The sequence below is a fragment of the Parvibaculum lavamentivorans DS-1 genome, assembly GCF_000017565.1.
Classification (GTDB): Bacteria; Pseudomonadota; Alphaproteobacteria; order Parvibaculales; family Parvibaculaceae; genus Parvibaculum; species Parvibaculum lavamentivorans.
Genome location: NC_009719.1, coordinates 2,925,957 through 2,981,356, shown reverse-complemented (window position 1 = coordinate 2,981,356; position 55,400 = coordinate 2,925,957). Strand labels below are relative to the sequence as shown.

At 62.2% G+C, this 55,400-nt stretch carries 61 protein-coding genes and 4 tRNA genes (2 of these 65 cut by a window edge); 4 read left to right on the top strand and 61 right to left on the bottom strand.

Annotated elements, in window-relative coordinates; genetic code table 11:
* The 7 genes from PLAV_RS14110 to PLAV_RS14080 form a co-directional block, all read right to left on the bottom strand.
* Positions 1-851, bottom strand: partial view of an isovaleryl-CoA dehydrogenase gene (locus tag PLAV_RS14110; protein WP_012111703.1) — the 5' portion only. 322 nt of this gene lie to the left of the window's left edge; the window shows 851 of its 1,173 coding nt (coding positions 1-851); its start codon is at positions 849-851; the stop codon falls past the left edge of the window.
* 84 nt (positions 852-935) lie between these two features.
* Entirely contained in the window at positions 936-1,940 is a 1,005-nt protein-coding gene (locus tag PLAV_RS14105) for a Kelch repeat-containing protein (protein ID WP_012111702.1), read from the bottom strand.
* Positions 1,941-1,967: 27 nt separating this feature from the next.
* Positions 1,968-3,353, bottom strand: a complete 1,386-nt coding sequence (gene mgtE, locus PLAV_RS14100; RefSeq protein ID WP_012111700.1) for a magnesium transporter — start codon at positions 3,351-3,353, stop codon at positions 1,968-1,970.
* Between the two features lie 162 nt (positions 3,354-3,515).
* Positions 3,516-3,602 (bottom strand) — tRNA-Leu (locus PLAV_RS14095).
* A 72-nt stretch (positions 3,603-3,674) separates the two neighbouring features.
* On the bottom strand, positions 3,675-4,499 hold the full coding sequence (locus tag PLAV_RS14090) for a phosphoadenylyl-sulfate reductase (RefSeq protein ID WP_245545152.1): 825 nt from the start codon (positions 4,497-4,499) through the stop codon (positions 3,675-3,677).
* Complete coding sequence (locus PLAV_RS14085; protein ID WP_012111698.1) at positions 4,496-5,056, bottom strand: precorrin-2 dehydrogenase/sirohydrochlorin ferrochelatase family protein; 561 nt, start codon at positions 5,054-5,056, stop codon at positions 4,496-4,498. The genes PLAV_RS14090 and PLAV_RS14085 overlap by 4 nt, the downstream gene beginning before the upstream one ends.
* A 179-nt stretch (positions 5,057-5,235) precedes the next feature.
* Positions 5,236-5,472 carry a FliM/FliN family flagellar motor switch protein gene (locus PLAV_RS14080; protein WP_012111697.1) on the bottom strand — a complete coding sequence of 79 codons (237 nt, stop codon included), beginning with the start codon at positions 5,470-5,472 and terminating at the stop codon, positions 5,236-5,238.
* Between the two features lie 64 nt (positions 5,473-5,536).
* Between PLAV_RS14080 and lipB the strand changes: the two genes are divergently transcribed.
* A complete protein-coding gene (gene lipB, locus PLAV_RS14075) occupies positions 5,537-6,214 on the top strand; it encodes a lipoyl(octanoyl) transferase LipB (protein WP_012111696.1) in 678 nt (225 codons plus the stop codon).
* Between the two features lie 363 nt (positions 6,215-6,577).
* Here the strand turns inward: lipB and PLAV_RS14070 are convergent, their stop codons facing one another.
* The 9 genes from PLAV_RS14070 to PLAV_RS14030 form a co-directional block, all read right to left on the bottom strand.
* Positions 6,578-7,615, bottom strand: a complete 1,038-nt coding sequence (locus tag PLAV_RS14070; protein WP_012111695.1) for a bactofilin family protein — start codon at positions 7,613-7,615, stop codon at positions 6,578-6,580.
* A gap of 279 nt (positions 7,616-7,894) precedes the next feature.
* Entirely contained in the window at positions 7,895-9,910 is a 2,016-nt protein-coding gene (locus PLAV_RS14065; protein WP_012111694.1) for an acetyl-CoA carboxylase biotin carboxylase subunit, read from the bottom strand.
* A gap of 11 nt (positions 9,911-9,921) precedes the next feature.
* A complete protein-coding gene (locus tag PLAV_RS14060) occupies positions 9,922-11,454 on the bottom strand; it encodes an acyl-CoA carboxylase subunit beta (protein WP_012111693.1) in 1,533 nt (510 codons plus the stop codon).
* Between the two features lie 223 nt (positions 11,455-11,677).
* Positions 11,678-12,493 carry an ATP12 family chaperone protein gene (locus PLAV_RS14055; protein WP_012111692.1) on the bottom strand — a complete coding sequence of 272 codons (816 nt, stop codon included), beginning with the start codon at positions 12,491-12,493 and terminating at the stop codon, positions 11,678-11,680.
* Between the two features lie 23 nt (positions 12,494-12,516).
* Positions 12,517-14,280, bottom strand: a complete 1,764-nt coding sequence (locus tag PLAV_RS14050) for an AsmA family protein (protein ID WP_012111691.1) — start codon at positions 14,278-14,280, stop codon at positions 12,517-12,519.
* A 3-nt stretch (positions 14,281-14,283) separates the two neighbouring features.
* Positions 14,284-14,997: an HAD family hydrolase gene (locus PLAV_RS14045; RefSeq protein ID WP_012111690.1), complete on the bottom strand. Its 714-nt coding sequence runs from the start codon at positions 14,995-14,997 to the stop codon at positions 14,284-14,286.
* Positions 14,997-15,989 (bottom strand): RluA family pseudouridine synthase, encoded by a 993-nt coding sequence (locus PLAV_RS14040; protein ID WP_012111689.1) that lies wholly within the window; start codon positions 15,987-15,989, stop codon positions 14,997-14,999. The genes PLAV_RS14045 and PLAV_RS14040 overlap by 1 nt, the downstream gene beginning before the upstream one ends.
* Positions 15,986-16,369, bottom strand: a complete 384-nt coding sequence (gene crcB / locus PLAV_RS14035) for a fluoride efflux transporter CrcB (RefSeq protein WP_012111688.1) — start codon at positions 16,367-16,369, stop codon at positions 15,986-15,988. Before crcB ends, PLAV_RS14040 begins: the two co-directional genes overlap by 4 nt.
* Positions 16,366-17,670, bottom strand: a complete 1,305-nt coding sequence (locus PLAV_RS14030) for a replication-associated recombination protein A (RefSeq protein ID WP_012111687.1) — start codon at positions 17,668-17,670, stop codon at positions 16,366-16,368. The genes crcB and PLAV_RS14030 overlap by 4 nt, the downstream gene beginning before the upstream one ends.
* Positions 17,671-17,849: 179 nt before the next feature.
* Between PLAV_RS14030 and PLAV_RS19695 the strand changes: the two genes are divergently transcribed.
* Positions 17,850-18,056, top strand: a complete 207-nt coding sequence (locus PLAV_RS19695; protein ID WP_012111686.1) for a (2Fe-2S)-binding protein — start codon at positions 17,850-17,852, stop codon at positions 18,054-18,056.
* 125 nt (positions 18,057-18,181) lie between these two features.
* Positions 18,182-18,664, top strand: coding sequence for a bacterioferritin (gene bfr / locus PLAV_RS14020; protein WP_012111685.1), 483 nt, complete (start codon positions 18,182-18,184; stop codon positions 18,662-18,664).
* Between the two features lie 196 nt (positions 18,665-18,860).
* Here bfr and PLAV_RS14015 read toward each other — a convergent pair whose 3' ends face one another.
* The 44 genes from PLAV_RS14015 to PLAV_RS13800 form a co-directional block, all read right to left on the bottom strand.
* The gene (locus PLAV_RS14015; RefSeq protein WP_012111684.1) at positions 18,861-20,318 is read right to left on the bottom strand and encodes a DegQ family serine endoprotease; all 1,458 of its coding nucleotides are present in this window, start codon (positions 20,316-20,318) and stop codon (positions 18,861-18,863) included.
* A gap of 198 nt (positions 20,319-20,516) precedes the next feature.
* Entirely contained in the window at positions 20,517-20,936 is a 420-nt protein-coding gene (gene rplQ, locus PLAV_RS14010) for a 50S ribosomal protein L17 (RefSeq protein WP_012111683.1), read from the bottom strand.
* A 109-nt stretch (positions 20,937-21,045) separates the two neighbouring features.
* Positions 21,046-22,119, bottom strand: a complete 1,074-nt coding sequence (locus PLAV_RS14005) for a DNA-directed RNA polymerase subunit alpha (protein WP_012111682.1) — start codon at positions 22,117-22,119, stop codon at positions 21,046-21,048.
* 96 nt (positions 22,120-22,215) lie between these two features.
* The gene (gene rpsK / locus PLAV_RS14000) at positions 22,216-22,605 is read right to left on the bottom strand and encodes a 30S ribosomal protein S11 (RefSeq protein ID WP_012111681.1); all 390 of its coding nucleotides are present in this window, start codon (positions 22,603-22,605) and stop codon (positions 22,216-22,218) included.
* A 66-nt stretch (positions 22,606-22,671) separates the two neighbouring features.
* The gene (gene rpsM / locus PLAV_RS13995) at positions 22,672-23,040 is read right to left on the bottom strand and encodes a 30S ribosomal protein S13 (protein ID WP_012111680.1); all 369 of its coding nucleotides are present in this window, start codon (positions 23,038-23,040) and stop codon (positions 22,672-22,674) included.
* Between the two features lie 149 nt (positions 23,041-23,189).
* A complete protein-coding gene (locus PLAV_RS13990) occupies positions 23,190-23,807 on the bottom strand; it encodes an adenylate kinase (protein WP_012111679.1) in 618 nt (205 codons plus the stop codon).
* On the bottom strand, positions 23,804-25,135 hold the full coding sequence (secY, locus tag PLAV_RS13985; RefSeq protein WP_012111678.1) for a preprotein translocase subunit SecY: 1,332 nt from the start codon (positions 25,133-25,135) through the stop codon (positions 23,804-23,806). Before secY ends, PLAV_RS13990 begins: the two co-directional genes overlap by 4 nt.
* 57 nt (positions 25,136-25,192) lie before the next feature.
* Positions 25,193-25,675 carry a 50S ribosomal protein L15 gene (gene rplO, locus PLAV_RS13980; protein ID WP_012111677.1) on the bottom strand — a complete coding sequence of 161 codons (483 nt, stop codon included), beginning with the start codon at positions 25,673-25,675 and terminating at the stop codon, positions 25,193-25,195.
* Between the two features lie 35 nt (positions 25,676-25,710).
* Positions 25,711-25,917: a 50S ribosomal protein L30 gene (gene rpmD, locus PLAV_RS13975; RefSeq protein WP_012111676.1), complete on the bottom strand. Its 207-nt coding sequence runs from the start codon at positions 25,915-25,917 to the stop codon at positions 25,711-25,713.
* A 24-nt stretch (positions 25,918-25,941) separates the two neighbouring features.
* Complete coding sequence (gene rpsE / locus PLAV_RS13970) at positions 25,942-26,502, bottom strand: 30S ribosomal protein S5 (RefSeq protein ID WP_012111675.1); 561 nt, start codon at positions 26,500-26,502, stop codon at positions 25,942-25,944.
* Between the two features lie 12 nt (positions 26,503-26,514).
* Complete coding sequence (rplR, locus tag PLAV_RS13965; protein ID WP_012111674.1) at positions 26,515-26,871, bottom strand: 50S ribosomal protein L18; 357 nt, start codon at positions 26,869-26,871, stop codon at positions 26,515-26,517.
* Between the two features lie 10 nt (positions 26,872-26,881).
* Positions 26,882-27,415, bottom strand: coding sequence for a 50S ribosomal protein L6 (gene rplF / locus PLAV_RS13960; protein ID WP_012111673.1), 534 nt, complete (start codon positions 27,413-27,415; stop codon positions 26,882-26,884).
* 45 nt (positions 27,416-27,460) lie between these two features.
* Positions 27,461-27,859 (bottom strand): 30S ribosomal protein S8, encoded by a 399-nt coding sequence (gene rpsH / locus PLAV_RS13955; protein ID WP_012111672.1) that lies wholly within the window; start codon positions 27,857-27,859, stop codon positions 27,461-27,463.
* Between the two features lie 11 nt (positions 27,860-27,870).
* Positions 27,871-28,176, bottom strand: a complete 306-nt coding sequence (gene rpsN / locus PLAV_RS13950) for a 30S ribosomal protein S14 (RefSeq protein WP_012111671.1) — start codon at positions 28,174-28,176, stop codon at positions 27,871-27,873.
* A gap of 42 nt (positions 28,177-28,218) precedes the next feature.
* On the bottom strand, positions 28,219-28,776 hold the full coding sequence (gene rplE, locus PLAV_RS13945) for a 50S ribosomal protein L5 (RefSeq protein ID WP_012111670.1): 558 nt from the start codon (positions 28,774-28,776) through the stop codon (positions 28,219-28,221).
* Positions 28,769-29,086, bottom strand: coding sequence for a 50S ribosomal protein L24 (rplX, locus tag PLAV_RS13940; RefSeq protein ID WP_012111669.1), 318 nt, complete (start codon positions 29,084-29,086; stop codon positions 28,769-28,771). Before rplX ends, rplE begins: the two co-directional genes overlap by 8 nt.
* On the bottom strand, positions 29,086-29,454 hold the full coding sequence (rplN, locus tag PLAV_RS13935; RefSeq protein WP_012111668.1) for a 50S ribosomal protein L14: 369 nt from the start codon (positions 29,452-29,454) through the stop codon (positions 29,086-29,088). The genes rplX and rplN overlap by 1 nt, the downstream gene beginning before the upstream one ends.
* Before the next feature lie 46 nt (positions 29,455-29,500).
* Complete coding sequence (gene rpsQ, locus PLAV_RS13930; RefSeq protein ID WP_012111667.1) at positions 29,501-29,737, bottom strand: 30S ribosomal protein S17; 237 nt, start codon at positions 29,735-29,737, stop codon at positions 29,501-29,503.
* A 10-nt stretch (positions 29,738-29,747) separates the two neighbouring features.
* The gene (gene rpmC / locus PLAV_RS13925) at positions 29,748-29,954 is read right to left on the bottom strand and encodes a 50S ribosomal protein L29 (protein WP_012111666.1); all 207 of its coding nucleotides are present in this window, start codon (positions 29,952-29,954) and stop codon (positions 29,748-29,750) included.
* 46 nt (positions 29,955-30,000) lie between these two features.
* Positions 30,001-30,420: a 50S ribosomal protein L16 gene (rplP, locus tag PLAV_RS13920; RefSeq protein ID WP_012111665.1), complete on the bottom strand. Its 420-nt coding sequence runs from the start codon at positions 30,418-30,420 to the stop codon at positions 30,001-30,003.
* Between the two features lie 33 nt (positions 30,421-30,453).
* Entirely contained in the window at positions 30,454-31,164 is a 711-nt protein-coding gene (rpsC, locus tag PLAV_RS13915; RefSeq protein ID WP_012111664.1) for a 30S ribosomal protein S3, read from the bottom strand.
* Positions 31,164-31,544, bottom strand: coding sequence for a 50S ribosomal protein L22 (gene rplV, locus PLAV_RS13910; RefSeq protein WP_012111663.1), 381 nt, complete (start codon positions 31,542-31,544; stop codon positions 31,164-31,166). Before rplV ends, rpsC begins: the two co-directional genes overlap by 1 nt.
* A 3-nt stretch (positions 31,545-31,547) precedes the next feature.
* Positions 31,548-31,826 (bottom strand): 30S ribosomal protein S19, encoded by a 279-nt coding sequence (gene rpsS / locus PLAV_RS13905; protein ID WP_012111662.1) that lies wholly within the window; start codon positions 31,824-31,826, stop codon positions 31,548-31,550.
* 10 nt (positions 31,827-31,836) lie between these two features.
* Positions 31,837-32,673 (bottom strand): 50S ribosomal protein L2, encoded by an 837-nt coding sequence (rplB, locus tag PLAV_RS13900; RefSeq protein ID WP_012111661.1) that lies wholly within the window; start codon positions 32,671-32,673, stop codon positions 31,837-31,839.
* Positions 32,674-32,677: 4 nt separating this feature from the next.
* Positions 32,678-32,968, bottom strand: a complete 291-nt coding sequence (locus tag PLAV_RS13895) for a 50S ribosomal protein L23 (protein WP_012111660.1) — start codon at positions 32,966-32,968, stop codon at positions 32,678-32,680.
* Entirely contained in the window at positions 32,965-33,585 is a 621-nt protein-coding gene (gene rplD / locus PLAV_RS13890; protein WP_012111659.1) for a 50S ribosomal protein L4, read from the bottom strand. Before rplD ends, PLAV_RS13895 begins: the two co-directional genes overlap by 4 nt.
* Entirely contained in the window at positions 33,585-34,340 is a 756-nt protein-coding gene (gene rplC, locus PLAV_RS13885) for a 50S ribosomal protein L3 (protein WP_012111658.1), read from the bottom strand. Before rplC ends, rplD begins: the two co-directional genes overlap by 1 nt.
* 39 nt (positions 34,341-34,379) lie before the next feature.
* Positions 34,380-34,688 (bottom strand): 30S ribosomal protein S10, encoded by a 309-nt coding sequence (rpsJ, locus tag PLAV_RS13880; RefSeq protein WP_012111657.1) that lies wholly within the window; start codon positions 34,686-34,688, stop codon positions 34,380-34,382.
* An 83-nt stretch (positions 34,689-34,771) separates the two neighbouring features.
* Positions 34,772-35,962, bottom strand: coding sequence for an elongation factor Tu (gene tuf / locus PLAV_RS13875; RefSeq protein WP_012111645.1), 1,191 nt, complete (start codon positions 35,960-35,962; stop codon positions 34,772-34,774).
* Between the two features lie 41 nt (positions 35,963-36,003).
* Complete coding sequence (fusA, locus tag PLAV_RS13870; RefSeq protein WP_012111656.1) at positions 36,004-38,079, bottom strand: elongation factor G; 2,076 nt, start codon at positions 38,077-38,079, stop codon at positions 36,004-36,006.
* A gap of 30 nt (positions 38,080-38,109) precedes the next feature.
* Complete coding sequence (gene rpsG, locus PLAV_RS13865; protein ID WP_012111655.1) at positions 38,110-38,580, bottom strand: 30S ribosomal protein S7; 471 nt, start codon at positions 38,578-38,580, stop codon at positions 38,110-38,112.
* Positions 38,581-38,591: 11 nt separating this feature from the next.
* Positions 38,592-38,963: a 30S ribosomal protein S12 gene (gene rpsL / locus PLAV_RS13860; RefSeq protein ID WP_012111654.1), complete on the bottom strand. Its 372-nt coding sequence runs from the start codon at positions 38,961-38,963 to the stop codon at positions 38,592-38,594.
* A 741-nt stretch (positions 38,964-39,704) separates the two neighbouring features.
* Positions 39,705-43,898, bottom strand: a complete 4,194-nt coding sequence (gene rpoC / locus PLAV_RS13855; protein WP_012111653.1) for a DNA-directed RNA polymerase subunit beta' — start codon at positions 43,896-43,898, stop codon at positions 39,705-39,707.
* 169 nt (positions 43,899-44,067) lie between these two features.
* Entirely contained in the window at positions 44,068-48,156 is a 4,089-nt protein-coding gene (rpoB, locus tag PLAV_RS13850; protein WP_012111652.1) for a DNA-directed RNA polymerase subunit beta, read from the bottom strand.
* Positions 48,157-48,335: 179 nt separating this feature from the next.
* Positions 48,336-48,707: a 50S ribosomal protein L7/L12 gene (gene rplL / locus PLAV_RS13845; protein ID WP_012111651.1), complete on the bottom strand. Its 372-nt coding sequence runs from the start codon at positions 48,705-48,707 to the stop codon at positions 48,336-48,338.
* 48 nt (positions 48,708-48,755) lie between these two features.
* Positions 48,756-49,274: a 50S ribosomal protein L10 gene (rplJ, locus tag PLAV_RS13840; protein ID WP_012111650.1), complete on the bottom strand. Its 519-nt coding sequence runs from the start codon at positions 49,272-49,274 to the stop codon at positions 48,756-48,758.
* Between the two features lie 377 nt (positions 49,275-49,651).
* Entirely contained in the window at positions 49,652-50,353 is a 702-nt protein-coding gene (rplA, locus tag PLAV_RS13835) for a 50S ribosomal protein L1 (protein ID WP_012111649.1), read from the bottom strand.
* 5 nt (positions 50,354-50,358) lie between these two features.
* Positions 50,359-50,787: a 50S ribosomal protein L11 gene (rplK, locus tag PLAV_RS13830; RefSeq protein WP_012111648.1), complete on the bottom strand. Its 429-nt coding sequence runs from the start codon at positions 50,785-50,787 to the stop codon at positions 50,359-50,361.
* 103 nt (positions 50,788-50,890) lie between these two features.
* On the bottom strand, positions 50,891-51,421 hold the full coding sequence (nusG, locus tag PLAV_RS13825; protein ID WP_012111647.1) for a transcription termination/antitermination protein NusG: 531 nt from the start codon (positions 51,419-51,421) through the stop codon (positions 50,891-50,893).
* A 34-nt stretch (positions 51,422-51,455) separates the two neighbouring features.
* Complete coding sequence (gene secE, locus PLAV_RS13820; protein ID WP_012111646.1) at positions 51,456-51,656, bottom strand: preprotein translocase subunit SecE; 201 nt, start codon at positions 51,654-51,656, stop codon at positions 51,456-51,458.
* Between the two features lie 109 nt (positions 51,657-51,765).
* A tRNA-Trp gene (locus tag PLAV_RS13815) sits at positions 51,766-51,841 on the bottom strand.
* Between the two features lie 26 nt (positions 51,842-51,867).
* A complete protein-coding gene (tuf, locus tag PLAV_RS13810; RefSeq protein ID WP_012111645.1) occupies positions 51,868-53,058 on the bottom strand; it encodes an elongation factor Tu in 1,191 nt (396 codons plus the stop codon).
* Between the two features lie 147 nt (positions 53,059-53,205).
* Positions 53,206-53,279: transfer RNA gene (locus PLAV_RS13805), tRNA-Gly, on the bottom strand.
* Positions 53,280-53,334: 55 nt separating this feature from the next.
* Positions 53,335-53,419 (bottom strand) — tRNA-Tyr (locus tag PLAV_RS13800).
* Positions 53,420-53,647: 228 nt separating this feature from the next.
* Between PLAV_RS13800 and rlmB the strand changes: the two genes are divergently transcribed.
* The gene (gene rlmB, locus PLAV_RS13795) at positions 53,648-54,478 is read left to right on the top strand and encodes a 23S rRNA (guanosine(2251)-2'-O)-methyltransferase RlmB (protein ID WP_041536747.1); all 831 of its coding nucleotides are present in this window, start codon (positions 53,648-53,650) and stop codon (positions 54,476-54,478) included.
* Here rlmB and PLAV_RS19065 read toward each other — a convergent pair.
* A protein-coding gene (locus PLAV_RS19065; RefSeq protein WP_143710228.1) for a hypothetical protein crosses the window boundary here: on the bottom strand, positions 54,475-55,400 show its 3' portion. Its footprint extends 154 nt past the window's final position; 926 of the gene's 1,080 nt are visible here — the last part of the coding sequence; its start codon lies beyond the right edge, outside the window — the gene reads right to left on this strand; the stop codon is at positions 54,475-54,477. The genes rlmB and PLAV_RS19065 overlap by 4 nt on opposite strands.

The window sequence follows — 55,400 nt, the reverse complement described above, 5'->3', positions numbered from 1 at the left end:
CCAATCGGCTCGCCGAACTGCTTGCGCTCGTGGACGTAGGGGATCACGGCATCCATGCAGGCCTGCATGATGCCGAGCGGCCCAGCGGCGAGCACAGCACGCTCGTAATCGAGACCGGACATCAGCACACGCACGCCCTCATTCAGCTTGCCCAGAACATTCTCCTCCGGCACCTCGCAATCCTCGAACACGAGTTCGGCGGTGTTCGAACCGCGCATGCCGAGCTTGTCGAGCTTTTGCGCCGGGCGGAAACCCTTCATTCCCTTCTCGATAAGGAACGGCGTAATGCCTTTCGGCCCCGCACTCGCATCTGTTTTCGCATAGACGATCAGCGTCTCGGCGTCGGGGGCGTTGGTGATCCACATCTTGCTGCCGTTGAGCACAAAACGGTCGCCTTTCTTCTCTGCCTTCAGCCGCATCGACACGACGTCCGATCCCGCGCCCGGCTCCGACATGGCAAGCGCGCCCACATGCTCGCCCGACATGAGCTTCGTCAGGTATTTGCGCTTCTGCGCGTCGGTGCCCCAGCGGCGGAGCTGGTTGACGCAAAGATTGGAATGCGCGCCATAGGAAAGCCCGACACTCGCCGAACCCCGGCTGATTTCCTCCATCGCCACGACATGCTCGAGATAGCCGAGCCCCGTCCCGCCATATTCTTCTTCGACGGTAATCCCCAAGAGCCCAAGCTCACCAAGTTGCGGCCAGAGATCGCGAGGAAATTCGTTCGTCCGGTCTATCTCGGCAGCGCGCGGGGATATCTTGTCGGCGGTGAAGGCGCGCACGGTGTCGCGGATCATGTCCGCCGTCTCTCCGAGGTCGAAATCGAGCGATGGATAGTCGTTCGCAAGCATGCTGGCATTCCCTGATCTTTTGCCGGGCGACTTTGCCGCGCCCTTTTCGTGCCGTCACTACCCCGTATTGGGCATGGAGCGTGCCTAATCGGCGGAGTAGATGTCCACCACGTCGGATTCCGTGAAGACGGTATAAACACCGGCACCCGGACTGCCGCCGACCACGACGAACTTCCCGTCAACAGCCGCCGCGACCGCACCGTGCCGCGGATTGGGCATCGGCACGGCACGGCTCCATGATCCGGCTTCGGCATCGAGAATGAAATGATCGCCAAAGGTACGTGGCGGACGGCGCTGCTCGCCACCCGTTACATGCAGCTTCCCACCCACCAGCGCGGCAACATGGCCGGAGCGGGCTTCAGGCAGTTGCGGGCCGCTCTGCCAACGGCCGCTCGCTGTGTCGAAAATGTCCACGCGTGCTGTCGCAACGCCGTTGCTCAATCCGCCGATGACGTAGATGCGGTCGCCGACAGCGACTGTCGCCGCCGCCACGCGCGGCGCCGGCATGGCCTCCCCCGTCGCGCTCCAGCGGTTGCTGCCCGGGTCATAGACCAGCACACGCTGCGCATCGGAGCCGCGGCCACCGAGCGTATAGATTTTGCCATCCACCACCGCAGCGCCATGCCCTGCCCGCGCAGCGGGCAATTGGGGACCGTTTACCCATGTACCGATCTGCGGATCGTATATCCATGTCTGCGCGGTATCGCCGCCTTCTGTGGTGGGCGGAAGAATTTCGCCAAACGCTCCGAATTCAGGGCGCCCGGCCTGCGGCGCCTCATAGCCGCCGGAGACGTAAAGCTTCCCGTTTAGCTCCGCGATACCGAATTGCTGCAGGCCGACCGGAAGACCCGGCGATGCACGCCAGATATCACCGCGCATGTCGTAAATTTCCGCGACGTTACGCGGACCGGAGGTGCTGTCGCCGCCGATGACATAGAGCTCATTGCCGACCAGCGCTCCACCCGCAAAGGCACGGCCTGTGGTCATTGGAGAACCGTCGCGCCAACTTTCTGCCGCCGCCGCGCCCGGCGCCAACAGGCAGAGAAACACCAGCGCCAAAACGCGGTTCGAATGACACCCGCTGGACATTTCAATTCCTCCTGCCGCCACTCAGCCTCAATAGAACAAAATCAGCGCCGCAAGTCCCAGAAACGAGAAGAACCCCACGACATCCGTCATCGTCGTCACGAAAACAGCAGACGAGACCGCCGGATCGGCACCGAGCTTATCAAGCCCCAGGGGAATGAGAATGCCGGTCAGGCTCGCGACCACGAGATTGATCATTATCGCGCCGGCAAAGACCGCCCCGAGCCATTCGTTTCCAAACAAAAGGGCGGAGAGCCCGCCAAGAATCAACGCGAAGATCATTCCGTTGAGAACGCCCACAAAAAACTCGCGCGCAATTGTCCTGCGCGCATTGAAATGGACAAGATCGCGCGTCGCGAGCGCCCGCACCGTGACCGTCATGGTCTGTGTGCCTGCATTGCCGCCCATCGAGGCGACGATCGGCATCAGAACGGCAAGAGCGACCATCTTTTCGATGGTGGCGTCGAAAAGCGCGATCACCGCAGCTGCAAGCGTCGCTGTAACGAGATTGACCATCAGCCAGGGAACGCGGCTGCGGCTCGTCTGCAGCACCGAGTCCGATATCGATTCCTCGCCAAGACCGGCAAGCAGACGGATATCCTCGGCTGCTTCCTCGCTGATAACTTCCACGATGTCATCGACGGTCACGACGCCGACGAGCCGCCCGCCTTCATCAACCACGGCGGCGGAGATCAGGTCGTACTTGGTGAACTGCAGCGCCACTTCTTCCTGGTCCATCTCCACCGGAATAAGTGTCTGTTCCGTCTCCATGATTTCGGAGATCAGGACCGGCCGCTTGGAGCGTGTGACGCGCGACAACGGGACGGTGCCCACGGGCTTGTAGGCCGGATCCACGACGAAGATTTCGTAGAATTCATGCGGCAGCTCTTCCGCTTCCCGCAGATAGTCGAGCGTCTGGCCGACGTCCCAATGAGGCGGCACGGCGACGAGCTCGCGCTGCATGAGGCGGCCTGCGCTGTACTCGGGATAGTCGAGCGACTGTTCAAGGGCGGCGCGTTCGCTGGCGGGAAGCTGATCGAGGATCAGGCGTTGCTCCGCCTCGTCCATATCCTCGAGAAGATAGACGGCGTCGTCCGAATCCATTTCGGTCAGCGCCGCGGCGAGGTCTTTCGGATCGAGCAGTTCGATCACATGGTCGCGGACGCTTTCGTCCAGTTCGCTGAGGACCTCGGGATTGAAGTCCGTGCCGAGCATTTCCACCAGATCCTGGCGCTCGTCCGGCCGCAACAATTCGAGAAGTTCCGCAAGGTCGGCCGTCCGGAGCGGCAACACAAGCTGACGGACCAGCGTCTTGTCGGCCCGGTCCACCGCGTCCACGACCGAACGAACGAAGGCCGGCGAAAGGGCCTCCTCCGCAGCGTCGTCCAATGTGTTGGTGGGTGTCGGTTCGGCCAAACGGCGCTGCTCCCCGATTGAATCGCACTCGTAAACTGCGGCGAGTGTGCGTTATTTGCCCTGAGCCCGCCAGCCGCGACAGGTGGAAAAAAGCGGACCAAACCGCGAAAAATGCAATAGGACCGGGAAGTAAAAAGCCCGGCCAGAAGGCCGGGCTTGTTATGGTGCGGTCGAGAAGACTCGAACTTCCACGGGAGTTACCCCACAGCGACCTCAACGCTGCGCGTCTACCAATTCCGCCACGACCGCATGTCTCGTGAGCCGGGCGGATGTAACAAATCCCTGACGCTTGCTCAAGCGGCAAATAGCACCGGCCAAGACCTAAATGCCGTCGCCGTCCAGATTGTTCGGCAGGTGGATGCCGCACTCGTCCTTGTCGCGCCCGACCCAGCGGCCATCGCGATAGGAACCGCCCTCCGGAACACGCTCCGTGCAGGGCATGCAGCCGATGGAGAGGTAGTTGTCCTTCACCAGCGGATGGCGGGGCAGCTTGTACTCGTCCATGTAGCGTTCGAGATCGTCCTGCCCCCAATAGGAAAGGGGATTGATCTTGAAGCGGGTGCCGGCATCCGAACCGGGCACGCCGGTGCCGCGAATCTTCTCCTCTTCGATCGGGTCCATGCCGGCCCGCGCGTTGGTCTGGAAGCGCTTGCGGCCGGTGATCGACGCATCGAAACCCGCAAGGGCCCGCTCAAGGGGGAGAACCTTGCGGACATAGCAGCAGGCATCGGGATCGGCATTCCACAAGCCGCCATTCGGGTCCTTCGCGGCCAGGTCGGCCGGGTGCGGGCCGACGGCGCGAATATCGGTCAGGCCGAGCTTTTCCTGCAGGCGGTCGCGGAAGCGAAGCGTTTCGCCGAAGAGCTTGCCGGTATTGAGAAAAATGACCGGCGTCGTCGGATCGACCTGCGCGACCATGTGCAGAAGGACGGCCGATTCCGCGCCGAACGACGAGACGACCGCGATCTTGCCGGGAAACTCGGTCTTGATCATCGCCTCGAGAAGTTCAACGCCGCCAAGGCCTTTATGGCTTTCGCGAAGCCGCGCAAGCGCGGGCGAGGTCACGGTCGCCGCGTCCATGATGGCCGCGCGCCCTTCATCCATCGCCGCGGTGCCGGGGCGCCGCCTCAAATCAATCGCTGTCATGACAGCCAGCCTTTCTCTTCGATATAGGCATCGACCCTGCGGCCGATTTCCGCGATTTCGATGCCTTCGGCGCGCCATGCCTTGCGCTGCCGGCCGAGTTCATCGAGCCGCCCGGCCCATTCAGGTCCGAAGAGACCCTCCAGGTGCCGCCTCAGCCGCCGTGCGAGACCGGGGGACTTGCCGCCGGTCGACACGGAGATCGTGAGATCGCCGCGCCTGAGGATCGAGGGAACATGAAAGTCGCAGAGCGGCTTCACATCTTCCGTATTCACGAGGCGCCCTGCGGCCCTCGCCTTGCCCGCCAGCGCGGCACTCTCCCTGTCGTCAAGACCCGCCAGGAAGACGATATGAGCCTCCTGAAGGGCTTCCGAAGCGGGGCGCGCGCCCTTGAGCCGCTTTCCCGCCTGCTTCGCCAGCGTCGCCGTGGGCGCCTGCGAATAGACCTCGAGATGGGCCGCCCCCGCTGCATCGAGCGCGGCGAGACGCTTTTCAGCCACTTCGCCTTCGGCGACAAGGACCACTTTCAGGGAGGCAAGATCGATCAGGATCGGAAACATGCGCACCTCCCAAGGTGGCTTTCGGGCGCGAACCCGCGCTTAATTCCCGTTAGACATAACAACTATGCCGTATAATTCAACTCACGTCCGTATAATATTACATTTCACATAGATAAAAAGATAAATACAAAAAAGGACCCCTGAAGGGTCCTTGTCCGATAGCGAAAAGGGGGAAATGACTAGCTCTCGCCGCCCGCCAGAACGGTGGTGATCGAAACCGCAACCCGTTCTCCCTGCACTATAATTTCACCGCGCGCGATCGGCACATTGTTGGCGAGGACCCAGATTTCCTCATCCTGCCGGGTACCGAGCTCGATCACCGCGCCGCGCCCCATCTTCAACAGCTGATGGATCGGCATGGTCGACTTGCCAAGCACGACGGAGAGTTCGACGAAGACATTATTGACGGAATTCACGCTGAGCCCCACTTGCCCGGTACGCCATTACACAGTGCCTAAACTCGCATGCTAGAGTTACTTCATGGTTAAGCCCCTCGCCCTCGACGAAACGACGCTGGAAGCCCCGGAATGGCGGATTTCCGACCTTCCCGTGCCGTACGAGGAGGCGGTGAAAACCATGGAGGCACGCGCGGCGGCGATTGCGGAAGGGACGGCGCCGGAGCTGGTCTGGCTGCTCGAACACCCTGCCCTCTACACCGCCGGCACCAGCGCCGATGAGACCGATCTCCTTGATCCCAAACGCTTTCCCGTCTTCAGCACAGGGCGCGGCGGACAGTACACCTATCACGGGCCAGGCCAGCGCGTGGCCTATGTCATGCTGGACCTGAAACGGCGGAAGCCCGACGTGCGCGCCTATGTGCAGGACCTCGAACGCTGGCTGATCGCGACTTTGGCGGAATTCAACGTGACCGGCGAGACGCGGCCGGACCGCGTGGGCGTATGGGTCAAACGGCCGGAAAAGGGCCTGACGGCGGAAGACAAGATTGCCGCCATCGGCGTGCGCATCCGGAAATGGGTGACGTTTCATGGGGTTAGCCTGAACGTCGAGCCGGACCTCGATCACTTTTCGGGGATCGTGCCTTGCGGGATAAGCCAGTTCGGCGTGACAAGCCTCGCCGATCTCGGACACACCGCGACAATGGCCGATGTCGACCTGGCCCTCAAAAAGACCTTCCGGGACGTGTTCGGAAGAGGCTGATTTCGTCAGTGGGCGGATGAAAACGGGGACAAGTCCGATTTCCGTTTCCGCAACGCGACTTGCGGGCCTATCCCCTCATGATGGATCAGGAACTGTCACGCGACTGTCACCGAACCGTCGCAAATCACACTTTCATATAATCCGTATACGGATTTATGACCAGTTATCCCCGACCCTTTCGCCGGGATTCGTCTTGCGGCACCGGGGACAAGTGCGCGGGGATAAGATTATCCGATCTTCCCACCCTCCCCACTCTCCCCTCCTCCCCACTCATAACTCGATAGGCGGCGTTCATCGCGACGGACTGGCGCCGGCTCGCGGCGAGAATATCGGGATGGGCGGCGATTTCGTCCGCTGCGAGGCTCACAATGGCGTGCGCTCGATCGTGCGAAAGCCGATATAGAGGAGGCCGATGCCGAGCGCGACGGCGGCGAGCCAGATGAGCGCGCCGAGGAAGGGGATCGAGATGCCGATCCAGACCAGCGCCGTGGCGATGATGATGCCGACGATGCGGCCGAGCGTGCCCTTGCCGACCTCGCGCAGGCGGCTGGCGATGAGCTCGCCGACAGCGACGAGCATCGCGACAAGACCGAAGATCATGCCGAGCGGCCAGAGCAGCAGCAGCAGGAAGGCGAGCGGCAAGCCGACAATGCTGATGGCGACGAGGACGATGAGTACGGGCACGCCGACCAGCCAGAGAAGCCCCAGCCCGCCCGCAAGCGCCGGCTCGCCGACAAGCCCGTCTCGCATCCGCCGCGCGGTGACGGGCGCGGCGAGCGCGAAGAGGATGGCGAGCACGCCGAAAATGACCGCGCCGCCCGCCGTCATGTGATAGCCGGGCGCGGCGAGGCCGCGGCTTTCTTCCTGCGCGCGCATATGATCCTCGCGCCAGCGATCGCGCATTTCGGCGCGCCTTTCATAGCCCCTGCCCGTCTCGAACGCATTGCCGTTGACGGCGCCCGCAACGCGCGCGCCTTCGTCGATCCGCGCGGTGGAGGGGGCGTAGTAATCGACATCGCCGTCGATCCGCGCATCGGGGCCGAGCGCGAGTTCGAGGCCGTAGAAAGTGACGTTGCCCTTCACATGGCCGTTGACCAGCGCCTCCTGGGCGCGGATCGAGAGATCGCCGTCAAGCTCGCCCTCGACGGCGGCGCGGCGCGCCGCGATCCAGGCATCGCCCGCCACTTCGGCATCGCGGGTGAGAATGACGATCTGGCCGGCGGCCGTCAGCGAGCCGGCGACCTTCCGGTCGATGGTGAGTTCTTCGGCGGCCGTGAAGACATCGTCGCCGCTCTGCCACTGGATGGCGCGGCTGGCAGGCGCCTCGGGCGCGGCAAGGGCCGGGCCGCCCGCGAACAGGAAAGCCAGAATGAAAGCTGCCGACCGGATGCCGCCGCGCATGATGTCTCCTTCCGTTTCCGTGCCCCGGAGGGACTATAGCGCGGGAGGGGGGCGGGAGACAGGGTTGGGGTGATGAGGTTGTGGCGCCCCCTCACCCTTCCCACCTTCGGCGGGCGTTCAGGGGTCGAAAAGGTCCACCTGACCTTTTCGCTTGCGTGCCGCAAGACACCCTTCACCCCTCTCCCCGAGGGGAGAGGGAGGTGACGGGCGCCGCTTTCTTCCCTCTCCCCTTTGGGGAGAGGGAGGGAGCCGTCGTCAGACGGCGGAAGGGTGAGGGGCCTACGCGAATTCCATGATGACGGCGTCGACGGCGAGGCTGTCGCCGGGGGCGGCGTTGATCTTCTCGACCGTGCAGTCGCTTTCGGCGCGGAGGATGTTTTCCATCTTCATCGCCTCGACGACGGCCAGCGCCTCGCCCGCCTTTACCTCCTGGCCGACCTCGACGTGAATGGCTTTCACAAGGCCGGGCATCGGGCAGAGGAGCAGCTTCGAGGTATCGGCCGCGACCTTCTCCGGCATCAGCGCATTGAGGCGGTGGCCCACGGCCGTGCGGACGACGGCATGGGAGGAGCCGCCGCGATAGCGCAGGTGATAGCCCTGCTTGGCGCGCACGATCTCGACCACCATGGTGACGCCATCGACCTCGCCGCGGAAGACGGCCTGACCCGGCACCCATTCCGAGCGCACGAGATGCGTTTCCTTGCGGCCGCCTTCATCGTCGAGGAAGACGACGCGGCAGGCGCCGCCGGTCTCCTCGACCGAGACGCGCTGCGTCCAGTCATCGACCGAGACGACCCAATCCTTCGGCAGCTTGCGCGGCCGGTTGGCGAGCTGGCCGGTGATCTGCACCGCGCGGGCGGCATGAACCTCGTTCATGAAGACGGCGATGGCGGCGAGCTTCACCGCGCGGTCGTCCGACATGGGCACGCCGTGGAAGCCGTCCGGATATTCCTCGGCGATGAAGCCCGTCGTGATGCGGCCCTCGCGGAAACGCGGATGCTCCATGATCGCGTTCACGAAGGGAATGTTGTGCTGGATGCCCTGAATGTGGAACTGGTCGAGCGCGACCGCCATGTGGTCGATGGCGGCGAGACGATCCGGCCCATGCGTGCAGAGCTTGGCGATCATCGGATCGTAGAACATCGATATCTCGCCGCCTTCATAGACGCCGGTATCGTTGCGGATGGTGAGGCCGTTATGCGTGCCTTCGGCGGGCGGCTGGTAGCGCACAAGGCGGCCGGTCGAGGGCAGGAAATTGCGATAGGGATCTTCCGCATAGACGCGGCTTTCGATCGCCCAGCCCTTGATCTTCACATCCGATTGCTTGATCGAGAGCTTCTCGCCATAGGCGACGCGGATCATCTGTTCCACGAGGTCGATGCCGGTGATGAGCTCCGTTACCGGATGCTCGACCTGGAGCCGCGTGTTCATTTCGAGGAAGTAGAAATTGCGGTCCTTGTCGACGATGAATTCGACGGTGCCCGCGCTTTCGTAGTTCACGGCTTTCGCCAGCGCGACGGACTGCTCGCCCATCGCCTTGCGCGTCGCTTCGTCGAGGAAGGGCGACGGCGCCTCTTCGATGACCTTCTGGTTGCGGCGCTGGATGGAGCATTCGCGCTCCATCACATAGATCACGTTGCCATGCTTGTCGCCGAGCACCTGGATTTCGATGTGGCGCGGCTGCGTCACGAATTTCTCGATGAAGACGCGATCGTCGCCGAAGGAGGATTTCGCTTCAGACATGGACGACGTGAAACCGTCCGCGACTTCCTTTTCCGACCAGGCGATGCGCATGCCCTTGCCGCCGCCGCCAGCGGACGCCTTGATCATGACCGGATAGCCGATCTCATTGGCGATCTTCGTGGCTTCGGCAACATCCTTGATGACGCCGAGATAGCCCGGCACCGTGTTGACTTTGGCGGCGTTGGCGAATTTCTTCGACTCGATCTTGTCGCCCATCACCTCCACGGCCTTGATGTTCGGGCCGATAAAGGCGATGCCGTTATCCTTCAGCGCCTGCGCGAATTTCGCGTTCTCCGACAGGAAGCCGTAGCCGGGATGAACCGCCTCGGCGCCGGTCTCCTTGCAGGCGGCGATGATCTTGTCGATGACGAGATAGGATTCGGATGCGGCGGGCGGACCGATATGCACCGCCTCGTCCGCCATCTCGACATGGAGCGCGTCCTTGTCGGCGTCGGAATAGACGGCCACCGTCGCGATGCCCATCTTCTTCGCGGTCTTCATCACGCGGCAGGCGATTTCGCCCCGGTTGGCGATCAGGATTTTCTTGAACATGGGATCGCCTCTCAGAGCGGAATGTTGTCGTGCTTTTTCCACGGGTTCTCGAGCTCCTTGTGGCGGAGGAGCGCGAGGGCGCGCGCGATGCGCGGCCTTGTGGAATGCGGCATGATGACTTCGTCGATATAGCCGCGCTCGGCCGCGACGAAGGGATTGAGGAAGCGGTCTTCATAGGCCTTGGTATGAGCCGCGATCTTTTCCGGGTCCTTGATGTCCTGGCGATGGATGATTTCCACCGCGCCCTTGGCGCCCATGACCGCGATTTCGGCGGTGGGCCAGGCATAGTTGAGGTCGCCGCGGATATGCTTCGAGGCCATGACGTCATAGGCGCCGCCATAGGCCTTGCGCGTGATGACGGTGACTTTCGGCACGGTCGCTTCCGTATAGGCGAAGAGAAGCTTCGCGCCATGCTTGATGAGGCCGCCATATTCCTGCGCGGTGCCCGGAAGGAAGCCCGGCACGTCGACGAAGGTGACGATCGGGATGGAGAAGCAGTCGCAGAAGCGCACGAAGCGCGCGGCCTTGCGGCTGGCGTCGGAATCGAGCACGCCGGCGAGAACCATCGGCTGGTTGGCGACGATGCCGACGGTGCGGCCCTCGATGCGCGCAAAGCCGGTGACGATGTTCTTCGCGAAGCTCTCCTGAATTTCGAAGAAGTCGCTTTCATCCACGACCTTCAGGATCAGCTCCTTCATATCGTAGGGCATGTTCGGATTGGCCGGGATGATCGTATCGAGCGAGTATTCGATGCGGTTCGGCTCGTCGAAGAAGGGACGTTCCGGCACCTCGTCCTTGTTGGAGAGCGGCAGGAAATCCACGAGACGGCGGATCTGCGTCATCGCGATCACGTCATTGTCCCAGGCGCCATCGGCGACGGAGGATTTGGTGGTGTGGATGGAGGCGCCGCCGAGCTGCTCCGAGGTGACGGTTTCATTCGTCACCGTCTTCACGACGTCGGGGCCTGTCACGAACATGTAGGAGGTGTCGCGAACCATGAAGATGAAGTCGGTCATGGCGGGCGAATAGACGTCGCCGCCGGCGCAGGGGCCCATGATGACGGAAATCTGCGGGATGACGCCGGACGCCATGACGTTGCGCGTGAAGACGTCGCCATAGCCGCCAAGCGCGTCCACGCCTTCCTGGATGCGCGCGCCGCCGGCATCGAAGAGGCCGATGATGGGGGCGCCGGTCTTCAGCGCCATGTCCTGCACCTTGGTCATCTTCTTGGCATGGGCCCGCGAGAGCGAGCCGCCAAAGACCGTGAAGTCCTTCACAAAGAGATAGACCGGGCGGCCATTCACCGTGCCCCAGCCCGTCACCACGCCGTCGCCGGGAATCTTCTGCTTCTCCATGCCGAAATCGGCGCAGTCATGTTCGACGAACATGTCGAACTCCTCGAAGGAGCCCTCGTCGAGCAGCAGCTCGATGCGCTCGCGCGCGGTGAGCTTTCCCTTGGCGTGCTGTGCGTCGATCCGCTTTTGACCGCCGCCTGCCCGCGCCTCCTGACGCCGCTCTTCAAGCCGACGAAGAATGTCCTTCATGCCGCCCCCTCATAACCGCAGAAGCCGCTTTCTTGGGCGGCCTGATACCTTTTACTGAACGCCGGGAAGCGGGCTTGTGGAGAGCGGCCCGCTGGCGAAATCGCGTCGCGCGAGGCGACCTGAATAGCACCGAAATCTCCTTTTTGCCAATGGCTTGGCCGCCATTCCTATGGGCGGGGCAAAGCTTGCCCGCGGAGCGGCTGAAGAGCGGGGAAACGCTGCGTCAGGCATCCATGAGGGCGAGGAAACGGGCGGTTTCCAGAAGTTCGGCGCGGCGGGCGGCGAGACGGGCGAGTTCTTCATCGTCCTCGCCGCAGATTTCCATCTGCCATGTTTCATCGATATGAGCGGTTTCGAAAGCGGCCTCGGGGCCGATATGACCAAGCGCGACGGCGAGGCCGATGATTGCGGAGCCGGTGAGCGTGACGGCGTTATGAAGCCCGGCAATGCGGAACGGATCGAGCGCGGCTACGGAAGCGCCATAGGCATCGAGCGCCGCCTCATCCTGCGGGACATGCATGAGGCCTGTGGTGACGCGGAGGCGGATGCCCTGCCCGGCCGCCCAGGCAAGAAGCGGCTCCCACGCCGCCGCCTGCCGCGCCGCCAGAGCGGCGGGCGCATCGGCGCGGTAGCAGAGGAGATCGGTGGCGGCGAAGTTCACGAGTTCGGCGATCACCGCCTCGCGGCGCGGCGCGACGAGATCGATGGCGGTGTTGGCGAGCTTTGTGAGCTTCATGGCGCGCGGGTCTATCTCTTCCGCCTGCGCCTCCCACTCATCGGCGATGGCGCGGGCGAGCGCCAGAACCGGCACCGCGAGCGGCTCCTTCGCGGGCGTCTTCACGGCGCGTCCGTCGAGCAGGATCGCGTGGCCCTTTTCATGCGGACCCGCTTCGGCCTTTTTGTAGAAACGCTTCAGCACGCGGCGCTTCTCGCGGCCAGGATGCGCGACCTGTTCATCCAGCGAGCGGTTGCGCGCGAGATCGAAGATGGCGGCGGCGGCGTCTTCGGCCTTGTCGTTATCGTTGGCGTTGTCGGTCATTCGTACCTTTGTCTTCCCTCTCCTCAGTTCCCGAAGATGCCGCCGAGGCCCTTGCCGATGCCTTCGAGGACATCGCCCGCGCCCTTGGCGGCGCCTTCGGCCGCGCCGCCGATCGTGCCGGTGATGCCGCCGGAGGATTCCTTTGCGGCGGCGGCGGCGGCAGCGCAATCGCCGCCCGAGACAACGGACGAGCCTGTGCTCATCAACGGCAGGAGCGCGCCGATGCCGCCGGTGAGCGCCGTACCGGCGACGGCGGTGGCAACGCCTGTGACGACGCCCGTGCGATCGAGGCCGGCGGTGGGCGATGTGAGCGGGCCAGAGAGGCGGACAGGGAAAGCGAGACTGACGAGGCTCGCCTTTTTGGGCTTCGGCTTGAAGAGGAGATCCACCCGTTCCTTGCCGAGATCGACCGTGCCGGAGCCCGTCGTCAGCAGCGTGTTGGTTTCGAGCGCCAGTGCCGTCGCCTTGCCGACGCCGCCCTGGAAATCGAACCGGCTGATGGCGCAGGTGAGCTGCGCCGTTTCGCCGCTTTCGCCATTCGGGATCAGCACATTCACGAGATCGTCCGAAACGATGGCGAGCGCGCGCGAATTGATCGTGCCCTTGCCGATGACAAGGTTGGTCTGGCCGGAAAGAGAGGATGCGATGGCATGCATCGACTTGCCGCCGCCCGCGAGCTTGGCGCCGAAATCTGCACGGGCATTCAGCATGGTGCTGACATCGAGATCGGCGAGCAATTTGCCGATGTCGAAATTCGCCGCGTTCACATCGACATTGACGCGATTTGCGCCGCCATCCGCATTGATGGCGAGCTTGACCGGCGAACCGCGATATTCCGCGGTGAGCGGCGCCGCGAGCTTGCCACCCGTGAGCTTCAGCGGCAGCTTGAGACTTGTGAGGCTGACCTTGCCATAGCGCAGCTCGCCCAGCGTGAGATCGATGTCGGCATCGGCGACCGTGAGCGCATCGAGCGGCAGCGGATCGCGGCTGAAGACGGGACCGCCCTTGCCTTCGCCACCGCCCGAAAGGAAGGGCGTGACGTCGAAGGCGGTGCCGGAGAGCGCGCCGGTCAGCTTCGGACGGTTGCGCATGTCGAGCGCGAGGTCGCCGCCGATGCTGGTACCGGCGACGGTGAGGGAGGCGTCGCTCAAGGTCGCCTGCTGCATGTCGCCCTCGACATCGGCGCTGAAGGAAACCTTCGAGCCCGTGACTATGCCCTCGACCACCACATGGAAGCCGCCCGCGCGGTCCAGCAGCGAAACTTCCTCGAAAGAGCCGTCGCTGACCTTGCCTGTCTGACCATCGCGATAGGCGATTGCGAGGTTGCGGATTTCGATCTGCGGTACACCGGCCAGCGACATGCCGCCGCCCGCGCTTTCATCTGCCGCCGGCTGCGCGCCCGCCTCGCCGAACTCCCAGTTGCCCCGGCCGCGCCTGTCGGTTTCGAGATAGACATCCGCCCCTTCGAGCGTGACCTCGCGGACATCGACATTGCCAGTGAGGAGCGGCAGCAGCGCGAGCTGGAGGCGGAGTTTTTCCGCCGTGACCATCTGCGGCCTGGTGCCCCAATCCGCGTTCTGGAAGCTGATCTTCTCCGTGACGACCGTCGGCACCAGCGAGAAGCCGATATTGAGCGGCCCTTCGATCTTCAGTGTACGGCCCGTTGCATCCTGCGCCGCCGCCTCGATCTGCGGCTTGAAGCGGCCGAGATCGACAAAGGTGAGCGCATAGAGCCCGCCGGCGACGAGCAAGGCGAGAACGACGACAAATCGAAGAAATTTTCTCATGGTCTATGCTCCTCCGGCGGGTTCCGTCTCTTTGACATTGCTGTCAGTCCAGATCGCATCGAGCGCCGGGGCGAGGCCGGAAAAATCCGACAGCACGATATCGGCGCCGGCGACGCGCAGCATCTCCGGCGCATGATAGCCCCAATCGACGCCGAACGCATGCGCGCCCGCCGCCCGCGCCATCGCCATGTCGTAGCTCGTATCGCCGACCAGCACGGTGTCTCGCGCATCCGCGCCCGCCGCCCGCATGGCGCGGCGGAGCATTTCAGGATGGGGCTTGGAAGGCGCGTCATCCGCCGTCTGCAACGTGACGAAATAATGACCGAGTTCATGCGTTTCGAGCGCGTGGCGGAGGCCCCGCTGCGACTTGCCGGTGGCGATGCCGAGCAGCACGTTCTCGCGCGCGGCGAGCGCCTCCAGCGTCTCGCGCACGCCGGGGAAAAGCGGCTCGGCGAGCTCCTTGCGGTTGCGCAATTCGTGGAAAGCGCCCTTGTAGGCCTCGGTAAGGCGGCGGCGAAGCGGCTCCTCGACATCGGGCACCAGCGCATGGATCGCCTCGTCGAGCGAGAGGCCGACAATGGAGAGCACCTTCTCGCGCGGCAGGTTTTCGAGCCCATACGTCTCGAAGGCATGGGCCATGGCGGCGACGATCATATGCTGGCTGTCGATCAGCGTTCCGTCGCAATCGAAGACGACGAGGCGGAGGGGAAAAGCCATTACGCCTCCAACCCCGCAAAGGCATCTTTCGCGTCGCGCTCATCGAAGCCGAGCAGTTTCCAGCTTGTCTTCATGTGCGGCGGCAGGTCGGCTTCAACGTGCAGGCGCCCGCCATCGGGATGGGCGATGTCGATGGAGCGCGCGTGAAGGTGAAGCTTGCGCGGGATCTCGCCGCCCGGATGCGCGTTGACGCCGCCATATTTGCCGTCGCCGACGATGGGCGTTTCGATGGCGGCGGCGTGGGCGCGGATCTGGTGCGTGCGGCCGGTGAGCGGCATGAAGGCGACCCAGGCGAGCGTATGCGCGGCGGTGGAGACGGTAGAAAAATGGGTGACGGCATCGCGCGCGCCCTCGTCACCGCGCTTTGCCGCAAAGACGCGCTCGGCGCGCGGACCGCCCTGCTTCGACAGCGCGAGGTCGATGGTGCCTTGACGCGGCACCGGCACGCCGACAACAAGCGCCCAGTAGATCTTCTGCGCGTCCTTCTGCTTGAACGCCTGCGCGAGCGCCGCTGCCGCCTTGGCGGTACGGGCGAGCACGAGGACGCCGGATGTGTCGCGGTCGAGACGGTGAACGAGGCGCGGCCGCTCCTTTGCGTCGAAGATGAGCGCATCGAGCATTCCATCTAGATGCCGCTCCGTCTTGGTGCCGCCCTGCACGGCGAGGCCGACAGGTTTGTTCAGTACAAGGACGGATTTATCCTTGTAGATGACGTTCGCACGCAGCATCTCCGCATCGTCGACGCTCGGGGCATGGACCGCCTTCGGCGCCTGCTTGTCCGCATCCTCGCCGAGCGGCGGTACGCGCACGACCTGGCCCGTGGCGAGGCGCGCATTGGCCTTTGCCCGCGCGCCGTCGACCCGCACCTGCCCTGTCCGCAGCAGCTTTTCGAGGCGGCCATGCGTGAGCATGGGGAAACGCCGCTTGAACCAGCGGTCGAGACGAACGCCGTCTTCTTCTTCCGTAACGTCTAGTTGAGATACCTGATTCATGCCGGAAAAAGCGCCCTTGCGATCCAGAGGCCAATGAAAAGTGCGCCGACCGCGCCGGCGACGGAGCCCGCCATGTAAAGCGCGGAAAGGCCGAAATCGCCGCGCTCCATCATGTTGGCTGCATCGAGCGAGAAGGCGGAGAAGGTGGTGAAGCCGCCGAGAATGCCTGTTGTGATGAAGCTGCGCACCTCGGGCGAGAGGTCGGAGCGGAGTGCAAAGGCGCCGACAACGAGCCCCATCACGAGTGAGCCGATAACATTCACGCCGAACGTGCCCCAGGGAAAATTGGGGCCGAGGAGACGCAGCATCTGAAGATTGAAAAGATGACGAGCGCCCGCGCCGATAGCGCCGCCGGCGGCAACCGCGAGAACGGTGTTCATGCTTCCCTCTCCTCTCTCAACTTGCGCCAATAGGCGAGCCGTTTGCCGATCTCGCGCTCGAAGCCGCGCTCGACGGGTTGATAGAATTCCTGCCGCCCGACTTCCTCCGGGAAATAGTCCTGACCGGAAAAAGCCTGCGGCGCGTCGTGGTCGTATTCGTAGCCGGCGCCATAGCCAAGCTCTTTCATGAGCTTTGTCGGCGCATTGAGAATATGCGCGGGCGGCGCGACGGAGCCTGTGTCGCGAGCGGACCGCTTCGCCGCGCCGAAGGCGGCATAGGCGGCGTTCGACTTCGGCGCGGTGGCGAGATAGATCGTCGCCTGCGCCAGCGCCAGCTCGCCTTCCGGCGCACCGAGAAAATCGAATACATCCTTCGCGGCGAGCGCCTGATGCACGGCTTCTGGGTCCGCGAGACCGATATCCTCGATGGCGGCGCGGACGAGGCGGCGGGCAATATAGAGCGGCTCTTCGCCGCCGACCAGCATGCGCGCCAGCCAGTAGAGCGCAGCATCGCAATCGGAGCCCCGGATCGACTTGTGGAGCGCGCTGACGAGATTGTAGTGCCCTTCCCGCCCCTTGTCGTAAAGGGGTGCGCGGCGCTGCACGGCGGTGATGAGGGCCGCCGTATCCATCGGCTCGACGGCCCGGAGCGCGTGAACCTCCTCCGCGAGATTGAGCGCATAACGGCCGTCGCCATCCGCCATCGCGCGGAGCGAGGCGCGGGCATCCTCCGTGAGCGGAAGGCTCTCGCCATAGAACGCTTCCGCGCGCGACAGAAGTTCTTCGAGCGCCGCGTCGTCCAGCCGGTTGAGGACGAGTACCTGCGCGCGTGAGAGCAGAGCGGCGTTGAGCTCGAAGGATGGGTTCTCGGTGGTGGCGCCGACCAGCGTTACCGTGCCGTCCTCCATGACGGGCAGGAAACTGTCCTGCTGGGCGCGGTTGAAGCGGTGGATCTCGTCGACGAAGAGAAGCGTGCCCTTGCCGGTGGAGCGGCGGCCGCGCGCCGCCTCGAAGATTTTCTTGAGATCGGCGACGCCTGAGAAGATCGCCGACATGGGCTCGAAATGAAGCCCCACGCGATCCGCCAGCAGGCGCGCGATGGTGGTCTTACCGGTGCCGGGCGGGCCCCAGAAAATCACCGAGGAGAGATGGCCCTGCGCGAGCATGCGCCCGAGCGGGCCCTTGGGGCCGATCAGGTGCTCCTGCCCCACAACTTCCTCAAGCACCTTCGGCCGCAGCCTGTCGGCCAGCGGGCGCGGCGCCCCCTCGTCCATTCCGGCGGCTTCAAAAAGATTGCTCATGGGCCGCTATCTAGCACGTTTCCGGCGGACCCTCACGGGCCCCGCGCCCCTGCGACATTTATGCAATGGATTCGCATTCACAACGCTATTGCAAACCATTCGCACATTTGGCAGGGTACGCCCTCCCAAGGGGAAAACCCTTGGATTTGGCCAAAAGCCGGGGCAGGAAACGAGTTCAGATGATCGTTTGCGTGTGCAATGCCAAGAACTGCCGGACCGTCCGCGAGACGCTGGCCGAGGCCCCGCATCTGGAAACCCCCGCCGCCGTTCACCGCGCCATGGGCTGCAAGCCCCAATGCGGCCGCTGCCTGCCGGCGCTGGCCTCCTATATCGAGGAAGCCCGCAGCAACGCCACGGTGGCGAACCTCCTCGCCGCCGCCGACTGACTTCCGCGAGATACTCTCAAACTCATTCGCAACTGATTGTAATTGCTGCATTTTTTCAAAATGCGGTTTGATCTGACGCGCGTCCGGCATACCCTCATGGCAGATGCCAATGAATGAGGTCGAATATGCGCGGCGATGCCAAGGTCATCGAGTTCCTGAACAAGGCCCTGAAGCTCGAATTGACAGCCATTAATCAGTATTTCCTGCACGCCCGGATGTTCCGGAACTGGGGCTTCACGAAGCTTGGCGAGGTCGAATATCGCGAATCGATCGATGAGATGAAGCATGCCGACAAGCTGATCGAGCGGATTCTCTTCCTCGATGGCCTGCCGAACCTGCAGGACCTGGACAAGCTGCTGATCGGCGAAACGGTCGTCGAATGCATGGAATGCGACCTGAAGCTCGAATATGAGGGCCACGCCTTCTACAAGGAGGCCGTCGCCTATTGCGAGCAGGCGCGCGACTATGTGAGCCGCGAAATCTTCGAGGCCATTCTGGAGGACGAGGAAGAGCATATCGACTTCCTCGAAACCCAGCTCGAACTGGTGAAGTCGATCGGGCTGCAGAATTACCTGCAGTCGCAGATGGGCGAGCAAGAAGGGTCTTAGGCTGATCTCGGTTCCCACCCTCCCCTTGGGGGAGGGTCGACAATTTGTGAGCGTGAGCGAAACAAATTTCGGGCGGGGTCGCGGCGCTGATCCGGACACCAGCTATCGATTGTATCTGAGGCTTCCGCGGAGACCCCGCCCCAAACCGCTTGCAGCGGTTTGACCCTCCCCCAAGGGGAGGGTGGGAAGTTGGCGGTTAGCCGCCCACCGTCGCGGAGAAGACGCGGTCGCCGCGTTTGATGGCGAAGTCCCATTGCGGACGTGTGGCGGCGGTGATGCGGACGAGGTCGCGCACCGTGGCGATTTTCGTGGCCGCGACTTCGACGATGATATCGCCGCGCTGGAACTGGACCTGATTGGCGGCGGAGCCGGGCTCGACATTCACGATGACGACGCCCTGCTCTCCCACAATGTCGAGACCGAGCTTGTCGGCTATCGCGGGCGAGAGATTGGCGGCGGTGGCGCCGGCGAAGGGATTGCGGCCGGCGATTTTCGTTTCATCGGCAGGCGGGTCTTCCGGCGGCGCGATGAGCGCCACCTGCGTTTCGCGCCGCGCGCCGTCCCGGCTATAGCCGACATTCACCTTACCGCCGAGCCCCTTGGTAGCGAAACGGTAGCGCACCGCCTGAGGCTCTTCGACATCGAAGCCATCAATGGCGCGGATAACGTCGCCGACTTTCAGCCCCGCCTTGTCCGCCGGACCGCCGGGATAGATGTCGCGGATGAGACTGCCGCCCGGACGATCGAGCCCGAGCGACTGCGCGAGCTCGGCATCGACCGGCTGCAGCGATGCGCCGAACCATGGACGCCGGACATGATCGCCATCGCGCGCGGAGGCGACAACGCTCTCGACCATGTTGGAGGGGATCGCGAAGCCGATGCCGATGCTGCCGCCTGTCTGCGAATAGATGGCGCTGTTGATGCCGATGAGGCGCCCATCCATCGTGACGAGCGCGCCGCCGGAATTACCCGGATTGATGGCGGCATCCGTCTGAATGAAGAACTGGTAATCGGAGACGCCGACATGCGTGCGCGCCAAGGCCGAGACGATGCCCGACGTGACCGTCTGGCCGACGCCGAAGGGATTGCCGATCGCGAGCACGAGATCGCCGACTTCCACGGAATCCGAATTTTTGAAGGTCAGATGCGGCAGCTTCTGCTTGCCATTGTCGATCCGCAGCACGGCAAGGTCGGTGCGCTCGTCGGAGAGAACGAGTTCGGCCTCGAATTCGCGCCGGTCCGACAGCGCAACGGTGAATTGCTGGCCGTCCTTGATGACATGGTAGTTGGTGACGATGAGGCCCGACGGGTCGACGATGACGCCGGAACCGAGCGACTGCTGCACGCGCTCGCGCGGCATGCCGAAGCTGAAGCGGTTGCCGAAGAATTGCTGGAAGAAGGGATCGTTGAGGAAGGGGGAACGCGCCTGCTCCTTCACGACACGCTTCGTATAGACATTGACCACGGCGGGCGCGACGCGCTTCACGACGGGTGCATAAGAGAGCTGCACCTGCGCGCGGCTTGAAGGCACTTCCTTGTCCTGCGCCCGCGCCGCCCAGGGAAAGAAGGCGAGCACGGCGACAAGGACGATTCCGGCAAGCGCCATGACGACCGCTTGCGCGTAAGACGACTCCGACAACATTTCCACCACCATTGCGCGCGCCCCGGCACAAGGACGGGCATTCGGCCTCAAAAGCCCCGATAGATGCCGCGGGGGAATTTTGCGGGGGCCGGTGGACGCTGACAAGAAGGAATTGGGGAAGGAAGCGTTACGGTGTTGTCATGGAGAACGCCCAAAGAAAAAGGGCGGCGCCGAAGCACCGCCCTTAAATCTTCAGAAGCGCCCGAAGGATCAGGCGGCTTCTTCATCGCCCTCGACATGGACGGGGCCGGAATCCTGGCCCTTGGCGCTCTCGTCGCGGTCGACGAACTCGATGACCGCCATCGGGGCGCTGTCGCCGTGGCGGAAGCCCGCCTTCAGCACACGGATGTAACCGCCCTGACGCTCCTGGTAACGGGGGCCCAGCACATCGAAGAGCTTCGCCGCCCAGACCTTGTCCGGCAGTGCCGCATAAGCCTGGCGGCGCGCATGCAGGTCGCCCCGCTTGCCCAGCGTGATGAGCTTTTCGACATAGGGACGAAGTTCCTTGGCCTTCGGCAGCGTCGTGACGATCTGCTCATGCTTGATGAGCGCGATCGCCATGTTCGCGAACATGGCCTTGCGGTGGCTTGCGGTCCGATTGAGCTTGCGGCCGGAATTTCCGTGGCGCATGGGCCCTACTCCTCGTTTTATGCGGCGTCGTCAGGACGCGGCAGTCGTTGACTTATACACGTATCGCATTTTCGGCGGTTAACCGGCATCCACTTGACCGGAAAATGCTTCAATACTGATCTTCGTACCGCTTCGCCAGTTCTTCGATATTCTCCGGCGGCCAGTTCGGAACTTCCATACCGAGATGGAGACCCATCTGGGCGAGAACTTCCTTGATCTCGTTCAGCGACTTGCGGCCGAAGTTCGGAGTGCGAAGCATTTCGCTTTCCGTCTTCTGGATCAGGTCGCCGATATAGACGATGTTGTCGTTCTTCAGGCAGTTGGCCGACCGAACGGAGAGTTCGAGCTCGTCCACCTTCTTCAGGAGCGCGGCATTGAACTCGAGTTCCGGACGGCTCTCCTCGACATGCTTCTGCTCGGGCTCTTCGAAATTCACGAAGGTCTGGAGCTGGTCCTGCAGGATGCGCGCGGCATAGGCGACGGCATCGTCCGGCGTGATCGCGCCGTTGGTCTCGATCTGCAGCGTGAGCTTGTCATAGTCGAGAACCTGGCCCTCACGGGTGTTCTCGACCTTGTAGGAAACGCGCTTCACCGGGCTGTAGAGGCTGTCGACCGGCATCAGGCCGATCGGCGCATCTTCAGGACGGTTGCGATCCGACGCGACATAACCCTTGCCGAGCGCGACCGTGAATTCCATGCGGATCTCGGCGCCCTCGTCGAGCGTGCAGAGAACGAGATCGGGGTTCAGCACTTCGATATCCGCACCGGCGGTGATATCGCCGGCGGTAACGACGCCGGGGCCCTTCTTCGACAGCGACATGCGCTTCGGGCCTTCGGCATGAAGGCGCAGCGCAAGCTGCTTGATGTTCAGGATGATGTCCGTCACGTCCTCGCGCACACCGGCAATCGAGGAGAACTCGTGCAGCACACCGTCGATCTGCACGGCGGTGACGGCCGCGCCCTGCAGCGACGACATCAGCACGCGACGCAGCGCATTGCCAAGCGTCAGGCCGAAGCCCCGCTCAAGCGGCTCTGCCACGACCGTCGCGAAACGCTGCGCGTCATGGCCCGGATTGATTTCGAGCTTGTTCGGTTTGATCAGCTCTTCCCAGTTCTTCTGGATCAATTTAAGTACCTCGTCGTCGTTTGCGGGACGCTTGAAAGCGCCCCGGGCGGGAGACATCCGCCACCTGATCTCTTTAACGTCCGCTCCACCATTCAATCGTGCGAGCCCGGACGTGGCCGGTTGCCCCGAAAGGCAGCGGCCGGATATCGGTCGTTAGACGCGGCGCCGCTTCGGCGGACGGCAACCATTATGCGGGATCGGCGTGACGTCACGAATGGTCGTGACAGTGAAGCCGACCGACTGCAGCGCGCGAAGCGCCGACTCGCGGCCCGAACCCGGACCGCACACCTCGACCTCGAGGGTGCGCATGCCGTGTTCCATCGCCTTCTTGCCCGCATCTTCCGCCGCCATCTGCGCGGCGAAGGGCGTCGACTTGCGGCTGCCCTTGAAACCCATCAACCCGGCCGACGACCAGGAAATCGCATTGCCCTGCGCGTCCGCGATCGTGATCATGGTGTTGTTGAACGTCGAATTCACATGGGCGACGCCCGATGAGATATTCTTCCGTTCCTTGCGCTTGACGCGCGTCTTTTCCTTAGCCATCCGTCTTAAACCTTCGTGTCACGCGGGAAACGCAGGAACGCGCCCCGGCTCAATGCCTCTAGGGCGTTACTTCTTCTTGCCGGCAATCGCCTTCGCCGGACCCTTGCGGGTGCGCGCGTTGGTGTGCGTCCGCTGGCCGCGCACCGGCAGGCCCTTGCGGTGGCGCAGGCCGCGATAGCAACCGAGGTCCATGAGACGTTTGATGTTCATGGAAACTTCGCGGCGCAGATCGCCTTCGACCAGATAGTCGCGGTCGATCGCTTCGCGGATCTGGATGACCTCGGCGTCTGTCAGCTCGTTCACGCGGCGCTCGGCCGGGATACCGACGGTGCCGCAGATTTCCTTGGCCTTGGTGTTGCCAATGCCATGGATATAGGTCAGCGCAATGACCACCCGCTTGTTGGTCGGGATGTTGACGCCAGCGATACGAGCCACTTTTATCTCCTAACTACGGGAATCGCCTAACCCGGCACCTGAGCAAAAACCCGGCTCTAAGCGCCCGAAAACCGCGGAATTCCGCCATTTTCAGCCGTTAGCCGGTTTTTTCTCTGAAAGCACCGCCGCGAAGGCCGGGATTATAGAATTTACTTCTTCCCAGTCAACCGGCTAAGCCAACTCCCTTTCCTTTTTGAAATCCCGAGGACCGTCTCGATCTGGCCGGTTACCTCATCCATGCTCTTCATGCCGTCTACGGTCCGCAGCTTGCCCTTGGCCTTGTAATAGGCGATCAGGGGCGCCGTCTGCTCATGATAGACCTTGAGGCGCTTCGCCAGCGCCTCCGCATTATCGTCGGCCCGGGGGCCGCCTGCTGTTTCCGCCGCGCGGGTCTCGATCCGCTTCAGGAGGATGCTGTCATCGACACCGAGCTCGACCACGGCATCGAGCGTCGTGCCCTTGCCCGCAAGCATCTTGTCGAGGGCTTCCGCCTGCGCCACGTTGCGCGGGAAACCATCCAGAATATAGCCATTCACCGCATCCGGCTGCTCGATCCGGTCGGCGATGATGCCGACCACGACATCGTCCGGCACGAGCTCGCCCCGCGCCATGATGCCTTCGGCCACCTTGCCGACCTCGCTGCCCTGGGCGACGGCCGCGCGGAGCATGTCACCGGTCGAGAGCTGGACGAGACCATGGGCTTCCTCGAGACGCTTCGCCTGTGTGCCCTTTCCGGCGCCGGGCGGGCCCAGCAGGATCAGTTTCATCGCTTGCCCCCGCGCAGCTTGGACTTCTTGATGAGCCCCTCATACTGATGCGCCAGCAAGTGGCTCTGTATCTGCGAGACGGTATCCATCGTCACGCTGACCACGATGAGAAGCGAGGTGCCGCCAAAATAGAAGGGCACGCTGTATTGAGAGATCAGCAGCTCGGGCAGAAGGCAGACGATCGTCAGGTAGATCGCACCGACGGCTGTGAGCCGTGTCAGCACATAGTCGATATATTCCGCCGTGCGCTGGCCCGGACGGATGCCCGGAATGAAGCCGCCATACTTCTTCAGGTTGTCGGCCGTATCCTGCGGATTGAAGACGATGGCCGTGTAGAAGAAGGCAAAGAAGATGATGCCCGCGGCATAGAAAGCCATATAGAGCGGCTGGCCGTGGCCGAGCAGCGCCGTGACGCTGTTGAGCCAGTCAGGCCCCTGCCCCGACGTGAAATTCGCGATCGTCACCGGCAGCAGCAGCAGCGACGAGGCAAAGATCGGCGGGATGACGCCGGCCGTGTTGAGCTTCAGCGGCAGATGCGAGCTGTCACCGCCATAAAGCTTGTTGCCGACCTGGCGCTTGGGATACTGCACGAGAAGGCGCCGCTGCGCCCGCTCCACAAAGACAATCGCCATGATGACAATGACGACCATGACCGCGAGGAAAAGGATGATGGCGGTGGAAAGCGCACCCTGACGGCCAAGTTCCAGCGTGCCCGCGAGCGCGCGAGGCAGCTCGGCGACGATGCCGGCGAAGATGATGAGCGAGATACCGTTGCCGACGCCGCGCGACGTGATCTGCTCGCCGAGCCACATCAGGAAAACAGTACCGCCGACCAGCGTGATGACAGTGGTGATGCGGAAGAAGATGCCCGGATCGATGACGACATTCTGCGCGCCTTCGAGGCCGACGGCGATACCGTAGCCTTGCAGGGTGGCCAGAACCACCGTGCCGTAGCGCGTATACTGGTTGATCTGCTTGCGGCCCTGCTCGCCCTCTTTCTTGAGCTGCGCGAGATGGGGCGACACGGTCGTCATCAGCTGGATGATGATCGAGGCCGAGATGTATGGCATGATCGCCAGCGCGAAGATCGCCATGCGGCCGATGGCGCCGCCCGCGAACATGTCAAAGACGCCGAGCAGGCCGGACTGCTGCTGGCTGAAGACCTGGGCAAGCGCCGACGGGTCGATTCCCGGCAGAGGCACATAGGTGCCAAGCCGGTAGACGATGAGCGCACCCAGCGTGAACCAGATGCGCTTCTTCAACTCGGTCGCCTTCGAGAAGGCCGCGAAGTTGAGGTTCGCCGCGAGCTGTTCAGCCGCTGATGCCATTCATCTCACCCTGTGCACACCGTAGCCGGAGGCGCATGTTTCAAGGAAGCGCAGACCTTATTCGGCCGCCGCCTTCGCCTTCGGACCAACAACCGTGACCGAGCCGCCGGCCTTTTCAACGGCTTCCTTCGCGCTGGCGGAGACGCCTGCGACTTCGAAGGAGAGCTTCGCCTTCAGTTCGCCCTGGGCGAGAAGACGGACACCGTCTTTCGCACGGCGAATGACACCGGCCGCAACAAGCGCCGCCGCATCCACCGTCGCGCCCTTGTCGAGCTTGCCGGCATCGACCGCCGCCTGCACCCGGCCGAGGTTGACCGAGTTGTAATCGGGGCGGAACAGGTTTTTGAAGCCGCGTTTCGGCAGGCGCATATGAATCGGCATCTGGCCGCCTTCATAGCCCTTGATCGCGACGCCGGTACGGGACTTCTGGCCCTTCACGCCGCGGCCGCCGGTCTTGCCTTTGCCGGAGCCGATACCGCGACCGACACGGATGCGCGACTTGCGCGCGCCTTCGTTATCCCGGATTTCGTTCAGTTTCATCGGATTGCCTCGCGAGCCTTACGCCCTTGTCAGAATTAAGCTTCGTCCACGACGCGGACGAGATGGGCCACCTTGTTGATCATGCCGCGCACGGCAGGCGTGTCTTCCAGCGTCTTCGTGCGGCGCATCTTGTTCAGGCCAAGCCCGATCAGGGTCTGGCGCTGCGACGGCTCGCGCCGAAGCGGGCTGCCGATCTGCTGCACGGTAACTGTCGCCTTGCTGGCGGACTTCTTCGCTGACATCGCTCGTTTTCCTCTGATCTCGGCTTATTCGAGGCCGGCCTCGGCGGCGGCATCCGAACGGCGGCCGACGATTTCGCTGACCTTCTTGCCGCGGCGCGCCGCAACCATACGCGGGCTCTGCTCGTTCTTCAGCGCGTCGAACGTGGCGCGCACCATGTTGTAGGGGTTCGACGAACCGAGCGACTTGGCCACCACGTCCTGGACGCCGAGCGTCTCGAACACGGCACGCATCGGACCGCCCGCGATGATACCGGTGCCGGGAGGCGCCGCGCGGAGAACCACGCGGCCCGCGCCGTGACGGCCGTCGACATCGTGATGCAGCGTCCGGCCTTCGCGCAGCGGCACGCGGATCATCGCGCGCTTCGCGGCTTCCGTCGCCTTGCGGATCGCTTCCGGCACTTCACGCGCCTTGCCATGGCCGAAGCCAACGCGGCCCTTCTGATCGCCGACCACGACGAGCGCGGCAAAACCGAAGCGCCGGCCGCCCTTGACGACCTTGGCAACGCGATTGATGTGGACCAGCTTGTCCACAAATTCGCTGTCGCGCTCTTCCCGATCCCGGTCTCTGTTCTCTTTACGTGCCACAGCAAAAATCCTTTAGAAGTTGAGACCGCCTTCGCGGGCGCCTTCAGCGAGCGCCTTGACGCGCCCATGATAGATGTAGCCGCCACGGTCGAAGACGACATCGGTAATACCGGCATCCTTCGCGCGCTGGGCGAGAAGCTTGCCGACCTCGCCCGCCGCTGCAACGTCGGTACCGGCCTTCTTGCCGAACTTCTCGTCGAGCGAGGACGCCGCCGCAACCGTTACGCCACGCGTATCGTCGATCACCTGCGCATAGATATGCTTGGACGACCGGAACACCGAAAGGCGCGGACGGACGACTGATGCCTTCGCGAGCTTGGCGCGATTGCGCATGGCCCGGCGTTGAGAGAGTGTTTTCATGTTGCTCATCGCGCGCAGCTCACTTCTTCTTGCCTTCCTTGCGGAAGATATATTCGCCGGCGTACTTCACGCCCTTGCCCTTGTACGGCTCCGGTCCACGATAGCCGCGGATCTCGGCAGCAACCTGCCCGACCTTCTGCTTGTCGATGCCCGTGATCACGATCTCGGTCGGCTTCGTGCACTTGATGTCGATACCTTCCGGGATCGGATAGAGCACGTCGTGACTGAAACCGAGGTTCAGCTGCAGGTTCTTGCCCTGGATTGCGGCGCGGTAGCCGACGCCGTTGATCTCGAGCGTCTTCGTGAACCCATCCGTCACACCCGTGACGATGTTCTTGACCAGGGTACGGCTGAGGCCCCACATCGCGCGGGCGCGCTGCGTGTCCTCACGCGGTGCAACCTTGAGGCCGCTCTCGCCCTGCTCCACCGTCACATCGTCCACCAGCGTGAGCTTCAGCTCACCCTTCGGGCCCTTCACGGCCAGGTCCTGGCCGTTGAGTGTCACCGTCACCCCTTTGGGGACTTCGACGGGGTACTTACCAATTCGCGACATGGTCTCTTTTTCCTGTCGTCAGTATCATCGAATGCAGTGCCGTCATCAGAAGACGCGGCACAGCACCTCGCCACCCACATTCTGCTCCCGCGCGGCCACGTCGGACATGATGCCCTTCGGGGTCGAGAGGATCGAAATTCCGAGGCCGTTATGCACCGTCGGCATCGTCTTGACGGACGAATACACACGGCGGCCCGGCGTCGAAACCCGCTCGATCATCTGAATGACCGGAGCGCCTTCGTTGTACTTCAGTTCGATCTCGAAGTCGCTTTTGCCGCCCGGATATTCGACGCGCGCATAACCCCGGATAAAACCTTCTTCGGCGAGAACGTCCAGCACCCAGCCGCGAAGCTTCGAGGCCGGCGTCACCACCTTGCCCTTGCCGCGAAGCTGGGCATTGCGGATGCGCGTAATCATATCGCCAAGAGGATCGGTCATCGTCATTCGCGTGTCTCCTACCAGCTCGACTTCACCATGCCGGGGATCTGCCCTCTGGACGCGAGGTCCCGAAGGGCGATACGCGACATGCGCAGCTTGCGGTAATAAGCCTTGCTGCGGCCGGTAATCTCGCAGCGATTATGAATACGGGTCTTCGAGGAATTGCGCGGCAACTCGGCGAGCTTCAGCTGCGCCTGGAACCTGTCTTCCATCGAAAGCGCCTCGTCCATCGTGGCGGCCTTCAGCTTCGCCCGCTTGGCGGCGTATTTCGCCGTCAGCTTGCGCCGCTTCAGATCCCTATTAATGGCGCTCTTCTTAGCCATTCAAACCTCCGTCGGGTCCGCCACTAGCGGACCGCTGAAAAATCACTTCGTGAAGGGGAAGTTGAACTTCCGAAGCAGCTCGCGCGCTTCGTCGTCCGTCTTCGCCGTCGTGCAGACGATGATGTCCATGCCCCAGATCTGATCGACCTTGTCGTAGTCGATCTCCGGGAACACGATGTGCTCCTTGAGGCCCATGGCATAGTTGCCACGACCGTCGAAGCTCTTCGCATTCAGGCCGCGAAAGTCTCGCACGCGCGGCAGCGCGACCGTGACCAGGCGGTCCAGGAACTCATACATCCGATCCTTGCGCAGCGTGACCTTCACGCCGATCGGCATGCCTTCACGCAGCTTGAACGTCGCGATGGACGTCTTCGCCTTGGTGATGACCGGCTTCTGGCCGGCAATCGCCTGCAAATCCTCGAACGCGCTCTTGATCTTCTTGGAGTCGCCGACGGCCTCGCCGACGCCCATGTTGAGCACGATCTTGTCGAGCCGCGGAACCTCAAGCAGGTTCTTGTAGCTGAACTTTTCTGTCAGTTCCGGACGAAACTTCTCCAGATACTGAACCTTCAGCCGCGGAATATATTGAGCTTCAGCCATCGATCGTCTCTCCCGACGCCTTGGCGAAACGGACCTTGCGGCCGTCGTCCAGCGTCTTGAATCCAACTCGCGTGGGAGCGCCCGTCTTCGGATCCTGGATCGCGATATTGGACAGATGCACCTTCGCTTCGCGCGTCACGATACCGCCCGTCGCCGTCTGCGAGGGCTTTTCATGGCGCTTCACCATGTTGACGCCCTGCACGAGCGCCTTGTTTTCCTTCGGGAAGACAGCGACGACGTCGCCCTTCTTGCCCTTATCCTTGCCGGTCAGGATGACGACCTTGTCACCCTTTTTGATTTTCGCAGCCATCAGAGCACCTCCGGCGCGAGCGAAACGATCTTCATGTGGTTCTTCGCACGCAGTTCGCGGGTAACCGGGCCGAAGATACGCGTACCGATCGGCTCGCCCTGGTTGTTGATCAGGACCGCGGCATTACGGTCGAAGCGGATGACGCTGCCATCGGCGCGGCGAATATCCTTCGCCGTGCGCACGACGACCGCCTTCATGACGTCGCCCTTCTTCACCTTGCCGCGCGGAATCGCTTCCTTGATGCTGACGACAATGATGTCGCCGACGGAAGCGTACTTCCGCTTGGAGCCACCGAGCACCTTGATGCACATCACACGACGTGCGCCAGAGTTGTCGGCAACCTCCAGGTTGGTCTCTTGCTGGATCATGACTTCATCCGCCTTGCTCGAACCGGTTCCTGCAATCCAGAAAGGATCAGGCCTCGTCCGTAAAAACTTCCCACTTTTTCAGCTTCGAAACCGGTTTGCATTCGCGGATCTTCACGATATCGCCAACCTTCGCCGATTTGTTCTCGTCGTGCGCGTGGTACTTCTTCGAACGACGCACGATCTTCTTCAGGAGCGGGTCCTGGAAGCGGCGCTCGACGTTCACCACGATCGTCTTTTCGTTTTTGTCGCTGACCACGACACCTTGAAGGATTCTCTTCGGCATTTTCGTGTCCTCAGCTCTTGCTTGCCGTTTCGGCGCTGCGCTGCCGCTGGATCGTCTTGATCCGCGCGATATCGCGACGCACCTGGCGCATCTGGTGAACCTTCTCGAGTTGACCGCTGGCACCCTGGAAACGCAGGTTGAATTGCGTCTTCTTCAGCTTCAGGAGTTCATCCTGCAACTGGTCCGGCGTCATATCTCGTACATCGCTGGCCTTCATGGCCTTACCCTTTCATTCGCTCCGCCCTGGGGCGGGGTCTTGTTCCTCAGGCCTGCTCGCCGGGACGCGCTACGAACCGCGTCTTGATCGGCAGCTTCGCCGCACCGAGACGCATGGCCTCTTCGGCGACCGCGAGAGGGACGCCATCGATCTCGAACATGATGCGGCCCGGCTTCACGCGAGCGGCCCAGTATTCCGGCGCTCCCTTGCCCTTACCCATTCGAACTTCGGTCGGCTTCGAGGAAACCGGCACGTCCGGGAAAATCCGGATCCACACGCGGCCCGCACGCTTCATGTGACGGGTGATCGCGCGGCGCGCCGCCTCGATCTGCCGGGCCGTAATACGAGCCGGCTCCTGCGCCTTGAGGCCGAACGCCCCAAAGTCGAGATGCATTCCGCCCTTGGCCTTGCCATGGATACGGCCCTTGTGAGCCTTGCGGAACTTAGTGCGCTTCGGTTGCAACATGGTCGAAACTCTCTTCGCTCAATTCTTGCCGTATCAGCCGCGATCGTCGCGGCGCGAACGGCCACCGCCGGAGTCGCCGCCTTCCAGCGCACGACGTTCGGACGCCATCGGATCGTGCTCGAGGATCTCGCCCTTGTAGATCCAGACTTTCACACCGCAGGTGCCATAAGCTGTCTTCGCCGTCGCGACGCCATAGTCAATGTCGGCGCGAAGCGTGTGCAGCGGCACGCGGCCTTCACGATACCACTCCGTCCGCGCGATTTCGGCACCGCCGAGACGGCCCGCGCAGTTGATGCGGATGCCGCCGGCGCCGAGACGCATGGCGGACTGCACTGCCCGCTTCATCGCACGGCGGAACGCCACACGGCGCTCGAGCTGCTGGGCGATATTCTCCGCGACAAGCGTCGCATCGATCTCGGGCTTGCGCACTTCAACGATGTTGAGATGCACTTCCGACGCCGTGATCTTGCCAATTTCGCGGCGCAGCTTTTCGATGTCCGCGCCCTTCTTGCCGATCACCACGCCCGGACGGGCCGTATGGATCGCCACACGGCACTTCTTGTGCGGACGCTCGATCACGATCTTCGAGATACCAGCCTGCTTCAGCTGCTTCTCAAGGACTTCGCGGATCTTGATGTCTTCGTGCAGCAGCTTGCCGTACTCGTGACGGCCGGCGAACCAGCGCGAATCCCAGGTCCGGTTGATGCCCAGGCGCAGTCCGATTGGATTGACCTTGTGACCCATCAGGCTTGCTCCTCGACTTGGCGCACGACAATCGTGATCTGGCTGAACGGCTTCTCGATCCGGCCGACGCGGCCGCGAGCGCGCGCATGCCAGCGCTTCATTACCAGGTTCTTGCCCACATAAGCTTCCGCGACGATGAGATCGTCCACGTCGAGATCGTGGTTGTTCTCCGCATTCGCGATGGCGCTCTGCAGGATCTTCTTCACGTCGTCCGAAATCCGCTTGCGCGAGAAGGTCAGATCGGCGAGCGCCGTTTCGACCTTCTTGCCGCGAATGAGCTGCGCGACGAGATTGAGCTTTTGCGGGCTCACCCGAAGCATCCGGCCTACGGCCTGCGCTTCATTCTCGGGCAGGCGACGCTTGTTTACGGCTTTGCCCATGACTTAGCCCTTCTTCGCTTTCTTGTCGGACGTGTGACCGAAGTAGGTCCGCGTCGGCGAAAACTCGCCGAACTTGTGGCCCACCATGTCCTCGGTCACGAGCACCGGAACGTGCTTCTTGCCGTTATGGACACCGAAGGTGAGACCGACAAACTGCGGCAGGATCGTGGAGCGGCGGCTCCACATCTTGATGACTTCCTTGCGGCCCGAAGAACGCGTGGTTTCCGCCTTCTTGAGAAGGTAGCCATCCACGAAGGGACCCTTTTTGAGAGAACGTGACATATCGAGCTCCCTAACCCTTCTTCTTCTGGTGACGGCTGCGGACGATATACTTGTCCGTCGCCTTGTTGGCGCGTGTCTTCTTGCCCTTGGTCGGCTTGCCCCAAGGCGTGACCGGATGACGGCCACCCGAGGTGCGGCCTTCACCACCGCCATGCGGATGGTCGACCGGGTTCATGACGACGCCGCGAACATGCGGACGCTTGCCAAGCCAGCGATTGCGGCCCGCCTTCGCAATGGTGATGTTCGAGTGGTCCGGATTGGAGACGGCGCCAATCGATGCCATGCAGGTCGCCGGAACCATGCGCTGTTCGCCCGACGAAAGACGGAGCAGCGCGTAACCCTGGTCGCGGCCGACGAGCTGCACATAAGTGCCGGCCGAACGCGCGATCTGACCGCCCTTGCCCGGCTTCATCTCCACATTGTGGACGATGGTGCCGACCGGAATGTTCGCCAGCGGCATCGCATTGCCCGGCTTCACGTCCACGCGGCTACCCGAGATCACCACATCGCCCGGCTGCAGACGCTGCGGCGCCAGAATGTAGGCGAGCTCACCGTCTTCATACTTCACGAGCGCGATGAACGCGGTACGGTTCGGATCGTATTCGAGCCGCTCGACCGTCGCCGGCACGTCATACCTGCGGCGCTTGAAATCGACCGTGCGATAGCTGCGCTTGTGCCCGCCGCCCCGGAACCGCACCGTGATGCGGCCGTGGTTGTTGCGGCCGCCGGACTTGGTCAGTCCTTCGGTGAGGTCCTTGACCGGCTTGCCCTTGTAGAGGGCCGAGCGGTCGACCAGCACGAGACCGCGCTGCGCGGGGCTTGTCGGTTTATATTTTTTCAATGCCATGATCTTAGAGCCCGGTCGTCACATCGATCGAATGACCTTCTTCGAGGGTCACGATCGCTTTCTTGAAATCGCTCTGCCGTCCCGCGATACCGCGAAACCGCTTGGTCTTGCCCTTCCGGATCAGCGTATTGACCGCTTTCACCTTCACGTCGAAAAGCTTCTCGACCGCTTCCTTGATCTTCGGCTTCGTCGCATTCGGAGCCACCTTGAAGATGACCTGGTTTGCTTCCGAAGCCATGGTCGCTTTCTCGGTAATGACCGGCGACACGATGATGTCGTAATAATGCTCGTTCATTTGAAGCGAGCCTCCAGGCTCTCAACCGCGGCCTTGGTCAGCACAAGCTTCTCGCGCCGCAGAATGTCGTACACGTTGATACCCTGAACCGGCAGCACATCAACATTCGGAAGATTGCGAGCAGCGAGAGCGAAATTCGCATCCAGCTCCGCGCCGTCAATGATCAGCACCGACTTGAGGCCGAGCTTCTCGAACGCATCCTTTGCCGCTTTCGTCCTCGGTTCGGCAAGCTTCGCCTCATCGAGAATGACGAGGTTGTCGCTCTTCGCCTTCGCCGACAGCGCAAGCTTCAGAGCGAGCGCGCGCACCTTCTTCGGCATGTCGAAGGCATGGCTGCGAACCACCGGTCCGAATGCCTTGCCGCCACCGCGGAACTGCGGCGCCTTGCGATCGCCGTGACGGGCGCCGCCGGAGCCCTTCTGCTTCACGAACTTCTTGCCCGTGAGCGCGATCTCGGAGCGGCCCTTCGTCTTGTGCGTGCCGGCCTGACGCTTCGCCAGCTGCCACGCGACCATGCGATGCAGAATGTCGCCGCGCGGTTCGAGCGCGAACACACCGTCCGTGAGGTCGACGGAACCGGCCTTCTTGGCCTCAAGTGTCGTTACGTCGATCTTCATCACGCACCTTCCTGCCCGGCTTCCTCAGCCGGTGTCTCTGCGGGAGCTTCCGCGGCCGGAGCGGCGGCAGCTTCCTCGCCGTTGCGGCGGAACGCGCCCGGAACGGGAACACCTTCCGGCAACTTGGTCTTTACGGCATCGCGAACGAGCACCCAGCCGCCCTTCGAACCCGGCACCGCGCCCTTCACCATGATCAGGCCCTTGTCGGCGTCCGTACGGACGACCTCGAGGTTCTGAGTGGTGACGCGCGTCGCGCCCATGTGGCCGGCCATCTTCTTGCCCTTGAAGACCTTGCCCGGATCCTGGTTCTGACCGGTCGAGCCGTGGCTACGATGGCTGACGGACACGCCGTGCGTGGCGCGAAGACCGCCGAAATTGTGGCGCTTCATGACGCCCGCGAAGCCCTTACCGATCGACGTACCGCTGACATCGACGTACTGGCCGGCGATGAAATGATCGGCGGTGATCTCCACACCCACATCGAGCAGGTTGTCGGGGCTCACCCGGAACTCGACCAGCTCAAGCTTGGGCTCGACCGAGGCGCGCGCGAACTGGCCACGCTGGGCATTCGCAACATTCTTCGCCTTGGCACGGCCTGTGCCGAGCTGAACCGCCGTATAGCCGTTCTTTTCATCCGTACGCTGGCTGACAACCTGGCAGTTGTCGAGCTTCAGCACCGTGACCGGGACATGACGACCGTCTTCCATGAAGAGACGGGTCATACCGACCTTTTTGACAATCACACCGGAACGCATGGGTCCCATTCCTCGTTTTGATCGACGACCAGGCTCGACTTAGAGCTTGATCTCGACATCCACACCGGCCGCAAGATCGAGCTTCATCAGCGCATCGACCGTCTGGGGTGTGGGGTCTACGATGTCGAGCACACGCTTGTGTGTCCGAATTTCAAATTGCTCGCGGCTCTTCTTGTCGATGTGCGGGCCGCGAAGCACGGTAAACTTTTCGAGCCGGGTCGGGAGCGGGATCGGACCGAGCACCTGAGCGCCGGTACGTTTCGCTGTGTTGACGATCTCCCTGGTCGAAACGTCGAGCACACGGTGATCGAAGCCTTTCAACCGGATGCGGATCTTCTGCCTTTGCATTTTCGTCCTCGTGCCTCTCGGCCCTGCGCTTTCGCGACTTTAGAAGTGGGGGCGCGAGTTCTCCCGCGCCCCTGTCACCTTGCTTACTTCAACACTTTCGAGACGACGCCTGCGCCGACGGTACGACCGCCTTCACGGATGGCGAAGCGGAGCTTCTCTTCCATTGCGATGGGGGCGATCAGCGTCACGTTCATCTTCACGTTGTCGCCCGGCATCACCATTTCGGTGCCCTCGGGCAGCGTCACCACGCCCGTCACGTCCGTCGTGCGGAAGTAGAACTGCGGGCGGTAGTTCGTGAAGAACGGCGTATGACGGCCACCCTCTTCCTTCGTCAGGATATAGGCTTCCGCCTCGAACTCCGTATGCGGCGTGATCGAGCCGGGCGCGCACAGAACCTGGCCGCGCTCGACGTCTTCACGCTTCGTGCCGCGCAGGAGAACGCCCACATTGTCGCCAGCCTCGCCCTGGTCGAGCAGCTTGCGGAACATCTCGACGCCCGTGCAGGTCGTCTTCACCGTCGGCTTGATGCCAACGATCTCGATTTCCTCGCCGACCTTCACGACACCGCGCTCGATACGGCCCGTCACAACCGTGCCGCGGCCCGAGATCGAGAACACGTCTTCGATCGGCATCAGGAACGGCAGGTTCTTCGGACGCTCCGGCTGCGGGATGTAGGCGTCGACCGCCTTCATCAGCTCGAGGATCGCGTCGTGACCGATTTCCTTGTTCGAGTCTTCAAGCGCGGCAAGCGCCGAGCCCTTCACGATCGGAATATCGTCGCCCGGGAAGTCGTAAGACGAAAGAAGCTCGCGGATTTCCATCTCGACAAGCTCGAGCAGCTCCGGATCGTCGACCTGGTCGACCTTGTTCATGAACACCACAAGCGCCGGCACGCCGACCTGGCGGGCGAGCAGGATGTGCTCGCGCGTCTGCGGCATCGGGCCGTCCGCCGCCGACACGACGAGGATCGCCCCGTCCATCTGCGCCGCGCCCGTGATCATGTTCTTCACATAGTCGGCATGGCCCGGGCAGTCGACATGCGCGTAGTGACGCGCTTCCGTCTGATACTCCACATGCGCCGTCGAGATCGTGATCCCGCGCGCCTTCTCTTCAGGCGCCTTGTCGATCTGGTCATAGGCCGAATACGTCGCCCCGCCCGTCTCCGCAAGCACCTTCGTGATCGCCGCCGTAAGCGACGTCTTGCCATGGTCTACGTGACCAATCGTCCCGATGTTGCAGTGCGGCTTGTTCCGCTCAAACTTCTCTTTGGCCATATCGGCGCTCCATCCTTCAGGAACTGACTTCGATCAACTAATCAGGCGAGCTTCGCCCGGACTTCATCGGACACCGCTTGCGGCACCTGTTCGTAATGGTCGAACTGCATCGTGTACTGGGCACGGCCCTGGCTCATCGAACGCAGCGTATTCACGTAACCGAACATATTGGCGAGCGGCACATTGGCATGGATCACCTGCGCAATACCGCGCTGCTCAGTGCCGCTGATCTGACCGCGGCGGCTGTTCAAGTCGCCAATCACGTCGCCCATATATTCTTCCGGCGTCACAACCTCGACCTTCATGATCGGCTCAAGGAGCTTCACGCCCGCCTGCTGTGCGCCTTCACGGAAGGCGGCACGGGAGGCAATTTCGAAGGCCATCACGCTCGAGTCGACGTCGTGGTAGGCGCCGTCCATCAAGGTGGCCTTGAAGTCGATCATCGGGAAGCCCGCGAGAGGACCCGAGTCCTTCACGCTCTCGACACCCTTCTGAACGCCGGGAATGTATTCCTTGGGAACCGAACCGCCGACGATCTTGCTTTCGAACTGGAAGCCCGAACCAGGCTCGCCGGGCTCAAACACGATCTTGACGCGGGCAAACTGGCCCGAACCGCCGGTCTGCTTCTTGTGCGTGTAGTCGATTTCGGCACGCTTGGTGAGCGTCTCGCGGTAAGCCACCTGCGGCGCACCCACATTCGCATCGACCTTGAACTCGCGGCGCATACGGTCGACGAGAATGTCGAGGTGAAGCTCACCCATGCCCTTGATGACCGTCTGGCCGGATTCCTGATCGACCGATACGCGGAAAGACGGATCTTCCTGCGCAAGGCGATTGAGCGCGATGCCCATCTTTTCCTGGTCGGCCTTGGTTTTCGGTTCGACCGCAACCTCGATAACGGGCTCCGGAAATTCCATGCGCTCCAGAATGATCGGCTTCAGCGGATCGCAGAGCGTGTCGCCCGTCGTGGTGTTCTTCAGGCCCGCAACGGCGACGATGTCGCCCGCATAGGCTTCCTTGATGTCTTCGCGGTGGTTCGCATGCATCTGCAGCATGCGGCCGATGCGCTCGCGATTGTCTTTCGTCGAATTCAGCACGCCCGTGCCGGTTGTCATCACGCCGGAATAGATGCGGCAGAAGGTGAGCGAACCGACGAAGGGGTCATTCATGATCTTGAACGCGAGAACCGAAAGCGGCTCATCGTCGGAAGCGCCGCGCGTATCGGGCTCTTCCGTCTTCGGGTCGATACCCTGCATGCGCTCGACTTCAAGCGGCGACGGCAGGAAATCCACGACCGCATCAAGCATGGGCTGCACGCCCTTGTTCTTGAAGGCGCTGCCGCAGAGAACGGGAACGAACTTGCGCGAGATGGTGCCTTTGCGGATCAGCTTCTTGAGCGTCGCTTCATCCGGTTCGTTGCCTTCGAGATAGGCTTCCATCACGGCGTCGTCCATCTCGACCGCGAGCTCAACCATCTTCGCGTGATACTCGTCCGCCTGCTCCTTGAGCTCGGGACGAATGTCGCGATATTCGAATTCAGCGCCGAGAGACTCGTCCTTCCAGACGATCTCCTGCATCTTCAGAAGGTCGATCAGACCTTCGAACTCCGCCTCCGAACCGATCGGCAGCTGCGTCACGAGCGGCACCGCACCGAGACGCGTCACGATCATGTCAACGCAGCGATAGAAGTTCGCGCCCATGCGGTCCATCTTGTTGACGAAGCACATGCGGGGAACGCGGTACTTGTCAGCCTGGCGCCAGACGGTTTCCGACTGCGGCTCAACACCGGCAACGGAGTCGAACACGGTAACCGCGCCGTCGAGCACGCGGAGCGAACGCTCGACTTCAATCGTGAAGTCCACGTGGCCGGGCGTATCGATGATGTTGATGCGCTTGTCTTTCCAGAAGCACGTCGTCGCGGCGGACGTGATCGTGATGCCGCGCTCCTGCTCCTGCTCCATCCAGTCCATGGTGGCAGCGCCGTCATGCACTTCGCCGATCTTATGGCTCACGCCCGTATAGAACAGGATGCGCTCGGTCGTCGTCGTCTTACCGGCATCGATGTGAGCCATGATGCCGATATTGCGGTAATCTTCGAGCTTTGTTTTGCGTGCCATAACGGTCTGCCTTTGGAGGTCTTGAACGCTTTACCAGCGGTAGTGCGAGAAGGCGCGGTTGGCTTCGGCCATGCGATGCGTATCTTCACGCTTCTTGACGGCCGAACCGCGATTGTTTGCGGCGTCGAGCAGCTCGCCCGAGAGACGCGCAACCATTGTCGTCTCGTTGCGCGCGCGGGCGGCGGCAATGATCCAGCGAATGGCGAGCGCGCGGCGGCGGTCCGGACGAACTTCGACCGGCACCTGGTAGGTCGCGCCACCGACGCGGCGCGAGCGAACTTCAAGCGCCGGCATCACGTTTTCGAGGGCTTCATGGAAGGTGCGCAGCGGATCGACGCTGGCCTTCTGCTGCATCTGGTCGAACGCGCCGTAAATGATGGTTTCGGCGGCGGACTTCTTGCCGTGATACATCAGGCTGTTCATGAACTTCGCGAGGATCACGTCGCCATATTTGGCGTCCGGGATAACGTCTCGTTTTTCTGCGCGGTGGCGTCTGGACATATCTCTGACCCTTACTTCGGACGCTTCGCGCCGTACTTCGAACGACGCTGGCGGCGGTCTTTCACGCCCTGCGTATCGAGCACACCGCGGATGATGTGGTAGCGGACACCGGGAAGATCCTTCACGCGGCCGCCGCGGATGAGCACCACGGAGTGCTCCTGCAGGTTGTGGCCTTCGCCGGGAATATAGCTCGTCACTTCGAACTGGTTGGTCAGGCGCACACGGGCGACCTTACGCAGAGCGGAGTTCGGCTTCTTCGGCGTCGTCGTATAGACACGCGTGCAGACGCCGCGCTTCTGCGGGCAGGCCTGCATGGCCGGTACTTTATTTCGCTTCACAAGCGGCTTGCGCGGCTTGCGGATCAGTTGGTTGACGGTGGGCATTCGCCTGCTCGATCCTGTCTGTCCAAACAAAAAATAGCCGCGCCGCCCCGGACATCGTCCGGAATTGGGCTGCGCGCGCTCATGGACACGAAACCCGTTTAGGGCCTTGCGTCCAAATGCAGAGGATTCCGGCCTTGCGCCCGGAATCTTGCGCCATTCCTCGTATTCTGCTTACCGGCCCCAGTGTCTAGATCCGGCCAAAAACCAAATCCCCTCAGGGATTTAACGGTCATCGGCCCGGGTGCCTCTACTACCTGGAGCGAAAGTGGGCGGAAACTACTCTGGGGGTCCCTACCCGTCAACCCCAATCCTTGAAAATTGCCCGCAAAACCCCGCTTCGGAACGATTGATGAGCCGTTTCGCCTCCGAACCGGCCTGGAAGCAGCCATATCCGGACCTCGGCGCAAAAAATGCCCCCTCCCGCGTCCCATTCCGGACTTTCATCGAGGAGAAAATCGCCACCGGTTAACAGTTGATTCTCTGAGTGATTCCCCCGGCCTGCGACATATTTAATGAAAGCCGGGCCGCAATCGGCAAACCGGGCCTGTGTGTTCTCGTAGCCTTACATGGACCAGCACCAGCCTGCCCGCGCCGGCAATCGGCGCCACAGCGGGCGACCTGATCTTCGCCGCCCTGTTCATTCTGTTTCTCATCCGTACCGGCAAGCGCTGGGGGGGGCATAAACGAAACAGGCCGCCCCTGAGGGCGGCCTGTTCCTAACGTTGATATTAAAGAGAAGCGTCAAGCTGCGCCTTCGGCCGGCTCCTTGATCTCCGTCGACGCGGTCGGAGTGGCTCCGCCCTGGTCCTCGAGGATCTTGTCGTCGCGGTTCTGCGCTTCGCCGCGCAGACGCTGAAGCATGCCGCCAGTGCCAGCCGGAATAAGCCGGCCCACGATGACGTTTTCTTTCAGACCGACAAGCTGGTCGACCTTGCCGGAAACCGCCGCCTCGGTGAGGACGCGTGTGGTTTCCTGGAACGACGCCGCCGAGATGAAGGATCGCGTCTGGAGGCTCGCCTTGGTGATGCCGAGCAGAACCGGAACGGCTGTCGCCGGTGTTTTGCCCTGCGCCTCGAGCTTGGCGTTCATTTCGTCGAATTCCGCACGGTCGAGCTGTTCGCCCGGCAGCGTGATCGACTCGCCCGGGCTCGTCACTTCGACCTTCTGCAGCATATTGCGGACGATCACTTCGATATGCTTGTCGTTGATCGCCACGCCCTGCAGACGGTAGACGTCCTGCACTTCATTCACGAGATAGGCAGCCAGTTCCTCCACACCCGAAATCGCCAGGATGTCGTGCGGCGCGGGGTGACCGTCGAGAATGAACTCGCCCTTCTCGATAACATCGCCTTCCTGCACCGAGATGTGCTTGCCCTTCGGGATCAGGTATTCGATCGGCTCGAGGCTCTCGTCCACAGGATGCACGATGATGCGGCGTTTGTTCTTGTAGTCCTTGCCGAACTCCACACGACCCGTTGCTTCGGCAATGATCGCATGGTCCTTCGGACGGCGCGCCTCGAAAAGCTCCGCCACGCGCGGCAGGCCGCCCGTGATGTCGCGCGTCTTGGCGCCTTCCGTGGGGATACGTGCAAGCACGTCGCCGGCATGGACCGCCGCGCCATTGTCGACCGAGAGAATGGCGTCGACCGAAAGCAGGTAACGGGCATCATTGCCGTTCGCAAGCTTCAGTATCTTGCCGTTCTTGTCCTTCACCACAACGGCCGGCCGGAGATCGCTGCCGCGCGGAGAGGCGCGCCAGTCGACGACCACGCGGCTCGAGATGCCGGTTGCTTCGTCCGCGACTTCGCGGATCGAAACGCCGTCCACCAGATCCTCGAACTCCGCGATGCCGTTCACTTCGGTCAGCATCGGCATGGTGTAGGGATCCCATTCCGAAATCCGCTGGCCACGCTCGATCTTGTCGCCATCGTCGAACTTCAGACGCGAACCGTAGGTCAGCTTGTGCGAAGCCCGCTCACCGCCATGCTCGTCGATGATCTGCACCTGCACGTTGCGGCCCATGACGACGAGCACGCCATTCGAATCCTTCACCACATTGCGGTTCACGATCTTGATCGTGCCGGCGTGGTTGGATTCGATGAACGAGCTGTCGACCACCTGGGCTGTGCCGCCGATATGGAAGGTACGCATGGTAAGCTGCGTGCCCGGCTCGCCGATCGACTGCGCGGCAATGACACCCACCGCTTCACCCATGTTCACCGGCGTACCACGCGCAAGATCGCGGCCGTAACACGCGCCGCAAACACCGTTTGCAGCTTCGCAGGTGAGCACAGAGCGGATCTTGATGCCCTGTACGTTCGCTTCCTCAATGGTGTCCACATCCGCTTCGTCGATCAGATGGTTCTTCGGAATGAGGACTTCGCCCGTAGCCGGATTCATCACGTCTTCGGCGGTAGTACGGCCGAGAACGCGCGTCCCGAGCGAAACGATCACGTCGCCCGCTTCGATCACGGGCTGGACCGTGATGCCGCCGATAGTACCGCAGTCTTCCTCGGTGATGATCGAATCCTGCGCAACGTCCACCAGACGACGCGTTAGATAGCCCGAGTTCGCCGTCTTCAACGCCGTGTCCGCAAGGCCCTTACGCGCGCCATGGGTCGAGTTGAAGTATTCGAGAACGGTAAGGCCTTCCTTGAAGTTCGAGATGATCGGCGTCTCGATGATTTCGCCGGACGGCTTGGCCATCAGGCCGCGCATGCCCGCGAGCTGCTTCATCTGGGCGGGCGAACCACGCGCACCCGAGTGAGCCATCATGTAGATCGAATTGATCTGCTTCTCGCGCTTCGTCTCCGGATCGATCTGCACAGCAGAAATCTTCTGCATCATCACGTCGGCGACGCGATCCGTGCACTTCGCCCACGCGTCGACGACCTTGTTGTACTTCTCGCCCTGGGTAATGAGGCCGTCGATGTACTGCTGCTCATACTCGGTCGCGAGCGTCTGAGTCTCCTCAACGAGCTTCGCCTTCTCTTCCGGGATGACCATGTCGTCCTTGCCGAAAGAGATACCGGCACGGAACGCCTGGCGGAAGCCGAGCGCCATGATCTGGTCGCAGAAGATGACCGTCTCTTTCTGACCGCAATGGCGATACACCACGTCGATCATCTTGGAGATGTCACGCTTCGTGAGCAGCCGGTTGACGAGATCGAACGGCACATTCGGGTGCCTCGGCAGAAGCTCGCCCACCATCATGCGGCCCGGTGTCGTGTCCACGACCTCGGTGTAGGAGTTGCCGTCGGCATCCTTCGTCGTGTAGCGGGCTTTCACCTTCGCGTGCAGCGTCACCGCCTTGACGGCAAGCGCGTGCTCAATCTCGGAAACGCTGCCGAAGACCATGCCCTCGCCCGGTTCATTGTCCTTCTGAATGGTCACGTAATAGAGACCAAGGACGATGTCCTGCGACGGAACGATGATCGGCGACCCGTTCGCCGGATGCAGAATGTTGTTCGTCGACATCATCAGCACGCGCGCTTCCAGCTGCGCTTCGAGCGACAGCGGGACGTGCACGGCCATCTGGTCGCCGTCGAAGTCGGCATTGAAGGCCGCGCAAACCAGCGGATGAAGCTGGATCGCCTTGCCTTCGATGAGCACCGGCTCGAACGCCTGAATGCCGAGGCGGTGGAGCGTAGGCGCGCGGTTGAGCAACACCGGATGCTCGCGGATCACCTGCTCGAGGATTTCCCAAACTTCCGGACGCTCTTTCTCGACGAGCTTCTTCGCCTGCTTCACCGTCGCGCTGAGACCCTTCGCTTCAAGCCGCGAATAGATGAACGGCTTGAAAAGTTCGAGCGCCATCTTCTTCGGCAGGCCGCACTGGTGGAGCTTCAGCTCCGGACCCACCACGATGACCGAACGGCCAGAATAGTCGACGCGCTTGCCGAGCAGGTTCTGACGGAAACGGCCCTGCTTGCCCTTCAGCATGTCGGCAAGCGACTTCAGCGGACGCTTGTTCGCGCCCGTGATGACGCGGCCGCGGCGGCCGTTATCGAACAGCGCATCCACGGATTCCTGGAGCATGCGCTTTTCGTTGCGGATGATGATATCCGGCGCGCGCAGTTCCATCAGCCGCTTAAGACGGTTGTTGCGGTTGATGACACGGCGATAGAGATCATTGAGATCGGACGTCGCAAACCGGCCGCCATCGAGCGGCACGAGCGGGCGCAGCTCCGGCGGAATAACCGGGATCTGCGTCATGATCATCCATTCCGGCTTGTTGCCGGATTCGATGAACGCTTCGATAAGCTTCAGACGCTTGGCGAGCTTCTTCGGCTTCAGCTCGGAAGTCGACTCCGCGATTTCGACGCGAAGGTCGGCTGCGATCTTCTCGAGATCGAGCGCCATCATCAGTTCGCGGATTGCCTCAGCGCCGATACCGGCAGTGAAGCTGTCTTCGCCGTACTGATCCTGCGCGTCGATATATTCTTCTTCCGTCAGAAGCTGGCGTTCTTTCAAAGACGTGAGGCCAGGCTCCAGAACAATGTAGTTCTCGAAATAAAGGACCCGCTCCAGATCCTTCAGCGTCATGTCGAGCAAAAGACCGATACGAGACGGCAGCGACTTCAGGAACCAGATGTGAGCAACGGGCGCAGCGAGTTCGATATGGCCCATGCGCTCGCGCCGGACCTTCGACAGCGTCACTTCGACACCGCATTTCTCGCAGATGATGCCTTTATACTTCATGCGCTTGTACTTGCCGCACAAGCATTCGTAATCCTTGATCGGGCCAAAGATGCGCGCGCAGAACAACCCGTCGCGTTCCGGTTTGAACGTACGATAGTTGATCGTTTCCGGCTTCTTGATCTCGCCATAGGACCAAGAAAGGATCCGTTCCGGGCTCGCAATCGAAATCTTGATCTGGTCGAACGTCTGCGTCGGCGCCGTCGGATTGAAAAGGTTCATGACCTCTTGGTTCATGGACTTCTCCTGAGCTCAGCCTCAAAGCCAACGGGGATCGTGTAAGTGCGGTCCGGTGGGGCCTTCCGTCCGCTTACCCCGTATTCCAAATTTCTGCCTTCTGCATTCCCGGACTGCCGGGAGAAGGCGGCGGCGCGCTTCGTGAAGCGCGCCGCCTCGTCTTTTCTTGTCAGTTCGCTGCCGGCGTGAGCAGCTCAACGTTGAGGCCGAGCGATCGCATTTCCTTCACGAGCACATTGAAGCTCTCTGGGATACCGGCCTCGAACGTATCGTCGCCACGCACGATGGCCTCATAGACCTTTGTACGGCCAGCCACGTCGTCCGACTTCACTGTCAGCATTTCCTGCAGCGTGTAGGCGGCGCCATAGGCTTCGAGCGCCCACACTTCCATTTCACCGAAGCGCTGACCGCCGAACTGAGCCTTGCCTCCCAACGGCTGCTGGGTAACGAGCGAGTACGGTCCGATGGAACGCGCGTGGATCTTGTCGTCCACAAGATGGTGAAGCTTGAGCATATAGATGTAGCCCACCGTGACCTTGCGGTCGAAAGGTTCACCCGTGCGTCCGTCGTGAAGCGTGACCTGTCCCGAGCGATCGAGACCCGCCAGTTCCAGCATCTCGACGATTTCAGGCTCGCGCGCACCGTCGAAAACGGGCGTTGCGATCGGCACACCGTTTGTCAGGTTGCCCGCCATCTCGACAAGCTGTTCCTCATCGAGCGAAGCCACCGTCGGATCGTCGCCGTAGATCTGCTTGACGAGATCCTTCAGCTCTTTCGGTTTGTTCTCGCGGTGATAGGCATCAAGCGCGACTTCGATCTTCTTGCCGAGGCCCGCACACGCCCACCCGAGATGGGTTTCCAGAATCTGGCCGACATTCATGCGGCTCGGCACACCAAGCGGATTGAGCACAATGTCGACAGGCTGACCATCATCGAGATAGGGCATGTCTTCCATCGGAACAATACGGCTGATCACGCCCTTGTTGCCATGACGGCCGGCCATCTTGTCGCCGGTCTGCAGCTTGCGCTTCACGGCAACGAAAACCTTCACCATCTTCATGACGCCAGGCGGCAGCTCGTCGCCGCGCTGCAGCTTGTCGACCTTGTCGGCAAAGCGCGCTTCGAGACGCTCCTTGCTTTCGTCGTACTGCTTCTTCAGCGCTTCGATTTCGCTCTGAGCCTTCTCGTTCTTGAGAGCGATCTGCCACCACTGACCGTGGCTGAGATCGTCAAGATTTGCCTGCGTTACCTTGGCATCCGCTTCCATGCCCTTGGGGCCCGAAGCGATCTGCTTGCCGAGCAGGATTTCGGAGAGGCGGCCATAGACGTTGCGATCGAGAATACCGAATTCGTCGTCGCGGTCCTTCGCGAGACGTTCGATTTCCTCGCGCTCGATCGCCATCGCGCGTTCGTCCTTGTCGATACCATGACGGTTGAACACACGCACTTCGACAACCGTGCCCTGAACGCCCGGCGGCAAGCGGAGCGATGTGTCGCGCACATCGGACGCCTTTTCACCGAAGATGGCGCGCAGAAGCTTTTCTTCCGGCGTCATCGGGCTTTCGCCCTTCGGCGTAATCTTGCCGCAGAGAATATCGCCGGGGTTCACTTCCGCGCCGATATAGACGATGCCTGCTTCGTCGAGGTTCTTCAGCGCTTCTTCACCGACGTTCGGAATGTCGCGCGTGATTTCCTCCGGCCCGAGCTTCGTGTCGCGCGCCATCACTTCGAACTCTTCGATGTGGATGGACGTGAACACGTCGTCGCGAACGATACGCTCGGAGATGAGGATGGAGTCCTCGAAGTTATAGCCGTTCCAGGGCATGAAGGCGACGAGCACGTTGCGGCCGAGCGCCAGATCGCCGAGCTCGGTCGACGGACCATCCGCAATGATGTCGCCCTTCTTTACCTGATCGCCTACACGCACCAGCGGACGCTGGTTGATGCAGGTGTTCTGGTTGGAGCGCTGGAACTTCCGCAGGTTGTAGATGTCCACGCCCGACTTGGAGGAATCGACTTCCTCCGTCGCACGGATAACGATACGCGTTGCATCCACCTGGTCGACGACGCCGGTGCGGCGTGCGCCGATGGCGGCACCCGAGTCGCGCGCCACCACTTCTTCCATGCCAGTGCCGACAAGCGGCGCCTCGGAACGGATGAGCGGCACGGCCTGACGCTGCATGTTCGAGCCCATGAGAGCGCGGTTCGCGTCGTCGTTCTCGAGGAACGGGATGAGCGCCGCTGCCACGGAGACGATCTGCTTCGGCGACACGTCGACGAAGTCCACCTGGTCCGGCGGCACCATCTCGAAATCGCCATCGATACGGCAATTGACGAGCTCGCCTTCGATCTCGCCCTTCTTGCCGATCGCCACATTCGCCTGTGCGATGCGATAGCGGCTTTCTTCCATCGCCGAGAGGTAGACGATGTCGTCGGCCAGCTTGCCGCCCTTCACACGCCGGTACGGGCTTTCGATGAAGCCGTACTTGTTGACGCGCGCGAAAGTCGCCAGCGAGTTGATAAGACCGATGTTCGGACCTTCCGGCGTTTCGATCGGGCAGATGCGGCCATAATGCGTCGGATGCACGTCGCGCACCTCAAAGCCCGCACGCTCGCGCGTGAGACCGCCAGGCCCAAGCGCCGAGAGGCGGCGCTTGTGAGTGATCTCCGAAAGCGGATTCGTCTGGTCCATGAACTGCGACAGCTGCGAGGAGCCGAAGAATTCACGCACCGCGGCCGCTGCCGGCTTGGCGTTGATCAGATCGTGCGGCATGACCGTGTCGATATCGACCGACGACATGCGCTCCTTGATCGCCCGTTCCATGCGCAGCAGGCCAACGCGATACTGATTTTCCATCAGCTCGCCGACAGAGCGCACGCGGCGGTTACCAAGATTGTCGATATCGTCGATTTCGCCCTTGCCGTCGCGCAGGCCGACAAGCGTCTTGATGACAGCAAGAATGTCTTCCTTGCGAAGCACGCGCACCGTATCCGACACGTCGAGGTCGAGACGCATGTTCATCTTCACGCGGCCAACCGCCGAAAGGTCATAGCGTTCGGCATCGAAGAACAGGCTCTTGAACAGCGCTTCCGCCGTATCCGCCGTCGGCGGCTCGCCGGGGCGCATGACGCGGTAGATGTCGATCAGCGCCTGCTCCCGGTTCGTGCACTTGTCCACCGCGAGCGTATTGCGGATGAAGGCGCCCGTGTTCACATGGTCGATGTCGAGCGTGATGATGTCCGTATGGCCAGCCTCGACCAGCGCTTCCAGAAGCTCGGGCGTGATTTCGTCACCGGCCTCGGCGAAAATTTCACCGGTCTCCATGTTGACGATTTCCTGCGCGAGGTAGCGCGTATGGATGTCCTCATCCTGAACGAGGAGTTCCTTCAACCCCTCTTCCGCGAGCTTCTTCGCGAGACGCGGCGTAACCTTCCGGCCAGCTTCGACCACAACCTTGCCCGTCTTCGCGTCGATCAGATCGCGCTCCGGCTTCGCACCGCGGTAGCGGTCTGCATTGAACGGTACGCGCCAGCCCTGCTTCACCTTGGTGAAGGTAACGCTGTTGTAGAACGTGCTGAGAATTTCTTCGGAATCGAGACCCAGCGCATAAAGCAGCGTCGTCACCGGAAGCTTGCGCCGACGGTCGATACGCACGAATACGATGTCCTTCGCGTCGAACTCGAAATCGAGCCACGAACCGCGATAGGGGATCACGCGCGCAGCAAACAGCAGCTTGCCGCTCGAATGTGTCTTGCCCTTGTCGTGGTCGAAGAAGACCCCGGGGCTGCGGTGCATCTGCGAGACGATCACGCGCTCGGTGCCGTTGATGACGAAGGTACCATTCTCCGTCATGAGCGGCATGTCGCCCATGTAGACATCCTGCTCCTTGATGTCCTTGACGGATTTGGCACCCGTGTCCTCATCGACTTCGAATACGATGAGGCGAAGCGTCACTTTGAGTGGCGCGGCAAAGGTCATACCCCGCTGCTGGCATTCCTCGACGTCGTACTTCGGCGTTTCGAATTCGTAGTTCACGAATTCGAGTGTCGAAGACTCGGAGAAATCGCTGATCGGGAAAACCGACTTGAAAACCGCCTGAAGCCCCTGCTCCTCGCGGCCACCCGTCGGTTCATCAACCTGCAGGAACTGGTCGTATGAATATTTCTGAACCTCGATCAGGTTCGGCATTTCCGCGATCTGCGGAATGTGCCCGAAGACCTTACGAACCCGCTTTCGACCAGTGAAGGACTGCGTCATATGTGCTCCTCGCAACGCTCTGCATTAGAACGGCGGCCGGGCTTTCAGTCGGAGAGAGGGGCAGCCCGGTCTTAGGCCCGTATTCTCCGTGGGGGGTATCCGGCACATGGAGCGCCGGAGCGTCGGCCGGAACGAGCGGACCTGCGCCCTTTCGTTCCGGCCATACTCGTGTAGCGAACTTACTTGAGTTCGACCTTCGCGCCGGCCTTCTCGAGCTGCGCCTTGATCTTGGCAGCTTCGTCCTTGGACGCGGCTTCCTTGACGGTCTTCGGAGCGCCTTCGACCAGGTCCTTGGCTTCCTTGAGGCCAAGACCGGTGATCGCACGCACTTCCTTGATCACTTCGATCTTCTTGTCGCCGGCGGCGGCAAGAATGACGTCGAATTCGGTCTGCTCTTCGGCAGCGGCGGCAGGCGCGGCACCCGCGGCGGCAACAGCCACCGGAGCAGCGGCGGAAACGCCCCACTTCTCTTCGAGCATCTTCGACAGCTCGGCCGCCTCGAGGACGGTCAGGTTCGACAGGTCTTCAACAATTTTCGCAAGATCGGTCATTTCAAAGTCTCTCTGGTTGGATTCGGTTGGTTCGGGTCACCGCAGCGGTCAAGCCGCTTCGCTCTTGGTGGCATAGGCATTCAGGACACGCGCAAGCTGGCCGCCAGGAGCCTGCAGCACGCCCGCAATGCGGGTGGCCGGGGTCTGGATCATGCCCACGATCTTCGCGCGCAGTTCATCGAGCGACGGCAGATCGGCAAGCTGCTTCACTGCTTTGGCATCGAGAACCGTCTGGCCCATTGCGCCGCCGAGGATCACCAGCTTCTGGTTCTCCTTGGCAAACTCGATCGCAACCTTGGGGGCTGCCACCGGGTCCTGCGAATAGGCGATTGCCGTCGGCCCCGCGAAGAGATCGCCGATCTCCGTCATCGGGGTGCCGTCCAGAGCGAGCTTCGCCAGCCGGTTCTTCGTTACCTTGAACGAAGCACCAGCCTTGGCCATCCGCGAACGCAGATCAGACATCTGGTTCACGGTGAGGCCGCTGTAGTGGGCAACGACAACCACACCGGCGTTAGCAAACACGCCGTTGAGATGCGTCACGAGCTCTGACTTTTCAGCTCTGTCCACTTTGCTCTCTCCGTGTGTACGAAACCCTCGTACACTTGGGGGCGGTTCGGCCGGTTAACTTCCGTCCTTGCCGCCATTGGCATCTGCCGCTCTATCTCAGTCGCATATCGCAACTGCCGAGCGGCGCTCACTTGCCTGTCGTCCCGGGCTCCAACCGATCCCATGGCCCCGAAGGCCCGTGAAATCGTTCAAACTCCCGTCTATTGCCGGCCGCCCTCTTTTGGCGATTAAGCCTCGGCTCGAAAACCTCGGCACCCGCAGTCTCGGACAGGTGAACGGACGATGGCGTAGCCACTCCGGCTCACGCCGAAGTGGTTACACTCCCGTCCGCACTTGCCGCCCGCACCCGAAGGCACGGCCGGAAACTCTTCCAGCGCTTACGCGCTCGCCGCAACGCTCTGCGGCTCGACCTTTACGCCGGGGCCCATCGTCGAGCTGATCGCGATGCGCTTGATGTAGGTGCCCTTGGCACCCGTCGGCTTGGCCTTCTGCACCGCGTCAATCAGCGCCCGGATATTCACCAGGATCTGGTCTTCGCTGAAGCTCGCCTTGCCGACACCGGCATGAATGATGCCCGCCTTCTCGACGCGGAATTCGACGGCGCCACCCTTGGCCGCCTTCACGGCCTCTGCGACATCCGGCGTCACCGTGCCTACCTTCGGGTTCGGCATCAGGCCGCGCGGGCCGAGCACCTTACCGAGACGGCCGACCAGCGGCATCATGTCCGGCGTTGCAATGCAACGATCGAAGTCGATCTTGCCCGACTGCACGATCTCGGCGAGATCGTCGTCACCGACAATATCCGCACCTGCCGCGCGCGCCTGGTCAGCCTTGTCGCCCTTTGCGAAAACCGCAACACGGACGGTACGGCCTGAACCGCTCGGTAGCGCCACGACGCCGCGAACCATCTGGTCCGCGTGACGCGGGTCGACGCCGAGAGCGATCGCAACTTCGATGGTCTCGTCGAACTTCACGCTCGCACGGTCCTTGACCATCTTCACAGCCTCGTCGAGGCCATAAGTCTTCTTGCGGTCGATGCCCTCGCGAGCCTTCTCAATACGCTTTCCTGCTTTTGCCATGACACTCACTCCACTACCTGAAGGCCCATGGAACGGGCGGAACCGGCAATAATCTTTGTCGCCTGATCGAGATCGTTGGCGTTCAGGTCCGCCATCTTCGCTTCGGCAATCTCGCGGCACTGGGCGACGGTCACGGTGCCGGCGCTGGCGCGGCCCGGGGTCTTGGAACCCGACGTCACCTTCGCGGCCTTCTTCAGGAAGTACGAGGCAGGCGGCGTCTTCATCGCGAAAGTAAAGGAACGGTCCGAGAAGGCCGTAATCACGACCGGGATCGGCATGCCTTGTTCCATCTTCTGCGTGGCAGCATTAAATGCCTTGCAGAATTCCATGATGTTGAGACCGCGCTGACCGAGCGCGGGGCCAATCGGCGGCGACGGATTTGCCGCGCCTGCAGGCACCTGCAGTTTTATGTAACCTTCGATTTTCTTCGCCATGTCTTTCCCCTGCCGGCCACTCGCCGGCGCTTTGGGTTAGTGGTCAGCGGCACCTTGGAACGCGTTCCGCCGTGCCTCCCACAAAGCGCAAAAGCGAAAAGCCCTAGAGCTTCTCGACCTGTGCGTATTCAAGCTCGACCGGAGTCGCCCGGCCGAAAATCGACACGGCAACCTTGAGCCGTGCCTTCTCTTCGTCGACTTCCTCGACGAAACCATTGAACGATGCGAACGGACCGTCCGCCACGCGAACCTGCTCGCCGATCTCGAATGTGATCGAGGGCTTCGGCCGCTCCACGCCTTCCTGCACCTGATGCAGGATGCGGTCGACTTCCGCCTGGCTGATCGGCTGCGGCTTGTTGTCCGCGCCGAGAAAGCCCGTCACTTTCGGCGTATTCTTGACAAGGTGATAAGCCTCGTCGGTCAGATCCACCTTCACCAGCACATAGCCGGGGAAGAACTTGCGTTCCGCGTTGATCTTGCGGCCGCGGCGCACTTCGACAACCTCTTCGGTCGGCACGAGGATTTCCTCGAACTGCTCCGAGAGGCCCTGCTGCTCGGCCTGCTCACGCAGAGATTCCGCGACCTTCTTTTCGAAGTTCGAGTAGGCGTGAACGATATACCAGCGCTTAGCCATATTTGTTTCCGACGGGATCCGAAGACCCCTGACCTCAATTGCCGCCGAAGCCGAGCACGAGCGAGACGATGTAGCTCAGCGCGGTATCGGCCAGAAAGAAGAACACCATCGCGAAGGCCACCATGATGAAGACCATCACCGTCGTGATAATGGTCTCGCGGCGGGTCGGCCAAGTGACCTTTGCAGTCTCCGACCGCACCTGCTGGATAAATTCGAGTGGATTGGTTTTCGCCATTTTCTCTACCAACTGCCTCTCGGCGCCTTATCCAGTTCAGTCGCCCGCTTCGCAAAGGGCCCGGCCCCGACCTGCCCTTCCGTCGCCGCATCGAGTCCGCGGTGGACGGTGGCAGGAGTGGAGGGGCTCGAACCCCCAACCCCCGGTTTTGGAGACCGGTGCTCTACCAGTTGAGCTACACTCCTAGGTCCTGCCGCGTGAGCGGCAAACCTTACTTCAACACTTTCGAGACGACGCCTGCGCCGACGGTACGACCGCCTTCACGGATGGCGAAGCGGAGCTTCTCTTCCATTGCGATGGGGGCGATCAGCGTCACGTTCATCTTCACGTTGTCGCCCGGCATCACCATTTCGGTGCCCTCGGGCAGCGTCACCACACCCGTCACGTCCGTCGTGCGGAAGTAGAACTGCGGGCGGTAGTTCGTGAAGAACGGCGTATGACGGCCACCCTCTTCCTTCGTCAGGATATAGGCTTCCGCCTCGAACTCCGTATGCGGCGTGATCGAGCCGGGCGCGCACAGAACCTGGCCGCGCTCGACGTCCTCACGCTTCGTGCCGCGCAGGAGAACGCCCACATTGTCGCCAGCCTCGCCCTGGTCGAGCAGCTTGCGGAACATCTCGACGCCCGTGCAGGTCGTCTTCACCGTCGGCTTGATGCCAACGATCTCGATTTCCTCGCCGACCTTCACGACACCGCGCTCGATACGGCCCGTCACAACCGTGCCGCGGCCCGAGATCGAGAACACGTCTTCGATCGGCATCAGGAACGGCAGGTTCTTCGGACGCTCCGGCTGCGGGATGTAGGCGTCGACCGCCTTCATCAGCTCGAGGATCGCGTCGTGACCGATTTCCTTGTTCGAGTCTTCAAGCGCCGCAAGCGCCGAGCCCTTCACGATCGGAATATCGTCGCCCGGGAAGTCGTAAGACGAAAGAAGCTCACGGATTTCCATCTCGACAAGCTCCAGAAGCTCCGGATCGTCGACCTGGTCAACCTTGTTCATGAACACCACAAGCGCCGGCACGCCAACCTGACGGGCAAGCAGGATGTGCTCGCGCGTCTGCGGCATCGGACCGTCGGCCGCCGACACGACGAGGATCGCCCCGTCCATCTGCGCCGCGCCCGTGATCATGTTCTTCACATAGTCCGCATGGCCGGGGCAGTCGACATGCGCGTAGTGGCGCGCTTCCGTCTGATACTCCACATGCGCCGTCGAGATCGTGATCCCGCGTGCCTTCTCTTCAGGCGCCTTGTCGATCTGGTCATAGGCCGAATACGTCGCCCCGCCCGTCTCCGCAAGCACCTTCGTGATCGCCGCCGTAAGCGACGTCTTGCCATGGTCTACGTGACCAATCGTCCCGATGTTGCAGTGCGGCTTGTTCCGCTCAAACTTCTCTTTGGCCATGGGCGTTAGCTACCTTCAGTTGGATCGACTGGCATCCGATTTCGGCGGACGCGTATTCGTTCATTTATCTCGCCGGCCTCGGCCGGTTTATCGCTCGTCTGTCTCCGCCGGTTTCGCACCGGCCAAGCCGCGCATGCGGCGAACGGTTGGAGCGGGTGAAGGGAATCGAACCCTCGTCATCAGCTTGGAAGGCTGTTGCTCTACCATTGAGCTACACCCGCCTCGGGATCCCGTTCGACCCTGCCTGCTCTCTGTCTTCGTCCTGCCTGCGCTGGATGGTGGAGGGGGTTGGATTCGAACCAACGTAGGCATAGCCAACGGATTTACAGTCCGTCCCCTTTAGCCACTCGGGCACCCCTCCGTGTCCGATGAATGTTGTGAAATCCCAATAAGTTCGCGGATGTGGTTGTGTTTTGGCCTCTGACGGACACGCGCGGCTTTATTCCGGTTTGCCGCCCCTGTGTCAACTAAAATCCCGGTCCCGAAAACGTGAACACCCCCGCAGCGTGCCTCCAGCCGACCGGCGCGGCAAGGCATACTGTTGAGGGGGCATTTGCATGAGCCCGAGAGCAGCAATATAAGCGCCCGCATGAGCCGACGCAAGCAACAGGGTAAATTCTCCAATAGCAGCGCCACCTCGGGTAGCCCGCGGGGGCGCAACGGCCGTTCGCCAGCCGGCGGCAAGGGCGGTGGCGGCGCAAATGATGCCTATCTCTATGGGTTTCATGCGGTTTTGGCCGCCTTGGCCAATCCGGCCCGCTTGGCCGAACGCCTTGTGCTGACCCGCAACGCCGAGACCGAGCTGGCACGGCAAGGCGCCCGCCTTCCGGCCGATCTTCCGGTGCGCCTGGAGATTATGGAGAACGAAGATATAGCCGCGCTTTTGCCCGCTGGCGCCGTTCATCAGGGAATCGCCCTTCGTGCCTCTCCCCTGCCAGATCTCGATGTGGTCGAAGCGTGCGAGGGTACAAACCGCGTTGTGGTGCTGGATCAGGTCACCGACCCGCATAATTTTGGAGCGATTCTCCGTTCCGCCGCCGTCTTCGGGGCGGGCGCTCTGATAACCACCGAGCGCAACAGCCCGTCCCTGGGCGGCGTGCTTGCCAAGGCCGCCTCAGGCGCTCTTGAGCTGGTCCGCGTCGCCCGCATCACAAACCTTGTTCGAGCGATCGAGGAACTCAAGGAACTGGGCTTCGAGGTGGTTGGCCTGGATGGCGAAGGCGAAGCCTCCCTCCCCGATCTCAAACTCTCGCCACGTGTCGCTCTCGTGCTGGGTGCCGAGGGAGCTGGCTTGCGCCGGTTAACGCGCGAGCATTGCGATCTTCTGGCCCGTCTTCCGGCGGCAGGCGGCATGAAGAGCCTCAATGTCTCCAATGCCGCCGCCGTTGCTCTCTACGAGCTTTTTCGTCGGAATCTCTAGACCCCCAGGAAGTTCAGGTTCGCATTGCATACCTGCGCGACCTCCCTAGTGGACATAAACCGGCTCAGCTCGTCGAACAGCGAAGCGACGCTGCGCGCCGTCCCGCCCGACGTATAGAATAGCCACCGATTGGCCGCTGCCGCGGATGGCAGGATCGAAGCCGCCGAGGTAGCTGCCGCCGTGTCGCGCGTTCGTACCAGCTTCGCTGCCCCCGCCGGACCGAAGACATGAGCCGCATAGAGTTCGCCATGTGCCGGCGAGCGGCCAAGCAGCCTCTCCATCGACTTCGCGTTCTCCATGGTGAGTTCGCCGGCCATCAGCGCCGCAACGCTGGGATCAGTCCGCAGAGCCAGCACTTCCGTCCGTGCCGCCGCCGAAACCGGCGCATAGGTGCCGTTCGCCGCTTTCTTCAGAAGCGCCGCTTCCGCCTTCAACCCATGCTTGGGACCATACGTGCCGAGCATCTGGTACCAGGTCTGCTGAATGAATTGGAAAGGCCCGGTCGCGGACGAAGTCGGCGCCTGCGCGCCAAGAGCCAGACCGCTCTCCCGCAAGGCGATGTGAAGCAGATAGCCTGAATTGGCGCCGGTCTTCTTGGAAGCGTCCACAATGGCGCCGAGAATATCCGGGCCGAGTGAAACCACCGAACGCTCGACGATCTCCGGCTCGGGGGCAGGTGGCTGTGCCGGCGCAGCCATCGCCTGCGGTGCGGAAGCTTCCGCCGCGCGCTCTTCTTCCTCGCGATAGAGTTCTGTAACCGCCTTGGCGATGGCGTCGACATCTTCTGGCGCAAGACGAAGTTGTTCCCGTCGTCTTTCCCGTGCCGCTCGTCGCTCCGCCCGCTCCGCCTCGACGACGTTTCGCGCCGCGACGGCCGCCGCCGCTTCGCTGGAAACCAGAGCAGTCAGGGACTGCACGTCTT

Bases quoted from the DNA above. Each gene is read 5' to 3' on its own strand.
- bfr (WP_012111685.1), top strand. From the start codon at position 18,182: ATGCGCGGCGATGCCAAGGTCATCGAGTTCCTGAACAAGGCCCTGAAG.
- PLAV_RS14060 (WP_012111693.1), bottom strand. From the start codon at position 11,454: ATGAAGGACATTCTTCGTCGGCTTGAAGAGCGGCGTCAGGAGGCGCGG.
- PLAV_RS14065 (WP_012111694.1), bottom strand. From the start codon at position 9,910: ATGTTCAAGAAAATCCTGATCGCCAACCGGGGCGAAATCGCCTGCCGC.
- PLAV_RS14105 (WP_012111702.1), bottom strand. From the start codon at position 1,940: ATGTCCAGCGGGTGTCATTCGAACCGCGTTTTGGCGCTGGTGTTTCTC.
- crcB (WP_012111688.1), bottom strand. From the start codon at position 16,369: ATGAACACCGTTCTCGCGGTTGCCGCCGGCGGCGCTATCGGCGCGGGC.
- rplN (WP_012111668.1), bottom strand. From the start codon at position 29,454: ATGATCCAGCAAGAGACCAACCTGGAGGTTGCCGACAACTCTGGCGCA.
- PLAV_RS14015 (WP_012111684.1), bottom strand. From the start codon at position 20,318: ATGGTGGTGGAAATGTTGTCGGAGTCGTCTTACGCGCAAGCGGTCGTC.
- rlmB (WP_041536747.1), top strand. From the start codon at position 53,648: ATGAGCCGACGCAAGCAACAGGGTAAATTCTCCAATAGCAGCGCCACC.
- rplB (WP_012111661.1), bottom strand. From the start codon at position 32,673: ATGGCATTGAAAAAATATAAACCGACAAGCCCCGCGCAGCGCGGTCTC.
- rplC (WP_012111658.1), bottom strand. From the start codon at position 34,340: ATGCGTTCCGGTGTGATTGTCAAAAAGGTCGGTATGACCCGTCTCTTC.
- rplX (WP_012111669.1), bottom strand. From the start codon at position 29,086: ATGGCTGCGAAAATCAAAAAGGGTGACAAGGTCGTCATCCTGACCGGC.
- rplD (WP_012111659.1), bottom strand. From the start codon at position 33,585: ATGAAGATCGACGTAACGACACTTGAGGCCAAGAAGGCCGGTTCCGTC.
- rpsC (WP_012111664.1), bottom strand. From the start codon at position 31,164: ATGGGTCACAAGGTCAATCCAATCGGACTGCGCCTGGGCATCAACCGG.
- rpoC (WP_012111653.1), bottom strand. From the start codon at position 43,898: ATGAACCAAGAGGTCATGAACCTTTTCAATCCGACGGCGCCGACGCAG.
- rplR (WP_012111674.1), bottom strand. From the start codon at position 26,871: ATGAGCAACATGAAAACACTCTCTCAACGCCGGGCCATGCGCAATCGC.
- tuf (WP_012111645.1), bottom strand. From the start codon at position 53,058: ATGGCCAAAGAGAAGTTTGAGCGGAACAAGCCGCACTGCAACATCGGG.
- rplK (WP_012111648.1), bottom strand. From the start codon at position 50,787: ATGGCGAAGAAAATCGAAGGTTACATAAAACTGCAGGTGCCTGCAGGC.
- rpsL (WP_012111654.1), bottom strand. From the start codon at position 38,963: ATGCCCACCGTCAACCAACTGATCCGCAAGCCGCGCAAGCCGCTTGTG.
- PLAV_RS13895 (WP_012111660.1), bottom strand. From the start codon at position 32,968: ATGAACGAGCATTATTACGACATCATCGTGTCGCCGGTCATTACCGAG.
- rpsK (WP_012111681.1), bottom strand. From the start codon at position 22,605: ATGGCTAAGGAAAAGACGCGCGTCAAGCGCAAGGAACGGAAGAATATC.
- nusG (WP_012111647.1), bottom strand. From the start codon at position 51,421: ATGGCTAAGCGCTGGTATATCGTTCACGCCTACTCGAACTTCGAAAAG.
- fusA (WP_012111656.1), bottom strand. From the start codon at position 38,079: ATGGCACGCAAAACAAAGCTCGAAGATTACCGCAATATCGGCATCATG.
- rpsH (WP_012111672.1), bottom strand. From the start codon at position 27,859: ATGACGATGACCGATCCTCTTGGCGATATGATTACGCGCATCCGCAAT.
- PLAV_RS19695 (WP_012111686.1), top strand. From the start codon at position 17,850: ATGATCGTTTGCGTGTGCAATGCCAAGAACTGCCGGACCGTCCGCGAG.
- PLAV_RS14050 (WP_012111691.1), bottom strand. From the start codon at position 14,280: ATGAGAAAATTTCTTCGATTTGTCGTCGTTCTCGCCTTGCTCGTCGCC.
- PLAV_RS14030 (WP_012111687.1), bottom strand. From the start codon at position 17,670: ATGAGCAATCTTTTTGAAGCCGCCGGAATGGACGAGGGGGCGCCGCGC.
- PLAV_RS14085 (WP_012111698.1), bottom strand. From the start codon at position 5,056: ATGTTTCCGATCCTGATCGATCTTGCCTCCCTGAAAGTGGTCCTTGTC.
- tuf (WP_012111645.1), bottom strand. From the start codon at position 35,962: ATGGCCAAAGAGAAGTTTGAGCGGAACAAGCCGCACTGCAACATCGGG.
- rpsS (WP_012111662.1), bottom strand. From the start codon at position 31,826: ATGTCACGTTCTCTCAAAAAGGGTCCCTTCGTGGATGGCTACCTTCTC.
- PLAV_RS14045 (WP_012111690.1), bottom strand. From the start codon at position 14,997: ATGGCTTTTCCCCTCCGCCTCGTCGTCTTCGATTGCGACGGAACGCTG.
- PLAV_RS14055 (WP_012111692.1), bottom strand. From the start codon at position 12,493: ATGACCGACAACGCCAACGATAACGACAAGGCCGAAGACGCCGCCGCC.
- rplF (WP_012111673.1), bottom strand. From the start codon at position 27,415: ATGTCGCGAATTGGTAAGTACCCCGTCGAAGTCCCCAAAGGGGTGACG.
- rplA (WP_012111649.1), bottom strand. From the start codon at position 50,353: ATGGCAAAAGCAGGAAAGCGTATTGAGAAGGCTCGCGAGGGCATCGAC.
- PLAV_RS14070 (WP_012111695.1), bottom strand. From the start codon at position 7,615: ATGCGCGGCGGCATCCGGTCGGCAGCTTTCATTCTGGCTTTCCTGTTC.
- PLAV_RS14005 (WP_012111682.1), bottom strand. From the start codon at position 22,119: ATGTCTCCCGCCCGGGGCGCTTTCAAGCGTCCCGCAAACGACGACGAG.
- rpmC (WP_012111666.1), bottom strand. From the start codon at position 29,954: ATGAAGGCCAGCGATGTACGAGATATGACGCCGGACCAGTTGCAGGAT.
- rpsJ (WP_012111657.1), bottom strand. From the start codon at position 34,688: ATGCAAAGGCAGAAGATCCGCATCCGGTTGAAAGGCTTCGATCACCGT.
- rplP (WP_012111665.1), bottom strand. From the start codon at position 30,420: ATGTTGCAACCGAAGCGCACTAAGTTCCGCAAGGCTCACAAGGGCCGT.
- rpsQ (WP_012111667.1), bottom strand. From the start codon at position 29,737: ATGCCGAAGAGAATCCTTCAAGGTGTCGTGGTCAGCGACAAAAACGAA.
- PLAV_RS13990 (WP_012111679.1), bottom strand. From the start codon at position 23,807: ATGAAACTGATCCTGCTGGGCCCGCCCGGCGCCGGAAAGGGCACACAG.
- rplQ (WP_012111683.1), bottom strand. From the start codon at position 20,936: ATGCGCCACGGAAATTCCGGCCGCAAGCTCAATCGGACCGCAAGCCAC.
- lipB (WP_012111696.1), top strand. From the start codon at position 5,537: ATGGTTAAGCCCCTCGCCCTCGACGAAACGACGCTGGAAGCCCCGGAA.
- rpoB (WP_012111652.1), bottom strand. From the start codon at position 48,156: ATGACGCAGTCCTTCACTGGTCGAAAGCGGGTTCGTAAGGTCTTCGGG.
- rplO (WP_012111677.1), bottom strand. From the start codon at position 25,675: ATGAAACTGAACGAAATCCGGGATAACGAAGGCGCGCGCAAGTCGCGC.
- rpmD (WP_012111676.1), bottom strand. From the start codon at position 25,917: ATGTCAGCGAAGAAGTCCGCCAGCAAGGCGACAGTTACCGTGCAGCAG.
- PLAV_RS14090 (WP_245545152.1), bottom strand. From the start codon at position 4,499: ATGACAGCGATTGATTTGAGGCGGCGCCCCGGCACCGCGGCGATGGAT.
- rplV (WP_012111663.1), bottom strand. From the start codon at position 31,544: ATGGGCAAAGCCGTAAACAAGCGTCGCCTGCCCGAGAATGAAGCGCAG.
- rpsN (WP_012111671.1), bottom strand. From the start codon at position 28,176: ATGGCTAAGAAGAGCGCCATTAATAGGGATCTGAAGCGGCGCAAGCTG.
- PLAV_RS14040 (WP_012111689.1), bottom strand. From the start codon at position 15,989: ATGAATCAGGTATCTCAACTAGACGTTACGGAAGAAGAAGACGGCGTT.
- rpsG (WP_012111655.1), bottom strand. From the start codon at position 38,580: ATGTCCAGACGCCACCGCGCAGAAAAACGAGACGTTATCCCGGACGCC.
- rplL (WP_012111651.1), bottom strand. From the start codon at position 48,707: ATGACCGATCTTGCGAAAATTGTTGAAGACCTGTCGAACCTGACCGTC.
- secY (WP_012111678.1), bottom strand. From the start codon at position 25,135: ATGGCATCAGCGGCTGAACAGCTCGCGGCGAACCTCAACTTCGCGGCC.
- secE (WP_012111646.1), bottom strand. From the start codon at position 51,656: ATGGCGAAAACCAATCCACTCGAATTTATCCAGCAGGTGCGGTCGGAG.
- rplE (WP_012111670.1), bottom strand. From the start codon at position 28,776: ATGGCTGAAGCTCAATATATTCCGCGGCTGAAGGTTCAGTATCTGGAG.